This is a genomic window from Neobacillus niacini, assembly GCF_019749295.1.
In the GTDB taxonomy this organism is placed as follows: Bacteria; Bacillota; Bacilli; order Bacillales; family Cytobacillaceae; genus Neobacillus; species Neobacillus niacini_D.
In genome coordinates this window covers 1-57671 of sequence record NZ_JACWFG010000005.1, presented here as the reverse complement: position 1 = coordinate 57671, position 57671 = coordinate 1, and the positions used below count along the sequence as shown (strand labels likewise).

Genomic DNA, 57671 nt, shown 5'->3' with positions numbered 1-57671 from the left:
AATTCCATGAATTTGCCAGCAATTTTCCCAATAGCAGCTTAAATTTTACCCTCAAAAACTTCCTTTTTCTTTACAATAAGGTTATCAATCTCTCCCATAACCTTCATACTTGCATCATTAGAATCTTCAGCATAAACATCAATGAATCTTCCATCGTATTCAAGAGTTGCATGATCATATCGGGGATCATAATAATGCTCTAGTAGTATACCAATCATCTCTTGATAATCTTTATTTTCTAACGTTTGAAGTAACGCCTTTTTCATTTCATTGTCTTTAATCCTTCTTAGAATTTTTTCAATTCCAATCGAGATTTGGTCATGGTACCAAGGTTCATTTTGATAAGGTAAAACATATTCATTTACAAGCTGTTTCACCCTTTGCTCTATCGGGGTGTGGATATATATATTAATTCCCTTCATTTTCCTATCCATAAGCTCTTCAGGCTGAACAGCTTTCCCAATTCGTTTACTCTCCGCTTCCATTACAAAATATGCAGAACCCTTTATTTCACTGAGTCCTTTATATAAAAGGGAGTCAAATATCTTTTGATTATTCCCTTCTCCTAGTCCAATTGTTCCAAAAATTGAACCTCGATGGGCAGCCATTTCCTCAAGATCTAGTATCGGGTATCCGAGTGATTTCAAATTCTTCAAGACTTCTGTTTTTCCTACTCCAGTAAGTCCGTGCAAGACAACGGCTCTTTCTGGAAACATTGCTGGAATTTGCTGAAGAATGTATTGCCGATAGGCTTTATAGCCCCCCGTTAGGCGCATTGCGTATATCCCTGCAAATTCTAAAAAGGTTACAACTGCCTTGCTGCGCATTCCTCCGCGCCAGCAATGAATAACTAACTCTTCACCATTAGACATAGCCTCTTTTATTTGATTTAATAGGCTGGGAATCTTATGTGAAACAAACTCCATCGCTCTCCATTTAGCAGCAGCTTGTCCTTCGTGTTTATAGATGGTCCCGATTTCCTCACGCTCTTTATCCGTAAATAAAGGAATGTTAATTGCTTCAGGAATTGAACCATCCTTAAACTCAATAGGTGAGCGAATATCAATGATGGCAGGATTCTTTAACGTTTGTAATTCCTCAACAGTAATTTCCTTCATTTATATTAACTCCTCATTTTTACAATCTAATTTATTTTAAAGTAGTCGGCTTAAACAAACAAAACTTCCAAGATTGGAAGTTTAAAAATCAAACAAATAAAGGGATAACCCTAGTTTAAATGTTTATTTGCAAAAGAAGTTCAGTAAAAGTATAGACTAATTATATAAGAGATATACGAGGGTTTCAAGAAGACATTCCTGGCAATTTAATAGAGATGTATTCAGCGGAATGGTATACCAGTTAATTTTTCAACCTCATGACAAAATCGTTTCCAATCTGGTGGAAAGCATTCCATTCCTTCACTCTCATAAATATTGTGTTTTGTATTCAGCTTAACCGACCAATATTTCCCATCTAGAATGATTCCTGCTTCTTTCCTATAAGAGGGTTCCCATTCCCAAATACGCATTAAATATATAGCTCTTTTAAACTCTTCCATGCTTCCGATTGATTTGCTTTCAAGATTAGTAAATGGAAGGCAATTGTCTTTGTTTCTCCATTCAAAAACAGTAAATGTATTGCGATAAAAATCAACATGAACTTTATAGGAGATCCCTGAAAAACCATCAATAGCTGCAATTAATGAGTGAATTGTTTCCTTAACCTTCATCATACATTCCTCATCCTTACCTGCCCCATTCTAATTAACCTGATAACAAAATTATAGTAAATATTCTATAGGTTTGCTGTAACAATTGACACGGCTCTTTAAAATAAAAAATCCACTCGCAAATTGAGTAGATTTTTCATTCCCTATCTAATGTTTTTTTCAGGTTTAAGAACAGACATAAAGCGCTCCAACCCATCTAAATCATTTCTATTTAACAAATCAACAATCTTACTTCCGACAATTACTCCATCACAATGAGGTGTTAACTCTTTTATTTGTTTTTCGTTTGAAATTCCAAATCCAGCCACAACAGGAATAGGACTTACCTCTTTCACCTGCTTTAAAAAATCCACCACTTCTTGAGCAAATTCATTTCTTGTTCCTGTTATTCCTTTAACCGTAACACTGTATAAAAATCCCTTACCTCTGCTTGATATTTCTTTAATTCTTTCTATTGGTGAAGTTAATGTAACAAGACGGATTAATTCTATTCCCTTATCCTCGAGCTCATCAGCAAATAAGTCTTCTTCTTCAATTGGGAGGTCAGGAATAATACATCCGTCTACCCCAGCCTTTGCAATATCTTGAGCAAATCTTGAAATTCCATATGAATAGACTGGATTTAAATAAGTCATAAGGACGATTGGAATAGAAACAACTTCTCTAGCCCTTGTAATTTCTGATATGATTCCATTTAGTGTCGTTCCATTTTTGAGAGCCCTAATACCCGCTTGCTGGATAGTTGGACCATCTGCAACAGGATCAGAAAACGGAACCCCTACTTCAATGAGCGTTGCACCGAATTTTTCTAGCGTGAGCAGACGTTCTGATAGCTTATCAAGTCCGCCATCTCCACCCATAATGTATGGAATAAAAGCTTTTCTGTCCTGGTCTTTTAATGCCCTAAAAGATTGCTCGATTCTATTCATTATCCTTCTCCCTTTCTAACCTTTCTTTAACAGCTGTTACGTCTTTATCACCACGACCTGACAAACAAACCACAATATGCTCTGTTTCCTTCATGTTAGCAGCAAGTTTAACAGCAAAGCTTATAGCATGAGCACTTTCAAGGGCTGGAATAATTCCTTCTAGTTTTGATAAAAGCTGAAAGGCTTCAAGTGCTTCCTTATCAGTAATAGAATGATATTGTGCTCTGCCGCTGTCTTTTAAATAACTATGCTCAGGTCCTACACCTGGATAATCAAGACCTGCGGAAACAGAATGCGCTTCAATGATTTGTCCGTCGTCATCCTGCAATAAATACATAAGTGCCCCGTGCAAAACTCCAGGCCTTCCCTTTGTTAGTGAAGCTGCATGGAAATCAGTCTCAGTCCCTTGTCCGGCTGCTTCTACACCATAGAGACTTACCTCCTGATCCTCGATAAAAGGATAGAACATTCCAGCTGCATTGCTGCCTCCCCCGATACAGGCTACAACTGCCTCTGGGAGCTTTCCTTTCTGAGCGAAGAACTGTTTTTTCGTTTCCTTTCCGATTACACTTTGAAAATCTCTGACCATTTTCGGAAATGGATGTGGTCCCATAACAGAGCCTAAGAGATAGTGTGTGTCCTCTACATGCTCAACCCAGTATCTTAGAGCTTCATTAACAGCGTCCTTTAAGGTAGAGCTCCCAGAGGTGACACTTACTACCTTTGCTCCGAGCAGCTCCATTCTGAAAACATTCAAGGCCTGTCGTTTGATGTCCTCTTCCCCCATAAAGATAATACACTCAAGATTTAACAAGGCGCATACTGTTGCGGTCGCAACACCGTGCTGTCCTGCTCCAGTTTCTGCAACAATTTTTCTTTTTCCCATCCTAATCGCTAACAATGCCTGACCAATGGCATTATTGATTTTGTGAGCACCGGTATGGTTTAGGTCTTCTCTTTTCAGATAAATTTGAGCTCCGCCAGCGTATTTTGTCAGATTCTTTGCAAAATACAATGGTGTTTCTCTTCCAACATACTCTGATAGATACCCATCAATTTCTTGTTGAAAACTTGGGTCTTCTTTTGCAATTTTATAAGCTTCATCCAGCTCTAGCACAGCTTTCATAAGTGTTTCTGGTACAAATCTTCCGCCATAAATACCAAATTGCCCTTTTTCATTCGGCAGTGTATATGATTTCATTTCTTGCTCCTCCTGTATGGCTCCCTTTAGCCTTATTGATAAATGTTTGGATTTTAGATAAATCCTTTTTTCCTTCTGTTTCCACACCGCTGCTTACATCTACCATGTATGGTTTAATTAGCTTGATTGCCTCTTCTACATTTTCTCCATGCAATCCGCCAGCAAGGATTACTTTTTTACCCGCCAGATGCTTCGCAGATATGCTCTTCCAATCAAAGGATAAGCCGTTACCACCTCTGTATGTCCCCTTTGGCCCATCAAGCAAAACAAATTCGCATGAATAATGCTCGATGGCTTTTATACTTTGTTCATCGTGAATACTAATGGCTTTTATCACTGGATAGGAAAGTGATTCACTAAAGGATGGAGATTCATCACCGTGTAATTGAACGTGAGTAAGACCGACAGTTGATGCAATTTCCTCAATCTTTTCTTTTGATTCATTAACAAACACTCCAACCTTTAATATCTCTTTTGGTAAATGGGAAATAATATCTTTTGCTTTCATTACCGATATTTTCCTCTTGCTTTCAGCAAAAACAAAACCGAGTGCATTCGCACCATAATCTATAGCTGCAATAGCTGTGGTAAGATCTGTAATTCCGCAAATTTTCACTTTCATTTGTTCACCACTCCAGGTGCAAGCGGCAGTCGGAAATCTAGAAAGGACTTAGCCAGATCAGGACTCTTCATGAGGGCTTCACCAACTAAAATTCCATTCGCACCAGCATCCCGCACACGCTCCACATCTTCCTTTTGGTGTATGCCGCTTTCACTAATGAGGAAGGCGCCAGCGTCCTTAATGGTTTTCGCCAAGATTTCTGTTGTCTCCAAAGAAACATTAAAGGTCTTTAAATCTCGATTATTTACCCCAATTAATTGGGCACCTAAGTTAAGCGCCTTTTCTAATTCAGATTGATTGTGAACCTCCACTAATACCTCTAAATTCATACCCCTTGCGTATTGGTACAGACTCAATAGAGTATTCTGTTCTAATGCAGCCACTATGAGTAGAATAATATCTGCCCCATTCTTTGCAGCCATATCAATTTGACTTGAATCTATCATAAAATCCTTACAGAGGATGGGTAAATTAACCACCTCTCTAACAGCACTTAAATCTGAAAAAGAACCCTTAAAGAAAGTTGAATCAGTTAGCACTGAAATGGCAGAGGCTCCTGCCTGCTCATAACGAACTGCCTGTTCTGCAGGTTCTATCCCGTTGTTTATTATTCCTTTTGACGGTGAGGCTCGCTTGAATTCGGAAATAATTGCAATTTCATCAGCCTTTTGTAGCTTTTGAATAAAAGATCTTTTAGGTTTTGATTCGATTTTCAACAGATTTTGTTCTCGTAGTTTTTTGACCTCTTTTTGTTTCTCATGAATGATTGTGTCTAATATGGTTTCCACTTTATATCGCCTCTCTTTGAGCTTTTGAAGTCATTTCAATTAAACGATGTAATTTTTCATAGGCCGCACCTGAGTCAATCACTTCTCTGGCTATATTAATTCCTTCTGCAATGGTTTCTGCTTTTCCACTTGTATAGATTCCCATTCCTGCATTTAATAGGACTGTATCTCGGCAAGCACCCTTTTCTCCCGAAAGGACGTTCTTAAGAATGATTGCATTTTCTTTCGAATCTCCACCTTTAATGGCACTGTTATCATACTGTGGCAGTCCCACTTCTTCCGGTACAAAGCTTTGGCTGGATATAACACCATCCTCAAGAAGAGTTAGATGGTTCTCCCCCTGTAGTGACGCTTCGTCCATAAATCCTGCGCCGTTGATGACAACCGCCCGCTTACGTCCAAGATTTTGCAGAACCTCTGCGAAAACAGGCAGTAAGTCCCTTCGATAGACACCGAGTAACTGATAATCCAAATCGATTGGATTAGTTAGTGGACCGATAAAATTAAAGATAGTTGGTATTTTCAGCTGTCTTCGAACCATCATGACTTTTTTTAGTTTTGGATGCACGTGCGGTGCAAAAAGGAATGCAATACCAAGCTCATCAAGAATTTCTTCCGTTACTTCTACAGGTAAATTTAGATTAATCCCTAAATACTCCAGTACATCAGCACTTCCAGTTTTGCTTGAAATACTGCGGTTTCCATGTTTTGCAACAGGGATGCCAGCACCTGCGATCACAAATGCGGAAGTTGTACTAATATTAAAACTCGAAGAACCATCCCCGCCAGTACCACAATTATCTAAAACATTGGGAAACTTCTTACGAAATGGAAGGGTGTTTTCTTTAAGACCTTTTACAATACCAGTAATTTCTTCCACCGTTTCTCCTTTAGACTTTAAACCCATTAAAAAGGCAGCAATTTCACTTTCAGAAACTTCTTCCCCCAATAGTAAATCCATTGCTTCCTTCATTTGAGGCTCAGAAAAAGATTCACCATCAGCTAACTGGAGTAAAAAATTTTTCATTTTTCTTCTTCCCTTCTATTTCAGATAAAAAGTTTTGGAGCATTTGTTTTCCTAATGGAGTACCAATCGATTCAGGATGAAACTGCAATCCAAATACTGGATAATAGCGATGTTTAATGGCCATCACTTCTTGATCATCGAGTGACTTTGCGACACATTCCAAATCAGATGATAGAGTTCCCTGATCAACCACCAAAGAATGATAGCGCATCACTTCTAATGGCGAAGTTAAATAAGTAAAAATTCCGTTGCCACTATGTGTGATTTGAGATGTCTTTCCATGTTTAATGAAATTTGCTCTCCTTATTTCACTTCCAAATGCTGCCCCAATTGCTTGATGCCCTAAACAAATTCCAAGTATAGGAAATTCCTGGTATAAATTTCGGATAACATCTATACATATACCTGCATCCTCAGGTTTTCCCGGGCCTGGAGATAGAATGATTGCCTTCGGATTCATTTCCCTTATTTGCTTGATAGTAAGCTGGTTATTTCTAATGACTGTTACGCTCTCTCCTAATTCCCCTAGATATTGATAAAGATTGAAGGTAAAGGAGTCAAAATTATCTATTAATAAAATCATTGTTCACCCTCCAAAAAGGCTTTTAATTTATTTATCGTTTCTTCATACTCAGACTCTGGATTAGAGTCATATACAATTCCTGCGCCTGCTTGAATATACGCAGTTCCCTCTTTCAAAATCATCGTGCGAATCGCTAAGGCAAAATCAATATTTCCATTAGCAGATAAATAACCAATTGCTCCGGAATATAATCCCCTTTTTGATTTTTCTAATTTATTTATAATTTCCATCGCTCTAATTTTCGGTGCCCCGGAAACAGTTCCAGCAGGCAGACAAGCTGCTAATGCATCAAGACTGCTATGGTCCTTGGTTAAAGTACCACTTACTTCTGAGACAAGATGGATGACATGTCGGAATTTTTCAACCTGAATATACTTATCCAATGTTACAGAACCAAATTCACAAACCCTTCCTAAGTCATTTCGCCCAAGGTCGACGAGCATTTTATGCTCTGCCAATTCCTTTTCATCACTTTTCAATTCTTTTTCAATTAAATGGTCTTCCTCAAGAGTTTTCCCTCGTTTTTTTGTACCGGCAATCGGATTTGCAAACACCTGCGTTCCCCTGGTCTTAATAAGACTTTCCGGTGAAGAACCGATTACAGTATAAGCTTCGAAGTCTATATAAAACATATATGGTGTCGGGTTATGGGCACGGTGCTTGCGATAGAGCGATAAGGGCGATCCTTGGAATGTTGACTTCATTCTTCTAGACAGCACCACTTGGAAAATATCGCCTGCTTTTATATGCTCCTTTGCAATCTCTACATTCTCGATAAATTGATCCTTTGATGTTTCTGACTCGAAGCCAGAAAAATGAAATGGAGTATCATCTTCATAAATTCCAGGCTGTTTTAACTCTTTGATCCTCTGCTCTACCCTTTTTTCAAGTAAATCTCTATCTCCATCCTTCGTTAGTGAGAGTCCGCAAATCGTTATTTTTTCTTCCAGATGATCGAAAACAATGACTTCCTCATAAAACATTAAATGGACATCAGGCATTTGTAATCCATTTGAAAACTCATCTCCAATGTTCTCAAATTGGCGGATGATGTCATATCCCACATACCCGACTGCCCCGCCAATAAACGGAAAGGGCACTTCTTCAATCTCTGGGAGTAAGGTATTGATTATATCTAGTGGATTTCCCTTTATTACCTTCTTCTCTCCATTTCGATAGTTAATTTCATTGGTATCCCCTCTGGAAATAAGTTCAAAAGCTGGGTCGGATCCTATTAAGGAAAAGCGCCCAGAGTCATGGTATTTATGTGAACTTTCCAATAAGAACTTTTTATCGCCGCCAATTTTCTGCAAAATGGAGATAGGAGTAAATGTATCTCCTTTTAACTCCTTTAAGAAAAAAACATTTTTTGTTTTCATTAACCAAACATCCCTTCGAAAAATATAAAAAAAATCGTCCTCTATACACATAAAATCCAACTTATGTATATAGAGGACGATTTTTGATCGTGGTGCCACCTCATTTTGAAGCTGCTACTTCAGCTTCCTCTTTCAGATACGGAACTTGAAAGTCCGATATCCTATCCTTTTAACGGTGGAACTCCGTGCGGCCCTACTTTAGTTCAGGCAGCCTCTCACAAGTCCATTCCACATATTCATTCTTATCGGGCTCTCAGCTTCCCCCGACTCTCTGTAAAGATTTAAATAAGTGTACTACTCTTGCTCACAGATTTAATTATTTAAAAAAAAACAAAAAGGGCCCCCATCCAAAAAGGACGGAAGACCCGTGGTGCCACCTTCATTAGCCAAAAATCAGCTCACTTTACCGATATCAAAGCCATTTTGCTTGAATATCTGCCTCTTGTAACGATGAGGATTTCGCCAAAGCCTACTGACCCTATAGGAGGTTCGGTTTGGAGGCTCCGAAGTCCATTCACTCATACGTCTACACTGATTTGCACCGGCCATCAGCTCTCTAAAGAATCCGTAAAAGTTACTACTCTTCATCAATGCCCTTCGTTATTGATTTTTATATTAACTCAATTAAGATTCCATTGTCAACAATAATTTTTAGAAAATTCAATTTTAGTTACTTATTTAATTCCATTTAAAGGATTACTATTTGATAGTTATTTTGAAATGAAGATGTCAATATTAACGTTAGCACATCATTATGAAGGCGGGATAGAAGAATTATGGACCATATTGAAAAATTATGCCCGAGTTCAGAGGCTGTGAGAAATAAATCCTCTTCGGCTGGAAAAAAGAAGAAGTCAGGAGAAGTATCCAAACAAAAGTGGGCTATACTCTCACTTTCATCCATTCCGTTAGTGATGACTCTGGGGAATTCCATGTTGATTCCTGTTCTTCCCTCAATGGAAAAAAAATTATCAATATCCTCATTTCAAACGAGTATGGTCATTACCGTTTATTCGATCGTTGCAATCTTCCTAATCCCGGTTGCTGGCTACCTGTCAGACCATATTGGCAGGAAAAAAGTAATTATTCCAAGTCTTATCATAGCCGGCCTTGGAGGGCTAATTTCCGGGTGGGCTGCTTGGAAAATGGATAATGCCTATTGGCTGATTTTAGTAGGCCGAGCCCTCCAGGGAGTGGGAGCAGCTGGTGCAGCCCCAATCGTTCTTCCTTTGGTGGGAGACATGTTCAAGAATGAAGATGATGTCTCCAGCTGTCTTGGTTTAATTGAAACATCTAATACATTTGGAAAGGTTTTAAGCCCAATTTTAGGTGCTGTATTAGCAGGATTTATCTGGTTTCTACCTTTCTTTTCATTTCCAGTGTTTTGTACAATTTCCGTCATCATGGTCATGCTATTAGTTAAGTGCCCGGAACCATCAAAACCCGTCCCCTTTAAGCAATTTTTCACGAATGTAAAGAAAACATTCACAGAAAAAGGAAAATGGTTATACGCTATCTTTTTTATTGGCGGTATCCTGATGTTGGTGCTTTTTGGAATATTATTTTACCTTTCGGAAATATTCGAAACCAAATATGGAATTAAGGATGTTAAAAAAGGATTATTTTTAGCGTTGCCGCTCGGCGCACTTTGTTTATCTTCCTTTATCGCTGGAAAGGTAATCAAGGAAAATAAAGTCCTAATGAAATGGCTCATCTTTGGAGGTATTATTGCAGCAGCACTTTCCATTTTAGCTCTATGGCTCTCGATTAAGCTTTGGTTTATGCTCAGCATGTTTTTAATAGCTGGTGTTGGTATAGGTCTTGGACTTCCATGTCTCGACGCCTTAATAACTGCAGGAATTGAGAAGGAAGAGCGAGGGACCATTTCCTCCATCTATAGCTCGATGAGATTTATCGGAGTAGCAGCTGGCCCTCCGATTATTGCACTGTTAATGAAAATGGCCACTTACTGGATTTTCATAACACTTAGCGGTCTTAGTATTATTGCTGCATTTGTAGCTTTAATCGCCATAAAACCAGGAGCTAAAAGTCAAAACTAGAAAAAGCGCTGGGGCATCCCAGCGCTTTTCATTATTCTATGTGCGAGGCTTTTCCTTCTTTGCCTTTTTATTTTGAGGTGTCATTTCATTGGCAAATTCCGAGTTCGTTAAACTTTTTGCTGTTTGAAGACCAGATTTCGTCTTGATATTCCGTTTTGTCAACATTCTCACCACCCATGTTAAGATGGCTTTAATTTGTCCAAATGGAACAAAATCTATAATGGTGATATTAGGGTTTGTTCTAATATGGGCTTAACCAATCAGAATCTCGATTAGCACAGACAGGGCATTTCTCATTTTCCACATTAAAAGTGTAAAACGGATGTTCACAAACTATACAAGCCTTCAGATGAACATTTTCTTGACTATCTTTTATACTTTTAACATCTAGTATAATCTCAATTGTATTTTCTGGGCAAACATCGGTACAAGACGTGCAATTCACACATTTTTCATTTTGAATGACTAGTTTATTGTTCTTTATTTGAAATACGTTTTCAGGACAGAGGGCAAAGCAAGCCTGGCAAAGTGTACATTTCTCTTTGTTTAACTGGACCGTGAAAAATTGATAATCCGGATAATATCTTGTTATCTTCCAGTCATCCTGCTTCATCTTCCATGCTGCAGGTGCCATGCTCTTTGCCAGTTGTTTTCCTTCTTTTTGAAATGAGCCAAAAAAAGCTCTCCTTGATAGTACTTCTTCCTTTACTTTTTGAACTACTTCAATTGAATCTTCATCCAACATTTGTAAGTAATCATTCGACTGAGATACCACTGTTTTCCATTCTTTGGATAATGGCTGTTGAGAAACTTGAATGGATGTCATCCCTCTTTTTTTGTAAATGAGCAATTCTTTTATGGAAGGCACATAATTGTAATTAAAAACGAGGCTGCCTCCATCAAAGACACGATTACTTAAAACACCCTCTATAGCAGATAACGGGCATGCAAGCATACATTCACCGCACATTGTACACTTATTTGTATCAAGGATGAGAAGGTGATCCTTTATTTCAAAAGCATTCTGCTTACAGGTCTGTACACAGAAACCGCAAGTGGCCTTCCGGTTCCGCTCTCTAACACATCTAGAGGAAACTTTCATTTCTTCATGGAGGCTCTCCAGCCAATTTACAAGAATGGACATCTTTTTCACCACTCATTTTTGAAGTCTTACTTATCCTAACTTTGCGTCTCGGTGAGGCGTGATGACAATGTTTGGATTCGTAATAGAAGGACTTGGCATTCCTTTAATTTGTCTAATGTTACCGTATTTTTTTCGAAGTTCTTCTATCGGTCCATATTCAATGGCTCCTAATGGACATGTCGCTACACAAACAGGGTCTTCCCCTTTTTCCTGAAGGTCAATACAAAAATTACATTTATTCGATTTAAAAGTCTCTTTGTTATACTGAGGCCCGCCATACGGACAAGCACTTACACATAATTGGGCTCCTGCACAAATTTCCTGATCGATGGTAACAACTCCATCCTCCTCTCGTTTTACAATCGCGCCAGTCGGGCAGCTTTTGAGACATGCAGGTTGTTTGCAATGATTACAGGCAATTGAAAAGTAGTACGACTTTACATTATGAAGGATTCCGCCATTTGGCTGCTGTATATAAGAGCCTTCTTCTTTTGTATAAACCCTTCGAAAGTTTATCCCAACTTCTGTATTATTTTTATCTTTACAAGCCACATTGCAGGCCTTACAACCCTGACAGATACTTTGATTGATATAAAACCCTATTTGACCCAAGATATTCACTCCTTATGCTTTTTCACTTCTACAAGATTCGTTAATTGAGGATTTGATTTAGCTAATGGTGTCGGACGCTGTGACGTTAATACATTTATTGAGCCCCGTTGGTCTGTACCCGCTTTATCAGGCGTATACCAGGCACCTTGAGGAATTCCAGCAACACCAGGTGTAATCCTTGTCGTTACTTTTACATCAATCAACAAGCTGCCACGGTCATTAAATACTTGAACTTTATCCCCATCTTTGATACCACGCTTGTCAGCATCTTTAGGATTTAACCACATTTCTTGCTTTGCTGCTTCCTCAAGCCAAGGCATATTATCATAGGTGGAGTGACATCTACGCTTATAGTGCCAACTGATAAGCTGCAATGGATACTTTTCAATTAATGGGTCTTCCGGGCCTTCCCATGAAGAAATATATTTGGCAATAGCTGGTATCTCCTCTCGCTGATTCATATCCCAGAGAGTCTTAGAGAATAATTCAATTTTTCCAGAAGGTGTTTCAAAAGGATTTTTCTCGAGATCATCAATCTGGGCTTTAAAACCCACGAGTGGTTCATCAAATTTAAAATGGTGGACACCTTTTTCCCGGAACTCTTCAAACGTTGGAAAGTTTGGATCGAGCTCTTCGCGCGTTCTTTTTACACTGTCTTTTACTAAATCAAGAATAGTCTTACCTTCAGTAAATTGGTCTTTAACTCCTAATTTATCTGCAACCTCAGTAAATACATCATACTCATTTCGACATTCATAAAGAGGATCAATCGTTTTATCACCAAAAACGACGTAATCTCCAAAACACCAAGGCACCCCTATATCATATCTTTCAAAAAAGGTTGTTCCTGGTAAAACAATATCAGCATATTTAGCACTAGGTGTCATAAATAAATCACTGACACAGATAAATTCTACTTTGCTTTCGTCTTCTAATAGACTTGTTGTTTTATTAATATCTGAGTGCTGGTTAACGAGCATATTCCCGGCCATATTAAAGATTAGTTTTATATTGGTGGTTAATTTATCTGTTCCTTGAAGACCATCTTCAGCTGTCATCTCGGTACCTTGTTCAACTGCCTTTGTCCATAAGAAGCAAGGGATGGAAGCCTTCACTGGATTTTCAACTTTAAATGGATAAACAATATCAGCTCTGCTCCAGTAACCCGTTCCTGCAGCCCAGCCTCCTAATTTTCCAACATTCCCTGTTAAACAGGCTAATTGAGCTCCTCCACGCATAAATTGCTCTCCATATGCCTGACGTTGGGCCGCCCAGCCCTGAATGAGAGCGGCAGGCTTAATAGTGGCATAGTTTCTTGCAATTTCACGAATTTTATCTGCTGGTACACCACAAATCTTTGCTGCCCACTCAGGTGTCTTCGCTACACCATCTTTTTCACCCATGAGATAGCTTTTAACAGACTCTTGAGGTGCTATACCATCTGGCATATGGTCACCGTCAAAGCCAACACAATACTTATCAAGGAATTCTTGATCATGTAAATTCTCTGTTACGATAACATAGCCCATAGCATCCATCATCGCATTATCAGTTGTTGGCTTAATTGGAATCCACTCGTCTGCAAATGCAATAGCTGTATCCGTATACCTAGGATCAATTAATATGATTTTTGCTCCGTTTTTCTTTGCTTGCATTAAATATTCACGATAAGGGGTTGAGAAAATCATCTCAGATGGATTTTGCCCCCAAAGGATAATGTATTTAGAGTGTAACAAGGAATCAAAGCTGCTCCCTGAATTGTTCGTTCCATACGTATAAGGAGTTGCTACATTCCCTGCACCTGAACTATAGTCATTTCGATAATTTAAGTACCCGCCTGTTAGTGCTAATACCTTTCTAGCAGAGTTCCTGCCGCCGTGGAGTCCCCAGCTCTGTCCAGAGGCGTAATTAACATATCTTGATTCTGGGCCATATGTTTCCCCAATCCGTTTTATCTCGGAGGCAATCGTTTCAATCGCTTCCTCCCAAGAAATTCTTTCGAACTTTCCTTCACCACGTTTGCCGACACGTTTCATTGGATACTTAAGACGGTCTGGATGATACAGTAAATTACGATAATTCCTTCCACGAACACAGGCTCTAAGAGGAGGGATTGAAGGATCTCCGCTTTCCTGGGTGTCAGTAGCCACTCTTACAACCACCCCATCTTTTACATATGCTTTAATGACGCAGCGTCCTCCACAGTTATTGATACTGCACGTAGAAACGACTTTATCCCAATCGCTTGCACTAGCTGTTTTTTCTACCTTTTGATTATCAATCAACAATTTGGTGCCTACACCGCCGGCGATAACTGGGACTCCAATTGCGCCCGACCACTTCAAAAATGTCCTACGCTGCATTTTATTAGCTAATAAATTTTTCACAGGACTGTCTTTAGACATTGAAAAATGCCTCCCTTTTTCATTCATTGTGAAAGTATTCACAATTATGTATGATTGTTAACACCGAGAAATATCTCTCATACTGCTTATAACTCAATTTTACTTTATAGTTATTAAATAAATATTAAATTTCAGAGAGTTCACATTTAATTCATAAAAATCATCCATATTTTGATAACAATTTATTGGTGTATGGTGTCATTTATTTCTAATTACTCTTGAATTATGTATATAATATAAAAGGTAAATTATTTAGCAAAGGATGATTTCATTGAATATTACTGGTCATACAGTTGAAAAACTTGTAGATCCATTCGGCTTATTAAGCGGAGACCGTTATGAATTTTTTATTGAAATAGATGTAGAAGAAGAGGATGAACTCTTTTCTGATATGGGAATTGGAATAAGAGTACTTTTTGTAGTCGATGACAATGGACCTAGAATTTCCAATTATCATCTTTATGAAAGAGGAAGTGATAAGGTTTTAGACTTTGAACTAGAAGAAGATGAAGAATTATTAGTATTTAATTATTGTAAAGAGAACTTGAATTCATTAGAAAAAGCAGGGGATTAATTTCCCCTGCTTTCCTTATGGCTGTGTTAAACTGGGCTGTTAATTTGTGCTCCAGGCGCTTCGCTTTCCGCAGGCGGTTCGGGAAGCCTCCTCGACGCTAAAGCGTCTGCGGGGTCTCCCCTGTCCCGTCCTCCTGCAGGAGTCTCGCGCCTTCCGCAAAAATCAACAGTGTTATAAAATCAACAGTTACCATTAACACAGCAAATATTACATGAAGTTTTTGCTATGGTTATGAATTACTTGTAGTTCTTTTGTTGATTGACTCATTTCGCTTTTGCATATTGGACAGAGGGGAACTTCAGTGCTCTTAAAATTGTCGCGAATCCAGCATTTACATTTTTCTGAATTACATTCCCAAATTTTAGTTTCTTCAAGTTTTACTTCTTCATCATTTCTTCTACCAAACGCCAAAATGATCACCCCTTGTACTTTTTGCAAGACTGTTTCTTAATACTTTATTTAAGCTAAAAGGCAAAAATCATCTTTATAAATAAAAAGGTGATGCCTTATCACTGCACCACCTTTTATTTTTCAAATAAATTAAACAGCTTTTACGTTAGAAGCTTGTGGTCCACGAGCGCCTTCAACGATTTCAAAAGAAACTGATTGACCTTCTTCTAAAGTCTTGAAGCCCTCTGATTGGATAGCAGAGAAGTGTACGAATACATCTTGACCGCCGTCTGCTTCGATAAATCCAAAACCTTTTTCTGCATTAAACCATTTTACTTTACCGTTATTCATGAATAGTACCCCCAAAGATTTGTTCACTTTAAGTTAATAACCATTTAAAAAATCAAAAAGTCGCAATACACAACAGGGCAATAGACATCACCCACATATCGTGCAGTTACGACTACTTTAAACCAATAAATATTTACACGAACTTAAAAGCGTATCTTTATCATACTCTTAATTCCTCTAAAAGTCAATTAATTTTACAGTATAGCATACTAGCAAGCTACAATAAATAATTATACAAAATTATTTTTTTCCAAAATCTCCTTTTAAAAATGAATCCATTAAGTTGATAATGAATTTCTCAATATCTGCTTCCATACCTATATAATCTAAGGTTACTGCCGGTTCTTTGTCTGGCTTTGGACGGAAATCAGCGATACTTTTCCCTTTCGCATCTCCAAATTCCTCCACCCGTACTCTTCTAGGAATATACTTTACAATCTCAGGATTTGTTATCGCCATTAATGGTATCACATCATGCAAAGGGGCACCTTTTATTCCGGGTATATTTTTTTGATAGGCCTTGAAGTAATAATCAAAGGCAGGTTTAAGTAACGGCCTAAAAGGGGTAGGACTATTTTGATTAAGTATATCGATTACTTCCGGGGTAATGATGGCTTTATTCGTAACGTTTAAAGGAAATAAATAAATATTACGTGCTTTTTCCATTACAATACGTGCTGCAATCGGATCGGAATAAAAATTAGCTTCTGCTTCAGCCGTAATATTTCCTGGAACCAAAAACGCACCGCCCATTATATAAAAAGCATTTACATCCTTTAAAGCTCCATCTCCATATAAAATAAACATGAGCGCTAACTCGGTCAATCTGCCAACATTGACAACAATTAAGTTACCCTTATATTCATTTATGATTTCTAAAATTTTGTTAAAGTCATGAACCTTTGTATATTTAAAAGTGTCAGGCGGTTTAATTGGACCAAGCCCTTCCGGCCCATGTATTTCAGGATAATACTGAACAGTTTCACCAGACAATGGACCAGCTGCTCCAGCAATAATAGGTATATCCTCTCTCCCCGCTAAGTTAAGTAAATAAGCAGTATTTTCTAACGATTGCTCTTTAGGTGTATTCCCATATCCACTGACAATTCCGACAATATTTATATCTGGATTTAATAATGCATACATAATGGCAAAAGAATCATCAATTCCAGGATCTGCAAACAAAAGCACATTATAAGCCATTGCCTCTCCCCCGTGCATCTTTATATTTTAAATTCTTCCATAATAATATGCTGGAAATTGGATTGAAAGTACCATGGGGTTTAAGACTACTACTCAACAAAGAACCGACTCGAGTTCATCGAATCGGTTTCTTTTTATGCTTCCTTCTTTACTTTTGGTGCAGCCTTTTTTCTTGGTGCTGCTGGTTTTTTGGCTATCGTTTCCTTCTTCGCAGCTGTTTTCTTCGGAATGCTTTCTATCTTAGTACCTGTTTCCGTTTTTTGTGCAGGTTCTTTCCTTCCACCAGCCTCACTCCTTGGCTTGGTCCTATCAATCGAAGCCTGTAAAGCGGCCATTAAGTCAGTAACATTTGAAGGTGTCTCTTTTGCTGTTGGTGTCACCGTTTCTTGTCCAGTACGTTTTGATTCAATTAATTCGAGTAATGCTGTTCGATATTCATCTGTGTATTTTTCAGGCTCAAATTCAGTTGTTAACTGATCAATTAACATGATTGCCGTATCTAATTCTTTATCAGTAACTTTATCGTCTGCGGGGACATTCGGGACATCTGCAGCACGGCGAACTTCATCAGGAAAATGAATGGTTTCCATAACTAATGTATTGTCATAGACACGAATAACAGCCATTTGCTCTTTTGAACGAATAATGATTTTTGCCAGTCCTACTTTCTGTGATTCCTGAAGTGCTTTTCGCAGTAACGAGTATGCTTTTCCCCCGCCTTCATTTGGGGACATATAGTAACTGCGATCGAAATAGATAGGATCAATTTCATCCATTTTGACAAAATCAATAATTTCTACAGCCTTCTCCTCATTTTCCTTACGAAGCTTCTCAAGGTCCTCATGGTCTAGCACAACAAATTTCCCTTTTGTATATTCATATGCCTTAACGATGTCCTCTGGCTTCACTTCCTGTTCACATACCGTGCATATCTTTTCATATTTAATTGGTGCATGGCATTTATTATGCAAAGTCCGAAGTTTAATGTCTTTATCCTCAGTGGCCGTATGAAGCTTTATTGGAATATTTACCAGCCCAAAACTAATGCTGCCTTTCCACATCGTATGCATCGCGTAATTCTCCAATCTTTTTGTTATTATTTTGGGTTTTCTTTTAAAAGAAATTCCTAAAAACAATTGGTAAAAGGATGAATCAAGGTTGTTTGAAACAAAATAAAGAAAAAGAAAGGAAATTAACAAATGAAACCGATGCTGCCAACGCTAACCTTTGATTTAAGTATTCAACCTGATTGGCTGTACGAGGTTAAATATGATGGGTTTCGCGCCATTTTAAATTGGGATCATAGCGGGATAACCTTGACGAGCAGAAATGATAAGCCATTACTCGCGCAGTTCCCGGAAATAAAGGATTACCTAGGGTCTAAAGAAGAGTTATTTCAGCCCTTTCTTCCACTTCGGTTAGATGGAGAGTTAGTTTTTCTTGAAAGTCCATATAAGGCCAACTTTTCTGCCATTCAAGTTCGCGGCAGAATGAAAGCTGCTAAAAAAATTGCTGAACAAGCAGCAAAATCACCTTGCCGGCTAATGGTTTTTGACATCCTTATATTGGCTGGTAAACCGATGAATTCCAAGCCTTTCGATAAACGCAAGGATGAGCTAATTCAGCTATTCAATGAACTTAGTCTTCCTATTGAAGCAGATCCCTATAGTGGAAACTTGCTGCAGCTTGTAGAAGCCCAAACGGATTTTCATAAATTATGGGAAAATGTGGTGTTACAGGATGGGGAAGGAATCATTGCTAAGCATAAAAATAGTCTTTGGGAGGAAGGTAAGAGGTCTCTACAATGGTTGAAATATAAAAATTGGAAATATGTTTCCTGTTTTATAACTGCTTACGAAAAGGCAAACGGTTATTTTTATGTGGGTGTTTATAAGGAAGGGAAAATACATGGCATTGGGCAGGTTCTGTTTGGCTTTAAACCTGATGAAAAGTCAGCCCTTCAAAGTACCATAAAACAAAATATGGTTAGTGAAGACCAGCAATTTATCTATGTTGAACCAGCTATTTGTTTAGAAGTTAAATATCTTGAACTTTACGAGAACCAAATGCGTGAACCCCATTTTCATTCCTTCCGCTTTGATTTAAAGCCTGATGAATGTACATATGAACAATTTATTTTTAAGCAAAAGAACTTACCCGAGGATTTGGATATTACCCATCCCGATAAGCCGCTCTGGAAAAACCAGGATATCCAAAAGGCTGATTTCATTCTGTACTTAAGGGAAATATCTCCCTATATGCTGCCTTTTTTAGAAAACAGAATCTTAACAGTTATTCGCTACCCACATGGAATGTTCGGTGATCCCTTTTATCAAAAAAATTGTCCAGACTATGCGCCTGATTTTGTTGAGACACATCAGGATGAAGGAATTGACTATATCGTTTGTAACAATTTAAAAACACTTATTTGGCTCGGAAATCAACTGGCGATTGAATTTCATATCCCTTTCCAGACCATTCACAGTAAGGGCGCAAGTGAGATTGTCTTTGATTTGGATCCTCCTTCAAAGGAGGAGTTTCACTTGGCGGTAAAAGCAGCTTTGTTAATCAAAGAGGTCCTAGATCAATTAAATCTAATTGGATTTGTAAAGACATCTGGAAATAAAGGATTACAAATTTATTTGCCTCTGCCAGAGAATGTATTTTCCTTTGAAGATACACGTTTGTTTACAAGTTTCATTGCTGATTATTTGATTTCAAAGGATCCAGATTCGTTTACCATCGAACGAATGAAAAAAAATCGCGGAAACAGACTTTACGTTGACTATGTCCAGCATAGTGAAGGGAAAACCATTGTGGCTCCTTATTCTATGAGAGGAAATGAACATGCCGGGGTTGCTACACCATTGTATTGGGAGGAAGTAACCGATAAACTGAATCCTGTCCACTTCACGATGGAAACTGCCTTGAATCGAATTCGTAAACAAGGAGATCCATTTAAAAATTATTTCCAAACAAAATCTATCCAAGCCTTCGAACCCGTGTTAGAAGTATTAAAGGCAAAAAAATAGTCAAGGTCACATAGATTTTCTATGTGACCTTGACCAACAATTTTACAATCCATTAACCTTTAGATAGGCTTGAGCTTCTGCCTGTAGTTTTTCGTAGGTTTTCTGCTCGGAAAAGTCTTCCTTTGAACGTACGGCAAAGGTTCTACCATCTAAATCAACATCAACCTGTGCTTGGTATAGATACGTTGCATTTCCAATCAAATCAATGTAGTAATCCTCATCGTTTTCGTGAACAACACATTGCACTTTTCCACCGTTATTATAGACATTAATAATTTCTTCTACATCATTTAACCCTTGTAGACATGTTACTAGCGAGGATGCTGACATTGCTGTACCACAAGCATTTGTGAAGCCTACCCCGCGTTCAAAAGTATTTACATAAATACTTCCCTCTTCCAATGATTTAACAAAGCTGACATTGACCCCATCAGGAAATAAATCATTGGGTTGATTCACTTTTTCACTAACTTGCTTTTGTACGCCGGATTTCAATTGCTCAGTATCCACTACCGAGATTAAATGTGGATTGGGAACTGCGAGTGCTGAAAACGTTAACTCCTGTGACAGCTCTGGAATTTTTCCATTTATTAAGTTTGGTTCATTTAGTTTCAATGGCAAATCACTCACTAAAAATGAAACCGGTGAGATTTCTACTTGGTAGGTGGTCACAGCGGGAAAGATATCTTGCTGTTTACTCACTTTTAAATCAGCCTTCATCGTTTCAATAACACCTTCACTGAGGCCTTTCATTTCACAAACATACCTGGCAACTAACCGAAGTCCGTTCCCGCACATTGATGCCTCGGAGCCATCACTGTTAAATACCCTCATTCTTCCGTCGGCATGATCGCTTTCCATAATAAAAAGAATCCCATCTGCTCCCAAATCTAAATTTCGGTTACATAACAAGCTAGCCAGCTCTGCTCTCTCAGCTTCAGAAAAAGAATAAGGATTGGATATTTCATCTATTAAAAGAAAATCATTTCCTGAACCATGGCCTTTAATTAAATCAATTAACACGATAAAAACCTCCGCAATTTTGATACCTAATTCTATCAAATATTTAGCAAGAATAACACTGCCTTACCTCTCAATAAAAAATTCATTAATCAAAAAGGACATCCTTAAGAGCTTGTCCTTTTCTGTTAAATTTTCTGAAAGTGTAAGAACGGGCGTATTGGCTTCAGGGAATAACCTGCTCCATTCAACAGGCATCCACCCCCGTCTCAGCCGTCCAACCTGCTGCCTTGTTTGATTGTAAACACATTCATCCATATAATATGCAGACCCTTCTACTGCGCCAATGAAAAGTCCATTCTCATCTATCATTTCTTTCTTATTTTTCAACCAGGATATCTTTTCTTTTTCATAACAGCCTGCAAAGTTCATATTTTGATCATAAACCTCAATGTTTAATCGTTTCAATTTCTTAATTTTATAAAAGCCCACAGTCTGTTCTAAGTTATTATAAAGCGCATATATTCTAGGTCTTCTAAACTGAAATATGCCTTTTTGCTTATACAACTTTATCATTCCTGCATGGTGTCCATCAGGAAAATAGAGATGCACACAGGGCTGCTGGTGGTTCATGAAAACAACTACAAGATGCCTGGCTTCAAATATATTTTGATAATAGTTTTGCGATTGAGTCATATTTTTCTCAATTGATATAGACTGTTTCATTTTAAAAAGATAGATTTGAAAACTGATGATGCTATAAACAACAAAAGGTATCGTTAATAACATAATCTGCTTATTTTGAAAAAAATATAGATTTCCAACACCGATTAATATTGCTGGAACTAAAGCTGCTATGCTTCCATTAAAGGTTAAATTGGCACTTCCACGGTAAAAATCATGTATTTTCATCCTGAAAACTCCTTATCATTCCCTGTTATATTTAGTCTATTAAACTAGGGTCAAAAAAATGATAGGAGTTTTTCTCTAAATCATTCTCACATTAAGAGAAAAAAAAGAAGCCAAATTCGGCCTCTCCAAAAGGATTACTCTATTACGCTGCCAGCTCTTTTTTCTTAAATAGAAATACACTTAACCAAAGGAGAAGAATAATAACTAAAATAGATAATATACTCGCAGGCATAGCATGTTCTGGAAGTTCACCTGCCGATAGTAATCCACTTGCATAACTAGTTAATTGTGCAGGGCTCCATTCTAGTAAATGTGAAAGTGCACCGCTGAAAATACTTACTACTAGAGTGAGCGCCAACGAAATAAAACCCGCCATTCCCGGCGCTAGGAGAGCAGAACTAAAGAATACAGTAATACTTAGGACTACAGTCAGCCATAACCCATATAAAACAAACGACTGCAGAAAGTCGCTAAATGCTACCCAGTCAAATAACTGTCCAGTATAATACCAAGTTGATAGATAGCCAATAAATAGTGAAAACCATACTAGCAAAAGGCTGCCGGCCCATTTCGATGTGACATAAGATAAATAAAAGACCGGTTTTACAAGAATCATTGCTGCCACTCCACTTTTTCTTTCACCAGCAATAACACCCATTGTGCTAAGAACAATAATTAGCACACCAAGAGTAGAGTATTGGCTGAGACCGGAAGCTAATACAGCCCCAGCAGTTGGAGGCGGTATATCAATAATCGCCCCTTCTGGCAGTCCGCCAAATGATTTTATGATTTGCGGCAAATAATAACTCGATACCGGCTCAGATACACCCAATAAGATAAAGGTAATAGGAACCCAGATCCATTTAAAATTTCTCCACATCTCAAGAATCTCTTTTTGAAATAGCGTCATCCACTGGCTCATTTTCCCACCACCTTCATAAATACATCCTCAAGAGTCATACTGCTTATTTCAAATTTATCCAATTGCCAGTCATTTTCAGAAATTAATTTTAAAAACCCTTTCCTAGCCTGCTCTACATTTGTAACAAAAACACTTATCCGATTTCCATCCACTAAAATGGATTGAGTTAAGGTATGATTTTTGAATGTGCTTTCCATATCAGCTGTTTTTTTGCGGAATATCAAATCTATCTTTGCTTGCTGGTGCCGCTCACGCAAGTCCTCCATCGTCCCTGACTCAACAATTTCACCATTATGTAGAAATAATATTTCATCACAAACTTCCTCAGCATCATTAAGAATGTGTGTCGAGAAAAGGATCGTTGTCTCCTTTTTCAAGCCTTCGAGAAGCTCTAACACTTCTCTTCTGCCAAACGGATCCAAAGCAGAAACGGGTTCATCCAGCATCACTAACTGCGGCCGGTGAATGATGGCTTGAGCGATTCCGAGCCTTTGTTTCATTCCGCCAGAATATTTACCGACTCTTCGATTTTTAGCATCACTGATACCAACAAGTTCTAGAAGCTCTATAGAACGCTCCTTCGCTTCTTTATTTGTTAAGCCGGCAAGTTTGCCTACATATTGAAGAAATTCAATTCCAGACATCCAGTCATAGAAAACAGGGAACTGCGGCAGGTAGCCAATTAAGTGGCGAATATCACCGTCTTTCTTAGCATCACTAAATGTTATAGAACCTTTTGTAGGCTTCATTATTCCTGATAACATGCGAAGCGTAGTCGTTTTACCTGCTCCATTGGGTCCAAGGAGGGCAATACACTTGCCCTTTTCAAGATTATAGTCCAGTCCTTTTATCACTTCATTCCCTTGAAAACTCTTCTTTACCCCTTGTATTTGTATGAGTGACATTAATCATTTCTCCTTCCAATCACAAAATAAAGAATAGGGCCAATGATATTAACAAAGATAATAATAAATACCCAAAGCAGCTTCGGACCATTAGTCTTTTCAATTCGCGATAAATCTACGAGTGATACAATCAGTAAGATAAGTTGAATAATAAATAATGGTGCAAGCAATCCCCAGTTAATTCCCTCTAATAATTCCATATTCTCTCCCCCTTATTTTGCTTTTTATAATAATATGACGTATGAACTATAAAAACGTTCAAAACCCAGCAAATTTTTTTTGCTGGGCAGGTTGGTCTATATTATTTTATTACTCTAAACACTAATGGGAATCTATATTCATTCCCTTCATAAGCTTTTACTGCAGCAATGATTGTAAATACTAAGGCCATAATTCCCAATATCCATAAGAGGAAGATTCCTACAAGAAGGAAGACTAAGATTCCGGATATAACGGAATAAACAGTGTATGAAATGAAAAAGTTAAAATATTCTCTTCCATGATAATTAATAAATGATGACTCATCCTTTTTTAATAACCAGATAACCAGCGGACCTATTAACGGGAAAAAAAGACTAACAACATAGAGAATTGCCGCAAGCATTCTTTCTTCACTTTTTACCATTATCGATTCCCCCAACGGAAATATTTTTTCTATCTTTCCCTAATACTTACGCTAATACCAGAAAAAGGTTTCGTAATTTTTTAAAAAATCACTCAATATACACTACCACTTCAACAGCTCAGTTGATAAAATAGTAAAAATACTATTTTATGTGTGTAGAAAGGTTAAATTATCATGAAAATACTTCTAAAGAATGCAAATGTTTATCCAATCACATCACAAAACATTCAAAATGGGGATGTCTTAATTGATCAAGGAAAAATATTAAAGGTGGGAAAAAATCTCGAATCAGATCCAACTGTCAAAATTATTGACTGTCAGAATCAATATCTTCTACCAGGGTTTATTGATGTTCATACCCATTTAGGTTTATATGATGAAGGAACTGGCTGGGCTGGAAATGATGCAAACGAAACGGCTGAGGCAATGACTCCGCATATAAGAGCCATAGATGGTGTTTACCCATTAGATCCTGCTTTTTCCGATGCGGTAAAAAGCGGCATCACAACTGCACATGTCATGCCTGGCAGTGCGAATGTAATTGGCGGAACTACTTCAGTGATAAAAACAACAGGGAAAAATGTAAAAAAGATGACAATCCAAGAAATTGCCGGCTTAAAGCTTGCACTGGGAGAAAACCCAAAAAGGATACACAGTCAGGGTAATAACGATTCAATAACAAGAATGGGAATCATGGGAATGCTCAGGGAAGCTTTCTATAAAGCAATCCATACAGATACTCCTGAGGATTTGAGAGTAGCTCCACTCGTCATGGCTTTAAAGAGAGACATTCCTGTCAGAATTCATGCTCACCGTGCTGATGATATTATTACTGCCTTGCGGCTCGCTGAGGAATTTAATCTAGATTTAAGAATTGAGCATTGTACAGAAGGACACCTAATTGCCAGCGAATTGGCTGGGATGAACTTAAAGGTTTCAGTCGGTCCGACCTTAACAAGGAGATCAAAAATTGAACTTAAAAACAAAACGTGGAAAACCTATCAAGAGCTAACAAATAACGGTGTCGAAGTATCGATTACAACTGATCACCCCTATACACCTATTCAGTATTTGAATATATGTGCGGGGATTGCGGTTCGAGAAGGTCTCTCGGAGCAAAAGGCACTTGAGGGAATCACTATCCTGCCTGCTAGGAACCTGAAACTGGACTCTCATTTAGGAAGCATTGATGAAGGAAAAGAGGCGGATTTAGTTCTGTGGACCCACCACCCTTTTCATTATCTGGCAAAACCAAAATGGACGATGATTGGCGGTGAAATCGTTTTCTCAGAAGAGTAGAAATTTGTTGAAATTTGCCAATAAATAATCTCAAAAAAACAGCAAAAAACCTATTTATTTTTTTTATTTTTTCTTGTATGATACTCTAAGTGAAACCGATAAAGGCCTAAAAATCTGGGGGGAAATCACATTATTTATCATCAACAAAAAAAATGATATAGGGAAGGCAAATGGTGCGCCACCAGTAATACCTGGTTCTAGTGGGTTCGATTCCCACCCCGAAATTTTTTAGTTTATCTGAATAAAAAATTTCGAGGGTGGGCCGCTTCTTTAGACATGGAATCGGATTGCCCGATGGAGGGAAATTCAATGCTTAAGAAACGAGATCTTCATGACAGCCAGGTATTATTCGAACTAATGTCGCATCCAGATGTCTTTCCTTTTGTGCGCCAAAAATGTGCTTCTTATGAAGAATTTATTTTCATGACCAAACAAACCATTGAAGCCGAAGAACGCGGTGAATGTATTTCGCGGACGATTCTGGATGAATGGGGCAACGCAATCGGCACGATAAATCTTTTTGATATCGAAAATAATGCAGGATTTTTAGGCACATGGCTTGGTAAGCCATATCATGGGAAAGGCTACAACAGCCCTGCTAAGGACGCCTTTTTCCAAGAAGCTTTTTATAGTATGGGAATAGAAACCATCTTTATGAGGATTCGTAAGGTAAATATCAGGTCTATTAAGGCTGCCGAAAAACTTCCTTACGTGGTTAAGGCAAACGAAACCAGAAAATCCCTGTACGAGCAATTAAATGCTGATGGTGATGTATATGATTTATATGAAATTCCTAAGGACCAATACTCTTTCTACCTGATGAGAAATGGTACTCCTCAAGAAGAACCTTCTCATTTGTTAGAGGCATAAGAAGCAATCGGACTAAGCCGATTGCTTCTTTTTTCTAAAATTATATTAATCCGTTACATCTTGCTGCATCACTGAATTAACGTCACTAAGACCCATGTGGAGCAAAAAATCTTCTAATTCCTCATTCGTTAATGTTTCAAAACGACCATCATGAAAAATTACTTGAGTTTGATTTGGATTAATTCGATTCATGTTAAAACTCATTATAGTTTGCTCCTTTCATAGATGTGTTACACCTATTATCCACAAAAGAATTGCAATTTATCCCATAAAATCGAATAGTTCAAAAATTTGTAAAAGAAACATCTTTTCTCTAATACAGAGTATTTCAAGTTGTTTTCCTTCCAGAAATGGCCTTCCCGAGAACATCCATTCCACCTGTTACGGGAATAATACTTCCTGTGATAAAATCAGATTTCTCATCTAAAAGAAAGGAAATAACTCTGGAGATGTCCTCCCCTGTTCCCACTCTCCCCACTGGCACGTTTTCACTTAAAATGGATTCTACAATATCTTTTTCCTTCCAATGGGAAATGATATCTCCTGGACATACCATATTAGCGGTAATCCCATTATTTGCTTCCTCCATGGCAATAGTTTTGGTTAGCGAAGCAAGGGCAGTTTTTGCAGCACCATATGCTGATCGATTAACCCAGCCAGGGGCTGTTTCTACTCGATCAAACCCCATTGTAATAATTCTTCCCCAGTGCTGACGCCGCATAAGCGGAATAATTTCTTTGGATAAATAAAAGACTGCATTTAGATTTCCATTAATTAAATAATTCCATTCTTCAATTGAATACTCCGTCATATTCTTCCTTTCATGGATGTATGGACCCGCATTGTGAATGACAACATCAATTGAGGAATACTTCAATAGGATTTGTTCAATGATATGAGAACAGTCCGACTGAGATGCTACATCCCCTTGTATTACTAAAATGCTATTTCCGTATTTTTCTTTGATCTCTTCTGACAATAGTATGGCTTCTTCCTTACTGCTACGATAGTTTATCGCTAGCTGATACCCTTCTTCTGCAAGCTGGAATGCCGTTTTTTTCCCTAAGCCAGTCGCTCCACCCGTAATTAAAGCAGTCTTTTTTTTCACCAGCCATTACCTCTCAATTTTGTCTTCTATCTTAAACTATATGAGTGCAATGTGTGTCCATTCCTTCGTTTTTTACTTTATTTGATTTTCTAGTTATATATAACGGTTTGCATCCTTTTTGCATAGTATAGCGTATCAAGTATTTGTTTGAAGTTTTCTGAAAAGGTGGAGGAAGTTATGTTCCCTTGGAGTTTTTTCCCTTTTAATAAGGACATGAAGAATAAGCTGCAGCATATGAAGCCTGATGAAATCGATCAATTTATTAAAGGTATAATGGGGAATGTAATGCCATCTCAATCAGGGGGAACTTTGAACACCGAGGACATTGTGAATCATTACAAACCCCAATCCTCCCATCAGACAAATGTATTAAAGTCAACAGCTTTTGAAACGCACGATTCTGTCTTTGTTAGAATACCGATTAAAGATGAGTCACTGCTAAAGGGTTTGCAGATTTATCATACAGCAAATCAGTTGATGGTGGAAAATATCCCAGAGTTAGGCAATAAGCATTCCATTACTCTTCCAGCAATGGTCAAAAAAAAGGGCTCCACTGCTAAATATAAAGACGGGATACTTGAAATTAGATTAATTAAAACCTATGATATTCAGTATTCACAAATTGATGTTACCGAAATTTAAAACGAAAAAGACAGCTATTAAATTGAAGCTGTCTGTTCCTTTTATTAGTGTCCTTCCATATTCATGCTATCTTTCATTTCGTCTGGATCCTCTGGTTCACTAGCTGTTCCAACAACGAATTCTTTCTTCGGCATATTGTGCATATCTCTAGCTGTTACGTGTGAAATAATGTAATACGTTCCTTCTTGTTCAAATGCCTTTTCCAAGCGATAGATTCCATCTTCAGAATGCTCGACTTCTATTTTCTCGTGTTTTTCATCCTTCGCTCTCCAAATCTCAAATTTCACCTCGTCTGCATCTTCCACATTCTCTTCGCCCTGTGTTACTTTTGCCTCAAAAATAATTGGTTCATTGGCTTTCCCATGTTCAGGAGTAACAGACAAATTCACCTCTACAAATTCTGGTAACTTATCATCTGCTTGCTCTTGTTTTTCCTTATTATTGCATGCACTGATTATCAATACAGATAAAACCATAAGACTAAGAAATAGTATTTTTTTCATGATTACTCCCCTTTATCAAATCCTCCATTACACGATTGTGCAGTTGAATTAGTGATACCTTTGCTTCGTTTGAAATCGTCGATTGTGTGATTCTGTTGATAGCAGAAAAGTATTTCTCAAATTTATTCTTTCTTATTCTCGGATGAGAGTTCTCATCAAGTAATTCTCTTTTTACTGCTTCTGTTAATGTTTCCTCACTGCTCCGATCTTTAGAAGCCAGTACACGATTATTCCATATCATTCGATATTCAGATAATAATTCATCATAATTGAAATCCCCTTTAGTCAAAAACCCCACCTCCATATATCCTCAATTGCAATGTTACATACTTTCAAACATTATTGCAAAAAATAGATTTTAACAACACTGCGAAAGGAGAAACTTATGTCAACACCTTATAAATGCCCAAATTGCAAAACCAATCGAAGCCGTTTTAATATCATTCAACAAGTTTCGCAATCTGTGAAGCTTGACCCGCAATCCGGTGAAGTGATGAAAGAATACAGTCAAAATGAATTAGAACCCTTTCACCTTCCGTACAACGGACCTGAATATCGAATCCAATGTGCCTCCTGCGGTCTAATTGAGGATGAGCGAACGTTCATTAAATTCGGAGAACAAGTTTAACAGAAAAAACACCTTTTGCTAAGGTGTTTTTTTGTTATTGTAGATTATTTTCTTTTAAAAACGATTCAGAGTCTACTTTCCATGCATCCATCGTAGAATAACGGATTAAGTGTATTTCACCACTGAAGTGCTGTCTTCCTCTATTTTTAATAAACCAATCTATTTCAACTGGGACGTCCATGCTTATTTCATTTTTTAAATCTTCGGCCGGTAATATCGGCATCCGAGTTATTCTTACATTTTCGATTTTCCCTAATATAGGTTTCCACTGTACCTTTTGCAATGAAATCAACTTTGAAGTATAAGCATCTTGCTGCTTTAGACCTGCTATATACGCTTCTACCGTCTCATAAGGTGACGTTTTACTTAAGTACTCTTCTAATTTTCCAGCAGCCTTATAGATCATCAACATATGTGAGAGGTCCATGGTGCTTGTCCGATGTGTTGTACTTCCGTAAAAATGGATACAAAAATGCCCTGGAAAATTATTCTTTAGGGCACCAGCTCCATGTGGCATTCCATGCATCGATCCCGCAATCCATTGGTCTTTACTTATTACGACGATGGCCCGTCGCTTCCAGCTCCACTTTCCCCCGTAGACCTTTTTCATAATCTTTGTGTCCTTGGGAGTCAATGGCTGTACATCGGCATGGCGGCTACCCGCACGCCTTTGAACTTTAAATTTCTTTCCTGATTCAAGATCAAGAACCGTAAACTTTGAGTATTTGGGCAAAATTTGATTAACATCTTCCCACGGCAGCATTTCAATTTTGTAGCTAATATTGGCTGCAGCATGAATTCCTTGACCATATAGGAGGAATAGAATTACCATTACAAGAACTGTTTTCTTCTTCATCTGTTCCTCCTTTACAATGTAAAATATCTACATTAAAAGAGTTACCTGAAGGAGAAATGTTCATTCATACTTCTCTTATTTTTTTGAAATGAATTTCAAGCGTTTGAAGCTGTTCCTCGATTTGTGACCAATCAGTTTTTTCGCCTATAAAAACAAGATTTAAGGGTAAATTCATCTCTTCCTTCATATATAGAGGCATTCCATACGAGTATTGAAAGAGATACGGTTTTGATACTGGATCAAATTTTATATAGCCTTTAATACGGTAGATGCTCTCCGGTAACTTCTTCAGGAAATCCTCAAAATCGGAATGACTGATTGGCCCCTGGAATTGATAAACAAAGGTAGATAAATTGAGTGCTTTTTGAGAAAAATTAGAACTCGATTTCTTTCCTAATGCTGAGAGTGTCAGTTTTCTCAACTCTTCAACGGAAACCTGAGAATAATTCGTTAACAAACAGCGGGCACCAGGGTTAATCCCTTGTATCTCAAAAATAATTTTTGATTGTTCTGATTCTGTCAGTTCATCCATTTTATTAATAAGAATATAGTCTGCATGTCTGACTTGTTCCAGCAGTAATTGTTGAAGCTGTGGACTCATCGCCCTTCTATCACGCCATCTTAATCCATCCACAGTCGTAACAATACCTTTTATCATAAACTGGTTAGCAAATATAGGTGAAAGTATAGCATCTAGAACTTCAACGGGGTGTGCTGCACCAGTGGTTTCTATATAGATTACTTCTGGTTTTTCATTTATCAATAGACCTTGCAGCTGTGCTTCAAGCTTGTCTTGAATAGAACAGCAGATACAGCCGCCTAATAGCTCCTTCAAAGCAACATCCTCATCCCGGGCAGCCTCGGAATCAATTGAAACCTTACCAAGTTCATTCATCATGACAGCTGTTTTTCTGCCTAATAACCGCTCATTTTCAAGCAATCTTTTTAAGAGTGTTGTTTTGCCGCTTCCTAAAAATCCAGATAATATATAAATCTCAGTATTATTCATCTGTACTACCTCATTTTCTTCTGATATTCCCTATTATAACTGAAATTGGGCTACCAACTAGATTGATATGGCTTATAATAGTAGTAAAAAGAATATTCAGAAAGGACCTTCTCTCATGATCTATGAGTATGTCTATCCAAAAAGTCTCTTACACTTCATAAAAAACCCTTCTCATGAATCCTTAAAAGACCTTCTCCTTCACAATACAGGTGAAACAGATTTTCTAGATTTTAAAACGAAATGGACCGAATTACCAAAGATGGCAAAACATGTTCTTGCAATTGCAAATTCGGGCGGCGGTTGTATCATTGTTGGTGTAAGTCAAAATGATGAGGGGTCCATTTCCTTAACTGGTTTAAACGAAGATGATTTTTTAGATAAAGCAGATATAGATAATAAACTGGCAAACTTACTGCCAAAATACTTAAAATATCGGACGGAAGATTTTTATTTTAGTGGTAACCAGCAGACATTAAGCAACAAAAGGTTTCAGGTACTCATTATTGAATATGACCCAAAATATGTACCCTATACATCCGTAGTTCAGCGAAATGAACTTCGTTATGGTGCCATATATGTTAGACAAGGTACAAAATCTCTCGAAGCAACAAATGACAGGCTGGTTGAAATTATTTTACGTAAAGTCCAATCAGGAGGTTCTGGCGTGAATGAATACACACTAAAAGAACACCTTGACCAATTAAAGGAGTTATACGAGGAGCATGCCTCACAAAAAGAAAATGAATACCGTCAATTTATTTCAGAATTGATTGAACGTAAAAAAGAGAGAATCAGGCAGCTGTTAGATATCCTTCCAGAAAATTAATGAGAAAGCGAACTCAGTCATTCACTTTTTCATTCTCCTAATATTTGTCTTGTTCGCCGTCTAACATTTTGTTTGCGTTTTCGAATTTGTTATTACTAACAGCCATTAAGTCAACCTGTTCGATTGAAGTGACTGGGTTCATCATCACAGACAATCCCAAATCCATTAATTTACCTTTTCCAATGTCTGTTTTTACACTTTTTAATGCTTCATTTAGAACCTGCGGTGCTAAAGATAGTATCTTTTCAGCCGAGATCTCTTCCATTAACTCTTCTTTTAATGCCAAAAACATTGGACCGTATTGGTCCGCAGAATCAGGATTCATTTTCAGCTGCTCTAGGTAGTTTACAAAATCCTCTCCCTTTAGTAATATCCTTTCACCAGCTAAATGCCCATCATTATCTGTATCCATTTCAATCCCATTTGGAGCAAGTAAATCAATCACAGCCCCAACGCCTGAAGTATCATAGATAAAACAATAATCAATCTCAATTTGGTATTTTTCTGCTGCCTCTTTTTTCAATGTCTCTAATTTTGCATCTTTATCAACAGTTGGAATTAATAGTGAACCAAATTCCATTTTATTATTGGATTTATCATATTTCAGAACCATAGCTGATTGTGTTGATCTTATAAGTTCATTACTCTCCTCCAAAATAAGAAAGGTTTCTATCTTCCTTTCACTTTGTGTTGAATCCTTTACTTTTTCCAGAAAAGGGATACTCTTTGTATGTTTGCCCTCATTATCACTTTGAAAAAATGACTGTAATGGACCAAAGCCAAGAAATGAAAAAACAATAACAGCAATGATTAATTTTTTCATGAGGTCATCACCTAGTTTCTTTTTTCTATCCATTGTCGGAACTTTAATCAAAGATTATACTTCTAGTCGTAAAAAAGCCTGAACCATCAACACTGGTTCAGGCCATTTCATTATTTCATTTCCTCTTTAAGCACTTCAATCGCTTTTAAGAGCTGGGTATCATTTGCTTGAATCATTTCTCTTAATTTTTCCATTAATTTAAAGGTAGCGTCACCTTTTAAGACACCATCAGCAGGCAGGCCATTTGCTGTTTGAAAGCTTATTACTGCCTCTTGCGTTTTCTCATCGAAGAATCCATCTTCACGCCCCGGGTCAAACCCGATTGCTTTTAACATCTTCTGTGCAGATTCCACCTCTGATGATGAGCTGGAAAGCTTAAGTTCTTTATCAGGGTTAATGATTGGCAATGTCGCATATTCTGGGAGTGGAACCTCAATATCCGGCTTAATCCCTTTTTTATGAATCCAATTTCCCTTTGGTGTGAGCCATTTTGCTGTTGTAAATTTAATGTTTGAGTTGTCAGGAAAATCCTTTGCAGTCTGTACGGTTCCTTTGCCAAAGGTAGTTTCTCCTACAAGCTTTACTCCAGCAGATTCACTAACTGCACCCGCTAGGATTTCAGAAGCGCTGGCACTTCCTTTATCAATTAACACTACTAATGGAAAGTTGGGATCTCCATCATTTTGTGAAGGATATTCCTCAGTCTTGCCGTTCCGATCTTCTACTTTTAAAATTAGTTTTCCTTTAGGGACAAACATACTTGAAATACTAATTGCTTCATCTAAAAGTCCACCTGGATTTTGGCGTAAATCCAATACTAAACCTTTCATTCCCTGTTTCTGAAGTTCATTCAATTTTTCTGCAAGATCCTTTGAAGTATTAGTAGAGAAACTTGTAATTTGAACCTTAGCAATACCGTCTCCTTCCATGTCACCATAAACGGTTTCAATTGGAATGTCATCACGAATTATCGGTACCTTTACCGGGGTATCTGATCCTGGACGTTGAATGGTCAATTCCACCTTTGTTCCTTTTTTCCCACGGATAATCATTACTGCTTCTGTCGAAGTCATTCCCTGAAGGCTTTTTCCATCTACAGACGTGATAATATCATTCGGCCTTAAACCGGCTCTTTCAGCTGGTGATCCTTTAATAGGTGAGACTATCATGATATGTCCGTCTTTCTCTTGAATCTCTGCACCAATTCCTTGGAAGGAAGAGTTAATAGAAGAATGGAATTGTTCTGCCTCCTCCACACTCATATAGTCCGTATAAGGATCATCTAAAGCTTTTACCATTCCATCTATAGCGCCATTGATAAGTTTTTTCTGATCAAGTTCCTCAAAATATCCACTCTTCAATGTATCATAGGCAGTGTAAAGCTTATCAAATTCTGACCTTTCAGTACCTACAGTAATGACTTTTTCATCTCCAAACGATAGGGCAAAGGCAGTTATTCCGGTTGACAACAGTACTAGGAAAAACAATATTAATATAAAATGAAATTTCTTTATACGTACATACCCAGATTTCTTTTCATTTACTTGTTCTTGTTCGAGATTTTCTTGTTCAACATTATGTTCATCCAAAGATTTCACCACTTTCATTCTCCAAAAAATAATATGTAAAAAACTCAGCCCTTAGTGACTAGAATAACATCTTTTATAAAAAATTAACAAAGAAAAGTAATAGATAAAGTAAAAGCGGCACTTCCATTTGATAGGCGTGCCGGGATTACTATTTATATTTTCTTTACCTCATTAAAATATTCCTCTAAAGTCCAGTTGTGTTCGTACATTATTCTTGCAGCTTTTTCTCCAACATAACGGAAATGCCACGGCTCATACATGTAATTCGTAATAGCGGTTTTCTCTTTTGGGTATCTAAGGATAAACCCAAAGCGATGAGCGTTTTCTTTAAGCCATTTCCCTTCTGGTGTATTAGCGAAGGCTGTATTTAAATAGAATCGATTTGATTTACTCGATATATCCATAGCTAATCCAGATTGGTGCTCACTCGCACCTGGAATAGCTACAGCTTGCTCCGCTTTTTCGCTGCCTACTCTCTCTACTTCTGCATCATACAAACTTTTTTGACGGACGTATGAACGGTAACCCGATACAGCATAAAGTTCAATGCCATATTCAGCAGCATCTTTAAACATTATTTCTAAAGCTTTCGCAGCATCTCTTCTCATTAAGCTTTTTTCCGTGCCTATATCTTTAAAAGAAAACGCCACATCCGGTTTGACGAGATCATCAGGGACATAATCTGCTGGGAAGAAAAATTCCTTGTTAACCAACGCCATGACATTCGTTGAATTTTGGATAACATTTTTGCCATCTACTTCTTTAATATCATTAAAAAATATTGATTCTAAACTGAGTGGATCATCTATGGGAATTTCTTCTTGTTGGGTTTGTTGGTTATTATTGCTAGAGTCATTAGAAGCGAATGGGAGCTTATCTACTAGTGAATTGATTTGACTGCACCCGCTAAAGAGAAGGGTCATCGAACCAATCATTACAACATTTTTCCATATCATTATTCTCACCTATACCTATCTATCTTCATTTACTTTATGCACTATATCTATTTTTACCAAAAAGGTCAATGAGAAAACCTCTTTCAATCATGAAAGAGGTCGTTTTTCCTATTCTTTTGTCGCTGCTTCTAATGCAACTTCAATCATATCATTGAAAGTTAATTGTCTCTCTTCAGCTGTTGTTTCCTCGCCAGTTAAAATATGGTCACTTACCGTCAGGACGGACAATGCTCTTCGATTGAATTTAGCCGCTAAAGTATATAAAGCTGTTGTTTCCATCTCAATAGCGAGAATCTGGTATTTAGCCCATTTTTCAAGTTCTGCATTGTCATTGTAAAAGGAGTCTGCGGTAAATATATTTCCTACTTTCAGGTTAAGCCCTTTTTCTATACCTGCATCATAGGCCTTTTTAAGGAGGTCAAAGTTTGCACAAGGAGCAAAATCGACTCCCCCAAAAGTAAGACGATTCATATTAGAATCGGTCGAACTAGTCATTGCCAATATAACATCGCGGACCTTTACATCCTTTTGGATAGCACCGCAAGTGCCGACACGGATTAAATTTTGGACATTGTAACTGTTCATTAATTCATTCACATATATCGAGATTGAAGGGACACCCATTCCAGTCCCTTGAACTGAAATTCTCTTACCCTTATATGTACCAGTATAACCAAACATATTTCTTACTTCATTGTAGCATTCTGCACCTTCTAAGAAAGTTTCTGCAATATATTTAGCCCTTAATGGGTCTCCTGGCAGTAATACCGTTTCAGCAATTTCGTTTTCTTTCGCACCAATATGTACACTCATAATAATGAATCCTCCAATCATTTAAAGTGAAGTTAGTAACTTCACACTAGTCAATATATCACAACCCTTTTGGAATGAAAAACCATTCACTGAAAAGGTCATGAATTTTTTTATTTGTGGGAAGCTATTTTTAGATTATCCAAAGGAGGTTAATTAAATTATGGGAAAAAAGAATAGAGCTCAAACGAATCGTCCAAAGAAAAATAACCATGTTCCACCTGAAGCGATCGAAGCGGAACATGCAGCACATGATAAAGAATTTAGTGCTGCAGGCGGGAGAAAGAAAAGAGGTTAATACGACAAGAAAACCTAAGGATTTATACTCCCTTAGGTTTTCTTTTATCTAATCATTATTCGATTTACAGGCTGCCAGCCACCAGGCTTTAATTGATAATAATGCTGTCCACGGCGTCCCTCATCAATTAAAATGATATCTCCTGTGGCAAGAAATCGCCCATTATAATTTGGTGGTATTCGATCAGTGACATTAAAAAGACTAAAAGTTTTCTCTAAACAACTTTCATGGTTTCCTGCGTGAATGAAGGTACGATAAACTGGTTTGTACCCTTTATATTCCCTGTATTTTGGAGTTTGAAAGATTGTCACATCATATTGAATACTCGTTCTTCTGGTTATCGCCTTGATCATCTTATCCCCTCCAATCATTAAGTAATGTGTATTACATTAATAATTAGAGATAGGCATAGAAGAATCCTTCAGAGAATCATGTCTTATTTTGTCGATAATTAAGAGAATCTTTGAATAACACTCTGAATTTGCTGTTGCAGGCTTGGTATATCGGCAGAAGTTACCGTTAATCTTACATTACTTTCGTCTAAACCTGCAGCTTCTGCAAATAATCCACCCAAACCACGAGCACGGCGGTCAACCTGTAAAAGTAATTCCATTGCACCATTTCCTGATGGCCGGAAAACGACTTCAAGCTCATCTAACCTTCCACGGAATGGTCCAGATGTTGGTACATATTCAAATTCTTGAACAAATGGCAGGCGTCCGCGTAATTTGTAGGATGCTTCTTCACAATCAGCTTCGCGTAAACGGAATCCCATGCTGTCAATTGCATTAAATACTGCATTCATTAATTGATTCGGGACAACGTTAATATAGTCCTTATCACCAGGATCTACTGCATTCTTAATATCTAGTCCTGTTGTTACCCAGATTTTTGACCTTCCGATAGATAGAGGTGTATCTAATGGAAGCTGGAAGGAAAATGGGATTTCTTTTCTTTCGTTTTTATTCATTACAAATGGGCTTGTAATCCGGAAACGCTCGATAGTAGCAGTTACATTATACTTTTTATCATCTGATTCTTTTAAATAGGTAGTGTTTAATGATAAATAGATATCATCTACTTGTTGATCTACCTTCCCGCCTTTAATTTCTACAACACCGTTTACAGTGTCGCCAGGTGTATACGTATCTCTCTCAAGTTTAGTGTCTACCGTGGCAGACCCTATTCCTACACTAGCAAATACTTTGTCAAAAAAAGACATTTTTATTTCCTCCCTATACCTCAATAATTTTTTGGATATCTTTTCTAATTTGTGCACAGCTCTCATAACAGTCTTCAATTTGTAAAAGCCTGCTGATGATAATCTTCGCATAATATGAAATGTCCAATTCCTCTTCCCAGCTGCTTTCCTTTTTCTTATTTGGAAAAGAAAAATTGGAATAAAGTAAAAACAACAAGAAATGACCAAGACCATAAAAATCTGCTTGGGGATTAACCTCTTTCCGTAAATGCCGTTTCCGAGATTTACCCGGCCCTGACTCTCCATTACGTTTCCTTGCCAGCCCTAAATCTATTAGCACAATCTCAGAACCATTCTTAATTACATTTGGGATTCGAATATCTCTATGAATAAGCTGCTGTTCATGTAAATAGTGAATGTGCTCTAGTAATTGATTAGCGATTCTAAAAGCTTCTATTTCCGAATATCTTTGGCCATCATGAAAGATTAGCTGTTCGAAATTCTTACCTTCAATATGCTGCATCGTATAGAATGGAATATTTTTATGTATTCCATCTTCATAATAACGAGGAAACCCCGGATGCTCTATGTGCTGAAGCAGGTCCTTTTCAAGCTCGAAATCACTTTTACCTGACTTAGAAATTCTTTTATGGATGCGTAAGGCTTTTAATACTTTCTTTTGTTGTGAAACTTGGTCAAATACTAAGTAACTATTTCCGTAGCTTCCCACGCCTAGATGATTCATAACCTGGTAGCGCTCTGAAATGATTTCATGCTGCTTAAGAGGTCTTTCCATGATGCTTGATGCAAACAAAGTCATTCTTTTAAACATATAAGTATTTAACTACTATAAAAGCTCGAAAAGGAACTTCCGCTTTTATGCTTCTTTTTATAGTGGTGATGTCCTAAGTGCTTATGTTTGTTGTGGTTCATTTTCTTCCATGCATTACTAGAATGTGAATATTTTTTTGATGATGAAGTTTACTTCCAAGAATTGATTTTAAAATCTTTTTGAGCATTCATCATTCCTCCTCGCTTCACTATTCTTAATACGGTGAAGAAATAGTAAAGTTTCACCAATTAATGAAAAAAAGCAAAAAAATATCACAAACAAAAAGCGAGCAAGATTAAATGCTCGTCTTTCGTCACTGCTTATTAAAAAGATGAATAAAGTCTTATGAGATTTTACTCATTCATCTTCTACTTCTTCGTCGATAATACTTTTCTCGATGAGATACTCGAAGGTGATATCAGCGATTTCTTCCAATTCTTCTTCAGAAGGAACGTATCCTCTTTTTACCAGCTCATGAAAGAAAAATTCAGCAATTTCTTCCGTATCAATAAAAACTTCAATTTCCCGCAAGCAATCGCCCCCTTTACACAGAATGTATGATGAATTCTGCTTATTCATGCTATTTACTTCTAGAAGAATCGGTAAATAATCTGCAGCTTAAACATGGAGAACAAAATAAAAGATTAAATATGTCTTTTTTTCTTTGGACAAGCATAGGATGAATAAAAAGAACTAAGATGAGGTGTTAGTATGTCAAATCTACAAGCGAAATTTGAAGCTATTCTTGATGACGTGAATCAGGAGGATGGATTAATCATCACTGCCTATGAGAAGATTTTGGACAGCTTATTTTTTCTTATTAAATGGGGCGGGATTCCTTTGGTTATTTATTTATTACTGTCCATTTCTTGGTGGTAGAAGCTAGACATGGCTTTTACCATCATCATTTACGACACTTTTCAATTTTCTTAGAATGACACGCATTACTTGATAGTACTCCTGGTCATAGAACATGTTATATAAAATTTTGTAATCATTAAAGATATCTAATAGATTATCTATTAACTGTTTCTTTTCCTTTTTCCGCTCGATTTCTTCAAGTTCTGCTTTTCTTACAATGTTTTTTTGTGTTTTTGAAATTGCCACCTGATGCTTCTCTTCGTTGTTTACTAAGTAAAGGAGTCCTAACTTTTGAATAAACGTGTCTGCACTCTCTGCATCAGCTACGAGTGTCATTTCCTCTTCCCCTGCTTCCAGCCATTCTCCATCACTAATCCTCGAAAGTTCATAGATTACATCTTCCCATGCATCTTCCTTGTAACGCCAAATCTCTGTTCGAAACCCGACAATTTTAAATAAATCCGAGCCATAACCAGCAACCTGAACCAAATCTCCGAAAAAAAATTTATATTCAATATCTATTTGTTCTTGTTCCACTAACGTTCCTTCGTATTCTGAAAGAAGCTGTAGTCCTGATTCAACAAAAAGACCATCACTTTCGTTCACTTCGTATACGTAGTTCCCGTCAAGCCACTTGACATCTGTTACCTTGCCAACAGTACCATACATCGTTATCACGACCGTATCACCGACCTTATATTTCGGTATATTCCTTCTTTTCATATCCTCCATCCTCTCAATGATGAGTCGTGAATTTTAATTACCATAGTATATGCATCAACCAATATAAGCGCGCACATTGAGGAAAAAGAAAAATCGCCTCTTTTTGCTCGAGACGATTTAATGGAATTTACACATATTCAATTACTTTCCGATAGGATATAAAGCTCCCAGGCTTCATCAAATATTGTCATTGACTCTAGGTAGTGACCATTAAATTCTAAGTATGAACTGAGTTCATGGTAGTCTTCAGAGGTTTTTGGAAAGCTATGATCTAAAAAAGCCTCATTTGCAAACACACTGATGGCATCCTTTGGTTCGGGGTGACGATATTTCATTAGAAAGTGATAAAATGATTTAATCATATATTGCACCTTTCTTTTAATGGTAGGTAAAATATTGTTAAAAATACTATAACTGACGTATGCACCTACGTCCAGAGACTTATTTGAAAACCGGACTAAAGAATGTTGGTATAAAATACATAAAGTTGATATAATTTTACCAAATATATTTTAGAAACAGAGGTACATAAATTGGCAAAGAACAAATTTCAATACTGGTTAATTCAAATCTTGTTAATTTTAACCATCATTTGGGTTTCCACCAAGATCTCCTTCTTGTTTGAACCTATCGGTATCTTTTTCTCAACCATCTTTTTCCCCATTTTGATTACAGGATTTCTTTATTTTTTACTTAACCCAGTCGTTAATTTCCTTCAGCGTCACAAGGTTCCTAGAATACTGGCCATCATCATTATTTATGTCGTGTTTATTCTGATTTGTGTTCTTGCCATTGGAAATTTAATACCTGCTATTACTAAACAATTTACAGCTCTTGCTAACGAGCTCCCCGTATATGCAGACAAAACGATGCAGTTTTTTGATAATGTTATGAAATCATCCCAATTTAAATGGGTAATGGACGAGCAAAAGGATATTCTCGAGACGGTACAGGAAAGGCTCCTGGAATTTGCAAATACCTTGCCTAACACGATTACTGGCAGCATAACAAATATTCTCGGTGTGATTACAAATATTGCGATTATTCTTGTAACCGTTCCTTTTTTATTATTCTATATGTTTAAAGATGGACACAGGTTTCCTACAGCGATTTCTAAATTCCTTCCTACAGCATATAGAGAAGAAGGATTGTCCATTTTGAAGGAAACTGGTGAAACACTTTCGGCCTATATTCAGGGTCAAGTTACCGTTGCTTTAGCGGTTGGAACACTCGCATTTATCGGCTATTTAATTATTGATCTGCCATTTGCACTCGTCATGGCCTTAATCGTAGCTTTTACCAATATTATTCCTTATATTGGACCAATTCTTGGAGGAGCACCCGCCGTCATCGTTGCACTATTTGATTCTCCTACCAAAGCCTTTTTAGTTGTGGTGGTGATTCTAATTGCCCAACAAATTGAGGGCAATGTGTTATCACCGCTCATTCTTGGTAAGAGCTTAGACACCCACCCAGCAACCATTATCATTATATTGCTGGCTGCTGGAAATTTGGCAGGAGTTTTAGGAATGGTCCTGGCGATTCCTTTTTACGCAGTCATGAAGACCATTGTTTTAAACCTAGTGAAATTTCTGCGAGCGAGGAAAAACGCTGCAAGTCAAATACAAACAGAATAACAAACAACCCCTATCGGCTGATAGGGGTTGTTTGTTATGAGGTAAAATCAAAATAGTTCCTTTTTAAGAGTCGCGGCTGTGCCATTAACTCTTCATACATGATGCTTTTACCTATTTTCTTCGTATCAATTAAAAATAGTTGGTCTTCAATGGATTTAGTTGTTTCATCTGTTTGATAAACCATATTACACTCATCACAAACTACTGCAGGGGTATCAATAATTTGAATGGCTCTTGTGCCGTCCGGCAGCTCCCAATAGACAGTATTCTTTCCATTTTTGGCCTGGTTTTCGCACCATTCACACACTATTTCCATACTCATCCCCTATTCCTCCGCTTTCGAGTTCTTCGTATCAGAATCTTTATTCTCAGTAAGCGTTGGTTTATTTTGCAGTGCCTGGAATTTCTTTTCCTTCAGTTCATCTCGCTTGCTTCGTTTATCCTTCAATGAGGAATGGTTTGGATTTTGATTGTATTCTTTTCTGCGATTTAATCTCGTCAAACCCTCAGGAACCAAATTGAAATGCTGGTCATTCATGATACCCGCAATTCCAACATTTGAAACTTTGTCTTCCATATCTGGGTAAACCTCTTTAAAATATCCCTCAGCAGTTCCAGGCTTATAATTTTCTGGTTCTGGATACGAGGTAATCACACCTTCAAAGTTTCTAAGAACAACCTTTTCTGGACTTTGTGAAATTAAGTAATTCGGCTGAAGTGAAATCTTCCCGCCACCTCCAGGACCGTCGAGCACAAAAGTTGGCACCGCATAGCCGCTCGTATGTCCACGCAAACCTTCAATAATTTCAAGCCCCTTAGAAACGGGTGCCCGGAAATGCCCTATTCCTTCAGATAAATCACATTGATAAATATAATATGGACGAACACGGATTTTCACGAGGTCATGCATCAGCTTTTTCATAATTGGTACACTGTCGTTAATTCCAGCTAAGATGACCGATTGATTCCCAACCGGGACTCCTGAATTAGCAAGCATTTCACAAGCCCTTTTGGATTCCTCCGTTATTTCAATCGATGTATTAAAATGAGTGTTTAACCAAATTGGGTGATACTTTTTTAAGATGCTGCAAAGGTTTTCGGTAATCCTTTGCGGGAATACTACCGGTGCCCTTGTTCCAATTCGAATAATTTCAACATGGTCTATTTCACGAAGGTTTTTCAAGATATACTCAAGAATCGTATCATTTATGAGCAGGCCATCTCCGCCAGAAATTAACACATCCCGTACTTGAGGTGTTTGCCGGATATAATTAATGGCTGCGTCCAGCTGTTTCTTAGGAACACCCATCCCAATTTGTCCTGAGAATCGTCTTCTCGTACAGTAACGACAGTACATCGAGCATTGATTGGTAACCAGAAATAGAACACGATCTGGGTAACGGTGCGTCAAACCAGCTACAGGTGAATCTTCATCCTCAAATAACGGATCTTCTAAATCATATTTCGTTTTATGGATTTCTTTAGATATTGGAACAGACTGCATTCGTATCGGGCAGCGTGGGTCATCAGGGTTCATAAGTGAAGCATAATAAGGTGTAATATTTAATGGAATCGTTTTTGTTGAGATTCTAACCCCTTCTTCTTCGTCTGGAGTTAAGTTAATTACCTTTTTTAAATCCTCTAGTGTTCGAATCGTGTTTGTCAGCTGCCATAGCCAATCATTCCATTGTTCCTCAGTTACATCTTTCCATAGCTCTATATCTTTCCAGTGCCTATTCGGCTTATATAAAGACTGTTTCATGTAAATTTCCTCCTTGCCCTGTTTTACTAAGACATTTTTCACTAAGGCATTCTTCTCTTAAGATAATATGCAAGAATTATGCCAACGCACTTAGTCCGGGAAAGGTTTCTTTTAAAACGTTTTCAGAAAATGAAACACAAAAAAACCGCCGATATTTCGGCAGCTATTCTCTTATTTTTTTAATTTTATATTGCAAGGTTTGCCTTGGTATCTCCAATAACTTGGCCGCTTGATTAATGTTGCCTTCTGACAAATGGAGGGCAGTGTCAATCAGCTGCCTTTCTAATTCTTCTACGTTTTTCCTAAGGGAGAGTTCATTGTTTGCTTTTTCAATTGGTACTGCCTGCTGTTTCATCATGATTGGCAAGTCTTCCATTTGAAGGAACACTCCCTCTCCCACATTCATCATGTATTCAATCGTATGCTTCAGTTCACGAACATTTCCTGGCCAGGCATGACTCATAAAGAATCTCTTTAAATCATGGTCTAGCCCTTTTATATCCTTATGCAATTTCTTATTGAAAAATTGAATAAAATATTCTGCCAAAAATAGAATATCCCCTTTTCGTTCTCTAAGAGGCAGCAGCGAAAAAGTAAACACATTCAAACGGTAATAAAGGTCTGATCGGAGCTTTTGATTTTGAAGGGCAACATTCGGATGAACATTCATTGCTGCAATCACACGGACATCAACCGAACTATTCTGTGCGCTTCCGACTCTTCTAATCATGCCATCTTCTAACACCCGTAACAGTTTAGCCTGGAGCTCAATGGGCATCGTATGAAGTTCATCTAGAAACAATGTTCCGCCATCTGCCAGCTCAAATAACCCTTTTCGTTCAACTGCACCAGTATAACTCCCTTTTGCTGTACCGAATAGAATACTTTCTAGCAGCGTTTCAGGAATGGCTGCACAGTTCTGTGCAATGAACGGACCCTCTCCGCGAAGGGATGCATGATGAATACCTTGCACAAACAATTCCTTCCCTGTACCGCTTTCTCCGTAAACAAGAATGGGAGAATGAGTTTTTGCCAGTTTTCTTGCTTCGTCCTTCAAGCTCTGAAATGTGTGATTAACAGTCTTTAAGTCATCTAACGTATATTTGACGTTTTGAGCAGTTTTTTTCTTATTGTTTTTATTTACATTCTTTTGTAAATCTAATAAACTTTCCGCCAACTGCTTCATCCGTGAGTAATCCTTGGCAATTTCAACAGCACCAATAATCTCATTATCTACAAAAATAGGAAGTGTCGTATTGATCGTATCAATTCTTGCTCCATGGATATTCACATATACCTGCGTCTGATTGTATATGGGTTTACCGCTTTTAATCACCTTGAGAAGGGTGCTCGAATTCTCTGTTAAGGAGGGAAAAACGTCAAAAAGGTGTTTTCCTTGTACTTCCTTAATGTCCATTCCATCGTGCCTCGCAGCAACCTCATTATAAAAAATGGTTTTACCTTCTGTATTAACCACATGGATTCCTTCATCAATACTTTTCAATATCGCTGATAGAACTTCTTGTGTTAATGCGGTTAATTGAGCCATTGCTTCACCCCCTTATTTAGGTGCCGAAAATTCGTCACCTAAAGCCGAAATATTAGCAGGTTGCCAGATTCTTTACCCACATATTCATATTCTCTAGCTTGTCATATATATAGCAATTATTCATCAATCGACCGCGATACTTATAGCCGAGCTGAAATAAAACCGCATTCATTCCAAACGATAAACTTCTTGCAATTGAATAGGCACAGAATATCCCCTGCCTTTTTAATTCACCCTCCAACTCTCGGAGAATAATTTTCATTAATCCATATTTTCGGTGCTCTGTTAAGGTTGCACAATCCGTTAACTCTGCATTTTTATAAAAAGCATTTACCTCAGCGGATGCTGCACTTACAATCTTCCCTTGGTAAAAGTAAACGTAATAGATTGTCCCTTCCTTCATCGTCTTTTTCACATATTCCGGATCATGTAAGGGTGTAGGGTAGATTTGAAACACTTGGCGATATAATCCAGAAAGCTCCTCTGCACATGCTTCATTAGCTTTTTTTAATTCATATTCCTTTGGAGGACGGGATTTATCGATGGAGGTATCTAGTTGATAAATGCTGTGAACCATTCCATCCTCAGTTACCCAATGATTATTTTTCTTTCGTTCCACAGAATAAAACTTAGAAAAGAAGTGAGCATCAGAACCGAGAAAATAGCGATCCACAACGGCCTCAGGCTGAAAGCCCTGTTCATATAGGTGTAAAAAATCCTCTGAGCGCGCCTTCATAATTAACTTCTCGGCTTGGTGTATGGCGGCCAGCTCTTCTGCTTTTTCGATAAGCAGATTTGTATTGCCGCGATAATCGTCAATTCGAATCCTTTTATTAAATGGGTCAAGATAAACTTCTATAGAGTAATTACTTTCTTCAATATGAATGGTGGAAGCACTTTGATTCATCTGTATACTCCTTCCCAATTGTGAAAAAAAGTCTGACTGGAATATCAGCCAGACTTTTCTTCTACTCTGTTTTAAAGCTAATCAGCTTTAGTTCTGTCATTTCCTCAACCGCATATTTGATGCCTTCCCGCCCCATTCCGCTCATTTTCACTCCGCCATAGGGCATTTGATCAACACGGAAGGTAGGGATTTCATTTATCATGACACCGCCGACTTCAAGCTTCTTGGCTGCTTTTAGTGCTTTATGGATATCATTCGTAAAGATGCCAGCTTGCAAACCGTACTTAGAATCATTTACTAGGTTGATAGCCTCATCCATTTCAGTAAATCTATTAATAGATACAACAGGTGCAAATACTTCTTCACAGCTTACCTTTTCGCTGGAAGGAACATTCATTAATACGGTTGGCTGAAAGATTCCGTCTTCAGCTCTTCCTCCCACTCTCAATTGGGCTCCATTATTGAGTGCTTCACCTACCCACTCTTTCGTTCGCTGTACATCGCCACGAGAAATCATTGCGGAAATATCGGTATCTTCTTCTAATGGATTACCAACTTTCAAATTCTTCGTTTCACTTACAAATTTCTCAACAAAACCTTCAAAAATGTTCTCATGAACATAAATTCTTTGAATGGATATACAAACCTGTCCCTGGTAGGCAAAGGCTCCGTTCACGATCCTAGGAATTACACTATCTAGGACAACACCATCGTCAACAATTAGCGCTGAATTCGATCCCAGTTCAAGTGTTACCCGCTTTAGCCCAGAATGTTCACGTATATAACTTCCTACCTCTGGACTTCCCGTAAAGGTAATCATTTTTATCCGATTATCCTTCATTAATACGTCCCCAATTTTATTGCCACTGCCTGTAATAACATTTAGTGCTCCAGCCGGTAATCCTGCGGAGTGAAAGTATTCCGCGATCTTGTATGCTGATAACGGAGTTTGACTTGCAGGTTTTAGGACAACGCTGTTGCCTGCTGCGATGGCTGGACCCACTTTATGGGCAACTAGATTCATAGGAAAATTAAATGGGGTAATCGCGGCAATGACACCTAATGGTTCTCGAATCGTAAAAGCAAGCCTGCCCTGCCCTCCAGGCGCCCCGTCCATCGGCACAGTCTCACCATGGATTCTTCTTGCTTCATGTGCAGCAAAGGTATATGTCATTATAGTTCGGTCCACTTCTGCTCGTGCTGCCTTTAGCGGTTTTGCCGCCTCCACTGCAATTAACTCAGCACATTCTTCACGCTCAGTCTTGAGAAGATGAGCAACTTTTTCGAGTATTTCTGCTCGTTCATATGCAGGCATTTCAGCCATTTTGGCCTTAGCTTGATATGCCGCATTAACAGCTGACAGCACATCCTCTTGGCTGGCACTACCAATATGAGCCAGGAGCTCCAAGTTGTACGGGTTTTTTAGTTCCATATAGGAAGAAGCATTTTTAAATTCTCCGTCTATCCAAAGATCCTTCTTCATCACTTTCCCTCCAAACTGTATAAAGTCCTATATTACTATTGTAACAAATTATACTAAAACGGAGGGATTTCTCATTCGCTGACTTCACACCATTTTAATAGGGTTAGAGCAATAATTTTACTTGCTGCAAACAGGTCCTCCAACAGGATATGTTCATTCGCGTCATGTGCCGCAGCTGTTATCCCTGGCCCGAATACCACAACAGGTGTATTTCCAATGGTTGATAGGATTCCGCCATCTGTTCCCCACGGGCTTGCCTCAATAACCGGTTGTTGTCCCTTTACTTCTACAAAGCTTTCAGAAAGAGTCTTCATTAAGGGATGGTCCACTTCAAGATTTCCTGGAAGCCACCTTCCCCCAAACCATTCAATCTCTAAAGGATTCTCTTGAAACCACTCATCTTTTTCATTGAGTTCATTAATCACAGCAGTCATTTCCCCTTGAGCTGCAAAAATTGTTTCTTCCGGTGATACGCCCATTCTCCCCTCAATCACAGCTAAATCTGGAACAGATGACGGCCATTCACCACTTTTTATTTTTCCAATATTAATCGGAATTGGGATCGGAATACTATTAAATAGAGGATCGGTGATTTTAATATTGCGATTCTTTTCTAATTCCTGCAGCTTTTGAATCACCAATATCGCTTTTTCGATGGCACTTACGCCTTCATATCTTGTGCCGCCATGGGCAGCCCTGCCCCTAACGGTAACTCTAAACCACATGGAGCCCTGCTGTTTTGGAAAAATTTTCATACCAGTTGGTTCTGGGATAATGGCACCGTCAGCTTTATAGCCTCTTAAAACGGCAGCCAATGTTCCGGCACCTCCGCTTTCTTCTTCTATAACACTCTGAAAAATAATATCTCCTTTAAGCTTAATACCGGTTGAAATAATCGCCTCAATGGCCATAATCAACGCTGCTGTTCCGCCCTTCATATCTGTGCTTCCTCGTCCATATAGCTTTCCACACTCAATATGCCCGCTAAACGGATCATGTTCCCAGTTTTTCTCATCACCGACAGGAACCACATCAATATGTCCGTTTAAAATGATAGATTTTCCGCCGCCAGTCCCTTTTAACACAGCAACGACATTTGGATTTCCATCGAAGCTTTCCCGATCACAGCAGAACGCCTCGTGCTGGATGAGTTCATTGCGGTCAATTTCCCAAATATCAAGCTGCAGCCCCAATTGCCGGCATTTCTCAATAATAACAGCCTGTGCACTGCTTTCGTTTCCTCTTATACTATTTTCTTGGACAAGAATTTGTAGAAATCTCGTCCCCCTGGCGCGATTATCCTTCAGCCATTGTTTGATGGTTTCTTCATGATTGGTCAACAGTTTCACTCCTTCTTTTAGAGAATGGGTGAGATTAATAGGAGATCTTACGGATTACATCACTGACTGTAAACTCACATTCTGTCTTGTCTGCTACCTGTTGTATGTCATAGGGGGGGAACAATTCGGTTAACACTAACCCTTTAGGTGTCACCTTGAAAACAGCTAATTCTGTGATGATTATATCAACGCAAGCTTTAGAGGTTAGCGGTAACGTACAGGACGTAACAATCTTTGGGTTACCTGCTTTATCACAATGATTCATTAATACAATTACTTTTCTTGCTTTCTGTGCGAGTTCCATTGCACCGCCCATCCCAGGTACTTTCTTACCTGGAACAATCCAGTTAGCCAAATCACCTTGCTGGCTAACTTGAAGGGAGCCTAAAATTGTAATATCCACACGCCCTCTGCGAATCATTCCAAAAGAAATGGCACTATCACAGTAAGAACCACCTTGGTTTAAAGTGACTGGAAAACCGCCGGCATTACATAAATTCTCATCTTCCATTCCTTTTTCTGGGCTTGGTCCCATACCTGTAATTCCATTTTCAGCATGGAACATCACTAACATGTTTTTCGGTAAGTGATTGGGAACTAAAGAAGGGATACCAATTCCAAGATTTACAACCATTCCATTACGAATTTCTTCTGCAGCTCTTCTAGCGATTGTATTACGAAAGTCTATTCCCAAGCCCATTTCCAGTTCACTCCCTTCGAAGGGATAATATGATCTACGAACACTCCAGGGGTAATAATTTCATCCGGATTAAGGCTTCCCAACGGTACAATTTCCTCTACCTCTGCAATCGTAATATCTCCCGCCATTGCAACAAGCGGGTTCGTATTCCGTGCGCTTTTGTCATAAATTAAATTTCCATAGGGGTCTGCTTTTTTGGCATATACTATTGATACATCTGCGGTTAAGGCTGTTTCAATTAAGTAGTCCTTACCACCCAGGAGAAAATGAGGTTTGTTTTTTGCAACGAGTTCATTATCCATACCGATATCACTGAGAATTGCTGGAAGTCCGACTCCACCAGCACGTATTCTTTCCGCTAAAATCCCTTGCGGCGAAAACTCGACCTCTAGCTTCCCTTCATGCATGAGTTTTCCTGCAATAGGATTAGAACCAATATGTGAGGCAATTACCTTAATTGCCCTTTCCTGACTAACTAATTTACCAATCCCGATATGTGGAAAGCCAGTATCATTTCCAATTAGCGTCAGATTTCTAATCCCTTTTTCGAGGATTCCGTCAATTAGAGCTGGCGGAGAGCCGACACCGCCAAACCCCCCAAACATCAACGTCATACCATTATCAAAAGCCTCCATTACCTTTTCTAAGGATGTTATTTTTCCAAATGGATTTTCCATCTAATCACCACCATTTTTCAAATGCTTTGCAAAAGCCTTAAAGGCCGCATGCAGGAGGGAAACCAGTTCATCTATTTCAGTATTGGTAATGGTTAATGGCGGTGAGATAATGATGGAGTCACCATTGACTCCATCTATTCCAGCACCTGCCGGGTAAATCAGCAGCCCTTTGTCTTTTGCAAGAGAAATCATTTTTTGGGTCACTTGTGCCTCTCTTGGAAATGGTGCTTTGGTTGCTGTTTTCTCAACAAACTCAATTCCCAACAATAGCCCTTTCCCGCGGATATCACCGATAAAGGAATACTGATTCTTTAATTTCAGGAGCATATTCATTAAATAATCACCCTTTGATTCTACTTCACTGACAATCTTATTTTTTTCCAAATACTCTAGTACAGCTAGGGATACAGCACAGGATTGCGGGTTTGCACTTAAGGTATGTCCGCTCATCACCACTTTTGACCCTGCTAATATTGGCTCAATTACCTTCTCACTTGCAAGTGCTGCAGCAATCGGAGCATAGCCTGCGCCCATTCCTTTTCCCAAAGCCACTATATCGGGAATAACATCATATTGTTCCATCGCCAGCATTGAACCTGTTCGGCCAAAACCAGTCATCACCTCATCTGCTATCAACAGGATGTCATGATCATCACAGATTTTTTTTATAGTTTTAAAATAATCCTTCGGTGGAGCAATTGCCCCTCCGGCAGCACCGATGACAGGTTCTGCGATAAAGGCTGCAATATGATTGGCACCAATTCGTTTTATGGCATGTTCGAGTTCCTGCGCACAAAGATAGCCGCAGGAAGGGGCTTCAAGGCTGTAAGGGCAGCGATAACAATAGGGAGGATTGATCACTGGAAAATCCTCTAACAACGGAACAAAACGCGCTCTTCTGCCTGTGTGACCGGATAAGGAGAGTGCACCTAATGTAATACCATGATAGCTAACCCATCTAGATAGCACCTTTGTTTTCGTTTGGATACCCTTTTCCTGCCAATATTGAATCGCCATTTTCATTGCGGTTTCAACTGCCTCCGAACCGCTATTAACAAAAAAGCACCAATTGAGGTCAGCTGGTGTAAGTGCGGCGATTTTCTCTGCCAGCTTTTCTGCACTTTCACTGGTAAATTGCGAGCGATATACAAACGAAACTCTTTTCGCCTGTTCCTGCATCGCTTCTAGAATTTCGGATACTCCGTGGCCAATATTTGCGGTGACAGCGCCTGAAGCACCATCAAGGTATTTTTTTCCTTCCTTATCATACAAATAAATCCCTTTTCCATAGTCAATCATTGGCAAGGTTTCATCGAGTAATGGTTTAATTAAATACGATCGTTCCACCACCGCAGCACTTCCCCTTTTAGTTCATTGTATGAGTGAGGTTTTTAATACTTTCTTCTTTTTATAGGGAGAAAAAAACAGACACGTTCTGCGCGTCTGTTTTAGTTACTAAGCACCATTGACTTTGCTAAATGCTGATTGGTCAATTCAAGCTCATTTCTAATGTCGGAGTCGTATGGATGATATTCCTTACCTTTCTCAAGTACTTCCTTTGCTCCATAATATCTGCCTTGTTCATTGAACAGACGTCCTAAACGTAAATGGACGTTAGGTTCAAAAGGATTTTCTTCAATAATATTCAACATCATTTCTTCGGCTGCACGCCTTTCTCCCATTTCACAATGAGTCAATGCAGCCAAATAGCGAAGATGGTAATCCTCTGGATCGTTGTTTACTTGACGTTCAAATAGAGGCAGTGCTGAAAGATAATCTCCCTCATGCAGGTAATTCATTCCCAACTGATAGGCAAGGCGTTCATCATATTGTTTCTTCAAGGCTTTTTGCAGAATCTTTATAGCTTCCTCAGATAATTCAAATTCCTCATAAAACTTAGCAAAATGACTTACAGCCGATAAATTGTTTTCATCTAATTTTATCGACATCTCATATAGCTCAATGATGGAACCAAATAAGTTAATTTGCTGGGTACGGTTTTTTAGTCTCGTAACAAAACGACCAAACACATTCCCTTCCTCTTCGTTGTTCCAATTCCTATCCATTGTGAACTGTTTTGCGGCCTCAGCTGCTAATAAAAATCTTGTGCTTCTAACCTTCTCATTCCCATTGAGTTTTGTTAAGAAGTTCGGAAGTCTTGACCATTTATTTCCCTCAACACTATAAGAGATGAGTGTTCTATATAACTCCACATTTTCAGAATCCTTATTTAAAAGCAAGGTAAGAATGGAGCGTGCTTTCTTCCACTTTTTAATTTTAATAAAAATCTTAGCCTGATGATGAAGTAACTCTGATAAGTCGGGATTCAACTGAAGAGCAGCATGTACCTTTTCTTGTTCTAACTGCTGTTCACCCAGAGCACCATAGGCATACGCTTGTGAATCGAGTTTCCAAATTTCATTCACACTCTTTGGTAATGATAGAATCGTAGTCAGTAACTTTTTCAGTTCTTCTTCATCCAAAATCGAAACTAAATACTCAATATTAACACTTACAGGAGCAATTTCTAGTAACCGCAGAAGGTATCGTGCTTCTTCCTCGTAATTTTCACTAAATGATGCTATTTCAGCAAGCCTTGTATATGCAGGCTCAATGGCTGGATCAATCTCAATGCATGTTTTATATGCATTTGCTGCAAGCTCAAAGATTTCAAGCTTAAAGTAAACTTCACCTTGTCGATAATAAGGAAAAGAATCTTCCCTTACCTCTAGAGCAGTTTTGTAGCATTCCAATGCATAAGCAAATTGCTGGTTTTCCTCATACAATGTTCCTTGATAGCATTTGAACTCAATTAAATTAGGATTATGAATAAACCTTTGATTTAGATACTCAAGGGCACGATGCACGAATGGGGTATCCTGTACTATTTTTATATACAGCTCTAATGCTTCATGGAAATTTGTGTAAATATTATTGATTCCACTTTCTATCAGCTCTATGGATTCTTCTAATAACTGATCATTCTCTTCTTCCGCTGCCCATTCAGCCAACATATGGCCGCTATTAATCAAGTATTCACTATCCCTATTAAATCTGGCTGAATTTGTTTTAAGAAATTCAACTGCCTTAACTTTATTTTCCTGCGCTAGAATTTCTGCCATACCAATATAAGCAAATCCTTCTTCAGGAAATAGTTCGATACATTCTTGATAACAGTTCTTACACTTATCCAGTTCCTCATGTTCCCGGTAGAAATCTCCAAGTCGTATCAAGAGTTGAGGGGAATCTGCTGTATGCAAACCTGATTGTAAAATTTCTTCTGCTTTTTTAGGTTCCCCCAGCTCATAATCATAAAGGTCGGCAGCAGCAAGAACCGCAAAAGGGACATCGTCTTCTAATTTGACCGCCACTAAATATCCGCGCAGCGCCTTCCTAATTTTCCCCAGCCTTTGATCAAGGCGCGCACGTTCATACCATGCATGACCATCCGCAGGCTCTTCCCGTATCAGCTTGTCATAAATCCCTCGGGCTTCCTCGTACTCCTGCTTTTCAATTAACACAGCTGCGTGATTGAGGTTAACAAAACGTTCTCTAGGTGCAAGTTTCATACTGATAGAAGAGAAATACTCTGCGTTCTTTATATCCTCTGAGTAAAGATAGGCAAGAGCAAGATAGCTCCATGTATAGTATTGATCTGGATCAAGCTGTAAAGAATTCTTAAAATATGAGATTGCCTCTTTCATTTCATCAAAATAAAGGGCAATTCTTCCATTGAGAAAGTGAAAGAGTGGAGAAAGGGTTTTACTTTCAGTATGTTTAAGCTGCTCCCTGGCCTTTTCCATCTTATGGAGACGCATATAAGCTTGAGCCACATGCAGGTTCATAAAGTCATTTTTCGGATAGAGCTCCAACAGTTTATCAGCACATTGAAAAATGAAATCGCTATACTCCTCAAAGGAGAAATGTTTGACTACATAAATGGCCGAGTAAGGAACATCGGCGTTAGCTTTTAAGAACTCGAAAAACTCATTTTTGTAACCAGCTTCATCTTCTTCGAGCTTTTCTCCTAACCACTGCAATCTGCGGAAATAATCATCCTCAGCTTTAGATAAAAAGTGCAGCTCATGGGCTCTTTCCTTTGGAACGCACACAATGGACATATAACCCGTTGAGACATTGGCCTTTTCCAAATCATTAGCAGATACATACATTTTGTCCAGAAGATTAGGCTCTTGTATATGATAAAAATCAAACACACTGTCATACCCATTCATGACTTGAACATGAGAAGAATGCTCAAAATCAACACTTAACAGAATCGGGATATTCTTCTTCAAAAGTTGTTGATACAGCTCTTTCTTACCAATAAAATAACGGCATTCAAATCCGATGTTTTCAAGATAATCAACGGTAGTCGACAGCTTCGAACCGGTAAAATCAAATATATGAGAGGCGATTTCATCCTGGGTAATGTCCATTCCATAAAACTTAAGGATCATCTCCAAGCTTGCTGGCACGCAATAGTTACTTTTTTGAATAATCGGCTTGATTTTCAGCTTAATACATTCACCCTGATCATTTTTAACAGTAAATAAGGACTTCTCTTTAACCTCATTAGCTAAAAGTTCAAATTCTCCTAATCGGTAATAAGCTGTTTTAGTTAAATGTCGAAAATATTTATGATAAGCATGCTCTGGAATTTTCTCATTCAATTCCTGAATCACTTCAAGCATTTCAGTCATTTTGCCGAGGTCACGATATCGTTTCACTTTTTCTAACATGAAGGAAGGTGATTCAGGGTAAAGCTTCTCCCCCTTCTCAACAAGGTCCAGAGCCTCTTCCATTTGACCATTACAAGCTTTTAAATCAGCTAGCAGCAGATAACAAATCCGTCCGTTTTCGGGATCTGTGAGGCCTTGTTTAAAGTATTCCTCCGCCTTCTCCCTATTTCCGGTTTGCATATATACATAACCAAGTTTGTCATATATTGGACTTGAGGAATCCTTCACCTTTTCCAGAAGCTCTTCCGCTTCATTAAATAACTTCATTTCTAACAAACAACGAATCTTGCAAAAATATAGTCGTTCGCCCTCTTCACCTTCCTGAAATTGGTTTTCAGCAATCACAGCAGAGATAAGCTCATCGGCTTCTAACAGCTTTCCATTATCAAGCAGTTCCTCACAATACCAAGAGGTCGTTAAAATGCAAGGAAATCGGCGGTATGCATAGCGAGCAATAAAAGAACTAAAATGAAACATCAAAAAATGGTCAGTCAATCGAATCAATATCTGAAATTCCTCGGCAGACTTTATTTTATTAAGCTCCTGTTTGAATTCAGTGTAGCGCAGCGTATTTATACGGTGTATCTCCTGATTTATGATATCTAAAGCTTGGTTATATTTTTTCTGGTCATATAAGGATTTCAGCTTTGTAATCATATCTATAGTCCCCCAGGCATCCTTTGTCCTAATAACTCTAGCATATAGAAAAATGTCAGAAAATTCTAGTAGGAAAACTATCTTTTACTTTTAAGTGCGGTTATTATAGAATACACTTAGATTTGCATAAGGAAGGATCAAATGAACATAACAAAAAAGTACTCTCTTAAAAAGAAAGAATTATCAACGATCCAATTAATCGTGATTTTTTATCTATCTGCACTAATCATTTCTACTTTAATATTGAAAATACCACTTGCTCATCACGAAAATGTTTCACTAAGTCTAATCGATGCCCTATTCACCTCTGCAAGCGCCATAAGTGTAACGGGCTTAAGTGTAATACCCATCAAAGATACGTTTAATAACTTCGGTATATTTCTGTTATGTATCGTCCTCCAATTAGGCGGATTAGGGGTTATGTCGCTTAGTACCTTCGTCTGGATCATGATTGGAAAAAAGGTAGGATTAAAGGAAAGACAGCTTATCATGGTCGACCAAAACCAGTCTAATTTATCAGGACTGGTTCAGCTGGCAAAACGAATTTTTATCACCATTATTTCTTTTGAGCTGATTGGCGGCATTATCTTGGGCTTTCGGTTTATGAAGTACTTTGAAAGTCCCTTAACGGCATTTAAACATGGCTTATTTGGCTCCATTAGCGCTACCACCAATGCCGGATTTGATATTACAGGTGAATCACTTAACCCTTTTAGTCAAGATTACTTTATTCAAAGTATTATCATACTATTGATGATCGTTGGTGCAATCGGCTTTCCCGTGATTGTCGAAATTTACGAATATTTTTTAAGTATAAAAAGTAAGAAAAGATATCATTTCACGCTATTTACAAAATTAACAACTGCTACTTTTGTTATCTTGAGCACTCTTGGTACCCTGATAATCTATTTACTTGATAGCCGCTACTATTTTGCTGATCGATCCTGGCATGAATCCTTTTTTTACTCCTTGTTCCATTCCATCACAACGAAGAGTGCAGGACTGGCAACGCTGGATATTAATGAATTCACACCAAGCAATCAGCTCTTTATTTCGATTTTAATGTTTATCGGCGGCTCGCCGAGCAGTGCCAGCGGCGGTATTCGAACCACTACCTTTGCCATTGTCTTACTTGCGATTTTCTTTTATGCACAAGGAAAAAGTTCCATTAAAATCTTTAGAAGAGAACTACATAGCGAGGATGTATTAAAATCGTTTATTGTCATTTCAACTGCAGCCATCCTTTGTTTTGTCTCGATTCTTGTACTATCGATTACGGAGAAAGGCACCGTGCTTCAGGTCATTTTTGAAGTATCATCTGCCTTCGGAACGAATGGATTATCATTGGGATTAACACCGATGCTGACTACCTTCGGAAAAATTTTAATCATCCTGTTGATGTTTATCGGTAGAGTGGGGATTGTAACTTTCTTACTTATATTACGAAGAAAAGACAATAGCCAGGAAAAAATACATTATCCAAAAGAAAAGGTTACCATCGGATAAATGCATAGGGGGGATTGAATCCCCCCTTTTGTTATGCATTGATAACAATTGTTGTATCGGAGCCTTTACCGGACATCGCTGCGTTTATACCCATTGGGATTGTCGCAATAGGCTGAACATGTCCGAAATTAACATTCGCGATTACCGGGATATTTTTTAATTCCTCCTTTGTTGCGATGACCCTCTTTATTGCGGCCTCTGTTACATTTGAATCTTTCTGAAACCTGCCAATAAGGATTCCTCTAATCCTGTTTGCGTCAGGCAGTTGAAGCAGTGATTGAAGCACATGGTCAAAGGAATGAATATGAGCTTCCTCATCTTCCTCGATAAAAAGAATAGCATCCTTTAAAGAAGGCATATAAGGTGTTCCCTGTAATAAATGCAGGGTACTTAAATTACCGCCAATCAGGTTTCCTTCCGCTTCCCCTTCATTTATGACCAAATAGTTTTTCTGTTCAATAAAGGTCCGTTCCTCCTGATCCAGATACCATTGATAAAGTCCATATAATTGTGTAAAAAGAAAG

General features: G+C 38.2%; 62 protein-coding genes and 2 other annotated features. Of the genes, 12 read left to right on the top strand and 50 right to left on the bottom strand.

The features are described from left to right. Positions 1-38: 38 nt before the first annotated feature. The 9 genes from mnmH to trpE all read right to left on the bottom strand — a co-directional run bounded on the left by mnmH (position 39) and on the right by trpE (position 8258). Positions 39-1118, bottom strand: coding sequence for a tRNA 2-selenouridine(34) synthase MnmH (mnmH, locus tag H0184_RS09080; protein WP_221823615.1), 1080 nt, complete (start codon positions 1116-1118; stop codon positions 39-41). Between the two features lie 221 nt (positions 1119-1339). After that, positions 1340-1732, bottom strand: a complete 393-nt coding sequence (locus H0184_RS09075) for a hypothetical protein (RefSeq protein ID WP_221823613.1) — start codon at positions 1730-1732, stop codon at positions 1340-1342. A gap of 140 nt (positions 1733-1872) precedes the next feature. Further along, a complete protein-coding gene (gene trpA, locus H0184_RS09070; RefSeq protein ID WP_221823611.1) occupies positions 1873-2658 on the bottom strand; it encodes a tryptophan synthase subunit alpha in 786 nt (261 codons plus the stop codon). Continuing rightward, on the bottom strand, positions 2651-3859 hold the full coding sequence (gene trpB / locus H0184_RS09065; protein ID WP_221823609.1) for a tryptophan synthase subunit beta: 1209 nt from the start codon (positions 3857-3859) through the stop codon (positions 2651-2653). The genes trpA and trpB overlap by 8 nt, the downstream gene beginning before the upstream one ends. Next, positions 3834-4481: a phosphoribosylanthranilate isomerase gene (locus tag H0184_RS09060; protein ID WP_221823607.1), complete on the bottom strand. Its 648-nt coding sequence runs from the start codon at positions 4479-4481 to the stop codon at positions 3834-3836. The genes trpB and H0184_RS09060 overlap by 26 nt, the downstream gene beginning before the upstream one ends. Beyond that, complete coding sequence (gene trpC, locus H0184_RS09055) at positions 4478-5269, bottom strand: indole-3-glycerol phosphate synthase TrpC (protein ID WP_221823606.1); 792 nt, start codon at positions 5267-5269, stop codon at positions 4478-4480. The genes H0184_RS09060 and trpC overlap by 4 nt, the downstream gene beginning before the upstream one ends. A 1-nt stretch (position 5270) precedes the next feature. Then, positions 5271-6296, bottom strand: coding sequence for an anthranilate phosphoribosyltransferase (gene trpD / locus H0184_RS09050; protein WP_221823604.1), 1026 nt, complete (start codon positions 6294-6296; stop codon positions 5271-5273). Next, positions 6268-6879: an anthranilate synthase component II gene (locus H0184_RS09045; protein WP_221823602.1), complete on the bottom strand. Its 612-nt coding sequence runs from the start codon at positions 6877-6879 to the stop codon at positions 6268-6270. The genes trpD and H0184_RS09045 overlap by 29 nt, the downstream gene beginning before the upstream one ends. Continuing rightward, positions 6876-8258, bottom strand: a complete 1383-nt coding sequence (gene trpE / locus H0184_RS09040; protein ID WP_221823601.1) for an anthranilate synthase component I — start codon at positions 8256-8258, stop codon at positions 6876-6878. The genes H0184_RS09045 and trpE overlap by 4 nt, the downstream gene beginning before the upstream one ends. 69 nt (positions 8259-8327) lie before the next feature. After that, positions 8328-8575, bottom strand: a binding site (T-box leader). Between the two features lie 32 nt (positions 8576-8607). Continuing rightward, positions 8608-8858 (bottom strand) — a binding site (T-box leader). Positions 8859-9034: 176 nt separating this feature from the next. On the opposite strand from trpE, the gene H0184_RS09035 reads away from it, so the two are divergent. Continuing rightward, the gene (locus tag H0184_RS09035) at positions 9035-10318 is read left to right on the top strand and encodes an MFS transporter (protein WP_221823599.1); all 1284 of its coding nucleotides are present in this window, start codon (positions 9035-9037) and stop codon (positions 10316-10318) included. Between the two features lie 36 nt (positions 10319-10354). Here the strand turns inward: H0184_RS09035 and H0184_RS27625 are convergent, their stop codons facing one another. From H0184_RS27625 to H0184_RS09020, 4 genes are all read right to left on the bottom strand, one after another. After that, a complete protein-coding gene (locus tag H0184_RS27625; RefSeq protein ID WP_260631508.1) occupies positions 10355-10483 on the bottom strand; it encodes a hypothetical protein in 129 nt (42 codons plus the stop codon). Positions 10484-10559: 76 nt separating this feature from the next. After that, positions 10560-11462 (bottom strand): 4Fe-4S binding protein, encoded by a 903-nt coding sequence (locus H0184_RS09030; protein WP_221823597.1) that lies wholly within the window; start codon positions 11460-11462, stop codon positions 10560-10562. A 30-nt stretch (positions 11463-11492) separates the two neighbouring features. Continuing rightward, a complete protein-coding gene (locus tag H0184_RS09025; RefSeq protein ID WP_221823596.1) occupies positions 11493-12074 on the bottom strand; it encodes a DMSO/selenate family reductase complex B subunit in 582 nt (193 codons plus the stop codon). 5 nt (positions 12075-12079) lie between these two features. Further along, positions 12080-14479, bottom strand: coding sequence for a DMSO/selenate family reductase complex A subunit (locus H0184_RS09020; protein WP_260631507.1), 2400 nt, complete (start codon positions 14477-14479; stop codon positions 12080-12082). A gap of 262 nt (positions 14480-14741) precedes the next feature. Between H0184_RS09020 and H0184_RS09015 the strand changes: the two genes are divergently transcribed. Then, positions 14742-15053, top strand: a complete 312-nt coding sequence (locus H0184_RS09015; protein WP_221823594.1) for a DUF6509 family protein — start codon at positions 14742-14744, stop codon at positions 15051-15053. 207 nt (positions 15054-15260) lie between these two features. Here H0184_RS09015 and H0184_RS09010 read toward each other — a convergent pair whose 3' ends face one another. The 4 genes from H0184_RS09010 to ku all read right to left on the bottom strand — a co-directional run bounded on the left by H0184_RS09010 (position 15261) and on the right by ku (position 18067). Beyond that, positions 15261-15464 (bottom strand): cold-shock protein, encoded by a 204-nt coding sequence (locus tag H0184_RS09010; protein ID WP_179292646.1) that lies wholly within the window; start codon positions 15462-15464, stop codon positions 15261-15263. A gap of 129 nt (positions 15465-15593) precedes the next feature. Further along, positions 15594-15794: a cold-shock protein gene (locus tag H0184_RS09005; protein ID WP_132094519.1), complete on the bottom strand. Its 201-nt coding sequence runs from the start codon at positions 15792-15794 to the stop codon at positions 15594-15596. A 240-nt stretch (positions 15795-16034) separates the two neighbouring features. Next, positions 16035-16997 (bottom strand): nucleoside hydrolase, encoded by a 963-nt coding sequence (locus H0184_RS09000; RefSeq protein WP_221823593.1) that lies wholly within the window; start codon positions 16995-16997, stop codon positions 16035-16037. Between the two features lie 134 nt (positions 16998-17131). Beyond that, a complete protein-coding gene (ku, locus tag H0184_RS08995; protein WP_221823590.1) occupies positions 17132-18067 on the bottom strand; it encodes a non-homologous end joining protein Ku in 936 nt (311 codons plus the stop codon). Positions 18068-18196: 129 nt separating this feature from the next. Between ku and H0184_RS08990 the strand changes: the two genes are divergently transcribed. Further along, entirely contained in the window at positions 18197-20029 is a 1833-nt protein-coding gene (locus H0184_RS08990) for a DNA ligase D (protein WP_221823588.1), read from the top strand. A gap of 42 nt (positions 20030-20071) precedes the next feature. Here H0184_RS08990 and dapF read toward each other — a convergent pair whose 3' ends face one another. From dapF to H0184_RS08960, 6 genes are all read right to left on the bottom strand, one after another. Then, positions 20072-21052 (bottom strand): diaminopimelate epimerase, encoded by a 981-nt coding sequence (dapF, locus tag H0184_RS08985; protein ID WP_221823586.1) that lies wholly within the window; start codon positions 21050-21052, stop codon positions 20072-20074. Between the two features lie 63 nt (positions 21053-21115). Then, positions 21116-21901 (bottom strand): hypothetical protein, encoded by a 786-nt coding sequence (locus tag H0184_RS08980; protein ID WP_221823583.1) that lies wholly within the window; start codon positions 21899-21901, stop codon positions 21116-21118. A gap of 142 nt (positions 21902-22043) precedes the next feature. After that, a complete protein-coding gene (locus H0184_RS08975) occupies positions 22044-22823 on the bottom strand; it encodes an ABC transporter permease (RefSeq protein ID WP_221823581.1) in 780 nt (259 codons plus the stop codon). After that, the gene (locus tag H0184_RS08970) at positions 22820-23728 is read right to left on the bottom strand and encodes an ABC transporter ATP-binding protein (RefSeq protein ID WP_221823579.1); all 909 of its coding nucleotides are present in this window, start codon (positions 23726-23728) and stop codon (positions 22820-22822) included. Before H0184_RS08970 ends, H0184_RS08975 begins: the two co-directional genes overlap by 4 nt. After that, positions 23728-23928, bottom strand: coding sequence for a PLDc N-terminal domain-containing protein (locus H0184_RS08965; RefSeq protein ID WP_221823577.1), 201 nt, complete (start codon positions 23926-23928; stop codon positions 23728-23730). The genes H0184_RS08970 and H0184_RS08965 overlap by 1 nt, the downstream gene beginning before the upstream one ends. A 101-nt stretch (positions 23929-24029) precedes the next feature. Further along, a complete protein-coding gene (locus H0184_RS08960; RefSeq protein WP_221823575.1) occupies positions 24030-24353 on the bottom strand; it encodes a DUF4870 domain-containing protein in 324 nt (107 codons plus the stop codon). 171 nt (positions 24354-24524) lie between these two features. On the opposite strand from H0184_RS08960, the gene H0184_RS08955 reads away from it, so the two are divergent. Both H0184_RS08955 and H0184_RS08950 read left to right on the top strand, forming a co-directional pair. Further along, entirely contained in the window at positions 24525-25652 is a 1128-nt protein-coding gene (locus H0184_RS08955; RefSeq protein WP_221823959.1) for an amidohydrolase, read from the top strand. 309 nt (positions 25653-25961) lie between these two features. After that, complete coding sequence (locus H0184_RS08950; protein WP_221823573.1) at positions 25962-26522, top strand: GNAT family N-acetyltransferase; 561 nt, start codon at positions 25962-25964, stop codon at positions 26520-26522. 45 nt (positions 26523-26567) lie between these two features. Here H0184_RS08950 and H0184_RS08945 read toward each other — a convergent pair whose 3' ends face one another. Together H0184_RS08945 and H0184_RS08940 are read right to left on the bottom strand one after the other, a co-directional pair. Beyond that, positions 26568-26726, bottom strand: a complete 159-nt coding sequence (locus H0184_RS08945) for a hypothetical protein (RefSeq protein ID WP_221823571.1) — start codon at positions 26724-26726, stop codon at positions 26568-26570. Positions 26727-26850: 124 nt separating this feature from the next. Further along, complete coding sequence (locus H0184_RS08940) at positions 26851-27630, bottom strand: SDR family oxidoreductase (RefSeq protein WP_221823569.1); 780 nt, start codon at positions 27628-27630, stop codon at positions 26851-26853. Positions 27631-27807: 177 nt separating this feature from the next. Here H0184_RS08940 and H0184_RS08935 point away from each other — a divergent pair, with 177 nt between their 5' ends. Next, a complete protein-coding gene (locus H0184_RS08935) occupies positions 27808-28272 on the top strand; it encodes an Hsp20/alpha crystallin family protein (protein WP_221823567.1) in 465 nt (154 codons plus the stop codon). Between the two features lie 44 nt (positions 28273-28316). Here the strand turns inward: H0184_RS08935 and H0184_RS08930 are convergent, their stop codons facing one another. Together H0184_RS08930 and H0184_RS08925 are read right to left on the bottom strand one after the other, a co-directional pair. Further along, complete coding sequence (locus H0184_RS08930) at positions 28317-28775, bottom strand: FixH family protein (RefSeq protein ID WP_221823565.1); 459 nt, start codon at positions 28773-28775, stop codon at positions 28317-28319. Continuing rightward, positions 28753-29064 carry a hypothetical protein gene (locus tag H0184_RS08925; RefSeq protein WP_260631504.1) on the bottom strand — a complete coding sequence of 104 codons (312 nt, stop codon included), beginning with the start codon at positions 29062-29064 and terminating at the stop codon, positions 28753-28755. The genes H0184_RS08930 and H0184_RS08925 overlap by 23 nt, the downstream gene beginning before the upstream one ends. A 96-nt stretch (positions 29065-29160) precedes the next feature. Between H0184_RS08925 and H0184_RS08920 the strand changes: the two genes are divergently transcribed. Further along, the gene (locus H0184_RS08920) at positions 29161-29403 is read left to right on the top strand and encodes a DNA alkylation repair protein (RefSeq protein ID WP_221823561.1); all 243 of its coding nucleotides are present in this window, start codon (positions 29161-29163) and stop codon (positions 29401-29403) included. 34 nt (positions 29404-29437) lie between these two features. Here the strand turns inward: H0184_RS08920 and H0184_RS08915 are convergent, their stop codons facing one another. After that, on the bottom strand, positions 29438-30259 hold the full coding sequence (locus H0184_RS08915) for a hypothetical protein (protein WP_221823560.1): 822 nt from the start codon (positions 30257-30259) through the stop codon (positions 29438-29440). A gap of 64 nt (positions 30260-30323) precedes the next feature. After that, the gene (locus tag H0184_RS08910; RefSeq protein ID WP_221823559.1) at positions 30324-31268 is read right to left on the bottom strand and encodes a CobW family GTP-binding protein; all 945 of its coding nucleotides are present in this window, start codon (positions 31266-31268) and stop codon (positions 30324-30326) included. 115 nt (positions 31269-31383) lie between these two features. Here H0184_RS08910 and H0184_RS08905 point away from each other — a divergent pair, with 115 nt between their 5' ends. Further along, the gene (locus tag H0184_RS08905) at positions 31384-32094 is read left to right on the top strand and encodes an AlbA family DNA-binding domain-containing protein (RefSeq protein ID WP_221823558.1); all 711 of its coding nucleotides are present in this window, start codon (positions 31384-31386) and stop codon (positions 32092-32094) included. Between the two features lie 37 nt (positions 32095-32131). Here H0184_RS08905 and H0184_RS08900 read toward each other — a convergent pair whose 3' ends face one another. From H0184_RS08900 to deoD, 4 genes are all read right to left on the bottom strand, one after another. Further along, positions 32132-32917, bottom strand: coding sequence for a hypothetical protein (locus H0184_RS08900; RefSeq protein ID WP_221823557.1), 786 nt, complete (start codon positions 32915-32917; stop codon positions 32132-32134). A gap of 110 nt (positions 32918-33027) precedes the next feature. Then, a complete protein-coding gene (locus H0184_RS08895) occupies positions 33028-34515 on the bottom strand; it encodes a lmo1851 family serine protease (RefSeq protein ID WP_463674757.1) in 1488 nt (495 codons plus the stop codon). A gap of 143 nt (positions 34516-34658) precedes the next feature. Then, positions 34659-35462 carry a M15 family metallopeptidase gene (locus tag H0184_RS08890; protein ID WP_221823553.1) on the bottom strand — a complete coding sequence of 268 codons (804 nt, stop codon included), beginning with the start codon at positions 35460-35462 and terminating at the stop codon, positions 34659-34661. Positions 35463-35570: 108 nt separating this feature from the next. Continuing rightward, on the bottom strand, positions 35571-36275 hold the full coding sequence (gene deoD / locus H0184_RS08885; protein ID WP_221823551.1) for a purine-nucleoside phosphorylase: 705 nt from the start codon (positions 36273-36275) through the stop codon (positions 35571-35573). A 160-nt stretch (positions 36276-36435) separates the two neighbouring features. Between deoD and H0184_RS27620 the strand changes: the two genes are divergently transcribed. Continuing rightward, positions 36436-36570 (top strand): hypothetical protein, encoded by a 135-nt coding sequence (locus H0184_RS27620; RefSeq protein WP_260631503.1) that lies wholly within the window; start codon positions 36436-36438, stop codon positions 36568-36570. Positions 36571-36614: 44 nt separating this feature from the next. On the opposite strand, the gene H0184_RS08880 is transcribed toward H0184_RS27620, so the two are convergent. The 4 genes from H0184_RS08880 to H0184_RS08865 form a co-directional block, all read right to left on the bottom strand. Continuing rightward, positions 36615-36923, bottom strand: a complete 309-nt coding sequence (locus H0184_RS08880) for a YodL domain-containing protein (RefSeq protein WP_221823549.1) — start codon at positions 36921-36923, stop codon at positions 36615-36617. 98 nt (positions 36924-37021) lie between these two features. Continuing rightward, positions 37022-37792, bottom strand: a complete 771-nt coding sequence (locus H0184_RS08875) for a sporulation protein (RefSeq protein WP_221823547.1) — start codon at positions 37790-37792, stop codon at positions 37022-37024. Positions 37793-37805: 13 nt separating this feature from the next. After that, positions 37806-38603 (bottom strand): serine/threonine protein kinase, encoded by a 798-nt coding sequence (locus tag H0184_RS08870; RefSeq protein WP_221823545.1) that lies wholly within the window; start codon positions 38601-38603, stop codon positions 37806-37808. A gap of 357 nt (positions 38604-38960) precedes the next feature. Beyond that, the gene (locus H0184_RS08865; protein WP_024029256.1) at positions 38961-39134 is read right to left on the bottom strand and encodes a YozD family protein; all 174 of its coding nucleotides are present in this window, start codon (positions 39132-39134) and stop codon (positions 38961-38963) included. A gap of 180 nt (positions 39135-39314) precedes the next feature. Between H0184_RS08865 and H0184_RS08860 the strand changes: the two genes are divergently transcribed. After that, a complete protein-coding gene (locus H0184_RS08860) occupies positions 39315-39482 on the top strand; it encodes a hypothetical protein (protein ID WP_221823543.1) in 168 nt (55 codons plus the stop codon). Between the two features lie 3 nt (positions 39483-39485). Here the strand turns inward: H0184_RS08860 and H0184_RS08855 are convergent, their stop codons facing one another. Together H0184_RS08855 and H0184_RS08850 are read right to left on the bottom strand one after the other, a co-directional pair. After that, on the bottom strand, positions 39486-40196 hold the full coding sequence (locus H0184_RS08855; protein ID WP_221823541.1) for a hypothetical protein: 711 nt from the start codon (positions 40194-40196) through the stop codon (positions 39486-39488). Between the two features lie 128 nt (positions 40197-40324). Beyond that, positions 40325-40546 carry a YozE family protein gene (locus H0184_RS08850; protein ID WP_313771740.1) on the bottom strand — a complete coding sequence of 74 codons (222 nt, stop codon included), beginning with the start codon at positions 40544-40546 and terminating at the stop codon, positions 40325-40327. Positions 40547-40720: 174 nt separating this feature from the next. Between H0184_RS08850 and H0184_RS08845 the strand changes: the two genes are divergently transcribed. After that, positions 40721-41824, top strand: coding sequence for an AI-2E family transporter (locus H0184_RS08845; RefSeq protein ID WP_221823537.1), 1104 nt, complete (start codon positions 40721-40723; stop codon positions 41822-41824). Between the two features lie 34 nt (positions 41825-41858). On the opposite strand, the gene H0184_RS08840 is transcribed toward H0184_RS08845, so the two are convergent. The 10 genes from H0184_RS08840 to H0184_RS08795 form a co-directional block, all read right to left on the bottom strand. Next, a complete protein-coding gene (locus tag H0184_RS08840; RefSeq protein WP_221823957.1) occupies positions 41859-42140 on the bottom strand; it encodes a YokU family protein in 282 nt (93 codons plus the stop codon). Positions 42141-42149: 9 nt separating this feature from the next. Next, the gene (gene kamA / locus H0184_RS08835; RefSeq protein WP_221823535.1) at positions 42150-43586 is read right to left on the bottom strand and encodes a lysine 2,3-aminomutase; all 1437 of its coding nucleotides are present in this window, start codon (positions 43584-43586) and stop codon (positions 42150-42152) included. A gap of 163 nt (positions 43587-43749) precedes the next feature. Then, complete coding sequence (locus H0184_RS08830; protein ID WP_221823533.1) at positions 43750-45135, bottom strand: sigma-54 interaction domain-containing protein; 1386 nt, start codon at positions 45133-45135, stop codon at positions 43750-43752. A 52-nt stretch (positions 45136-45187) separates the two neighbouring features. Continuing rightward, positions 45188-46042, bottom strand: coding sequence for a putative beta-lysine N-acetyltransferase (gene ablB / locus H0184_RS08825; protein ID WP_221823531.1), 855 nt, complete (start codon positions 46040-46042; stop codon positions 45188-45190). Between the two features lie 61 nt (positions 46043-46103). Further along, on the bottom strand, positions 46104-47525 hold the full coding sequence (locus H0184_RS08820) for an aldehyde dehydrogenase family protein (RefSeq protein ID WP_221823529.1): 1422 nt from the start codon (positions 47523-47525) through the stop codon (positions 46104-46106). A 71-nt stretch (positions 47526-47596) separates the two neighbouring features. Continuing rightward, on the bottom strand, positions 47597-48865 hold the full coding sequence (locus tag H0184_RS08815) for a peptidase (protein WP_221823527.1): 1269 nt from the start codon (positions 48863-48865) through the stop codon (positions 47597-47599). A 34-nt stretch (positions 48866-48899) separates the two neighbouring features. Continuing rightward, positions 48900-49565, bottom strand: coding sequence for a 3-oxoacid CoA-transferase subunit B (locus H0184_RS08810; protein WP_221823525.1), 666 nt, complete (start codon positions 49563-49565; stop codon positions 48900-48902). After that, a complete protein-coding gene (locus H0184_RS08805) occupies positions 49550-50242 on the bottom strand; it encodes a CoA transferase subunit A (RefSeq protein ID WP_221823523.1) in 693 nt (230 codons plus the stop codon). The genes H0184_RS08810 and H0184_RS08805 overlap by 16 nt, the downstream gene beginning before the upstream one ends. Then, on the bottom strand, positions 50243-51589 hold the full coding sequence (locus H0184_RS08800) for an aspartate aminotransferase family protein (RefSeq protein WP_221823954.1): 1347 nt from the start codon (positions 51587-51589) through the stop codon (positions 50243-50245). It lies immediately after the preceding gene. A 101-nt stretch (positions 51590-51690) separates the two neighbouring features. Next, on the bottom strand, positions 51691-55641 hold the full coding sequence (locus H0184_RS08795) for a tetratricopeptide repeat protein (protein ID WP_221823521.1): 3951 nt from the start codon (positions 55639-55641) through the stop codon (positions 51691-51693). 141 nt (positions 55642-55782) lie between these two features. Here H0184_RS08795 and H0184_RS08790 point away from each other — a divergent pair, with 141 nt between their 5' ends. Further along, positions 55783-57147, top strand: a complete 1365-nt coding sequence (locus H0184_RS08790; protein ID WP_221823519.1) for a TrkH family potassium uptake protein — start codon at positions 55783-55785, stop codon at positions 57145-57147. A 31-nt stretch (positions 57148-57178) separates the two neighbouring features. On the opposite strand, the gene H0184_RS08785 is transcribed toward H0184_RS08790, so the two are convergent. After that, positions 57179-57671, bottom strand: a 493-nt coding sequence (locus tag H0184_RS08785) for a S66 peptidase family protein (RefSeq protein ID WP_463674755.1), incomplete at its 5' end; no start/stop codon positions are given.

What these genes read in the sequence shown, in the direction of transcription:
- mnmH (WP_221823615.1), bottom strand. Translation starts at nt 1,118, where the DNA reads ATGAAGGAAATTACTGTTGAGGAATTACAAACGTTAAAGAATCCTGCC.
- H0184_RS09075 (WP_221823613.1), bottom strand. Translation starts at nt 1,732, where the DNA reads ATGATGAAGGTTAAGGAAACAATTCACTCATTAATTGCAGCTATTGAT.
- trpA (WP_221823611.1), bottom strand. Translation starts at nt 2,658, where the DNA reads ATGAATAGAATCGAGCAATCTTTTAGGGCATTAAAAGACCAGGACAGA.
- trpB (WP_221823609.1), bottom strand. Translation starts at nt 3,859, where the DNA reads ATGAAATCATATACACTGCCGAATGAAAAAGGGCAATTTGGTATTTAT.
- H0184_RS09060 (WP_221823607.1), bottom strand. Translation starts at nt 4,481, where the DNA reads ATGAAAGTGAAAATTTGCGGAATTACAGATCTTACCACAGCTATTGCA.
- trpD (WP_221823604.1), bottom strand. Translation starts at nt 6,296, where the DNA reads ATGAAAAATTTTTTACTCCAGTTAGCTGATGGTGAATCTTTTTCTGAG.
- H0184_RS09045 (WP_221823602.1), bottom strand. Translation starts at nt 6,879, where the DNA reads ATGATTTTATTAATAGATAATTTTGACTCCTTTACCTTCAATCTTTAT.
- trpE (WP_221823601.1), bottom strand. Translation starts at nt 8,258, where the DNA reads ATGAAAACAAAAAATGTTTTTTTCTTAAAGGAGTTAAAAGGAGATACA.
- H0184_RS09035 (WP_221823599.1), top strand. Translation starts at nt 9,035, where the DNA reads ATGGACCATATTGAAAAATTATGCCCGAGTTCAGAGGCTGTGAGAAAT.
- H0184_RS27625 (WP_260631508.1), bottom strand. Translation starts at nt 10,483, where the DNA reads ATGTTGACAAAACGGAATATCAAGACGAAATCTGGTCTTCAAACAGCA.
- H0184_RS09030 (WP_221823597.1), bottom strand. Translation starts at nt 11,462, where the DNA reads ATGTCCATTCTTGTAAATTGGCTGGAGAGCCTCCATGAAGAAATGAAA.
- H0184_RS09020 (WP_260631507.1), bottom strand. Translation starts at nt 14,479, where the DNA reads ATGTCTAAAGACAGTCCTGTGAAAAATTTATTAGCTAATAAAATGCAG.
- H0184_RS09015 (WP_221823594.1), top strand. Translation starts at nt 14,742, where the DNA reads ATGATTTCATTGAATATTACTGGTCATACAGTTGAAAAACTTGTAGAT.
- H0184_RS09005 (WP_132094519.1), bottom strand. Translation starts at nt 15,794, where the DNA reads ATGAATAACGGTAAAGTAAAATGGTTTAATGCAGAAAAAGGTTTTGGA.
- H0184_RS09000 (WP_221823593.1), bottom strand. Translation starts at nt 16,997, where the DNA reads ATGGCTTATAATGTGCTTTTGTTTGCAGATCCTGGAATTGATGATTCT.
- ku (WP_221823590.1), bottom strand. Translation starts at nt 18,067, where the DNA reads ATGCATACGATGTGGAAAGGCAGCATTAGTTTTGGGCTGGTAAATATT.
- H0184_RS08990 (WP_221823588.1), top strand. Translation starts at nt 18,197, where the DNA reads ATGAAACCGATGCTGCCAACGCTAACCTTTGATTTAAGTATTCAACCT.
- H0184_RS08980 (WP_221823583.1), bottom strand. Translation starts at nt 21,901, where the DNA reads ATGAAAATACATGATTTTTACCGTGGAAGTGCCAATTTAACCTTTAAT.
- H0184_RS08975 (WP_221823581.1), bottom strand. Translation starts at nt 22,823, where the DNA reads ATGAGCCAGTGGATGACGCTATTTCAAAAAGAGATTCTTGAGATGTGG.
- H0184_RS08970 (WP_221823579.1), bottom strand. Translation starts at nt 23,728, where the DNA reads ATGTCACTCATACAAATACAAGGGGTAAAGAAGAGTTTTCAAGGGAAT.
- H0184_RS08965 (WP_221823577.1), bottom strand. Translation starts at nt 23,928, where the DNA reads ATGGAATTATTAGAGGGAATTAACTGGGGATTGCTTGCACCATTATTT.
- H0184_RS08960 (WP_221823575.1), bottom strand. Translation starts at nt 24,353, where the DNA reads ATGGTAAAAAGTGAAGAAAGAATGCTTGCGGCAATTCTCTATGTTGTT.
- H0184_RS08950 (WP_221823573.1), top strand. Translation starts at nt 25,962, where the DNA reads ATGCTTAAGAAACGAGATCTTCATGACAGCCAGGTATTATTCGAACTA.
- H0184_RS08945 (WP_221823571.1), bottom strand. Translation starts at nt 26,726, where the DNA reads ATGAGTTTTAACATGAATCGAATTAATCCAAATCAAACTCAAGTAATT.
- H0184_RS08935 (WP_221823567.1), top strand. Translation starts at nt 27,808, where the DNA reads ATGTTCCCTTGGAGTTTTTTCCCTTTTAATAAGGACATGAAGAATAAG.
- H0184_RS08930 (WP_221823565.1), bottom strand. Translation starts at nt 28,775, where the DNA reads ATGAAAAAAATACTATTTCTTAGTCTTATGGTTTTATCTGTATTGATA.
- H0184_RS08920 (WP_221823561.1), top strand. Translation starts at nt 29,161, where the DNA reads ATGTCAACACCTTATAAATGCCCAAATTGCAAAACCAATCGAAGCCGT.
- H0184_RS08915 (WP_221823560.1), bottom strand. Translation starts at nt 30,259, where the DNA reads ATGAAGAAGAAAACAGTTCTTGTAATGGTAATTCTATTCCTCCTATAT.
- H0184_RS08910 (WP_221823559.1), bottom strand. Translation starts at nt 31,268, where the DNA reads ATGAATAATACTGAGATTTATATATTATCTGGATTTTTAGGAAGCGGC.
- H0184_RS08905 (WP_221823558.1), top strand. Translation starts at nt 31,384, where the DNA reads ATGATCTATGAGTATGTCTATCCAAAAAGTCTCTTACACTTCATAAAA.
- H0184_RS08900 (WP_221823557.1), bottom strand. Translation starts at nt 32,917, where the DNA reads ATGAAAAAATTAATCATTGCTGTTATTGTTTTTTCATTTCTTGGCTTT.
- H0184_RS08890 (WP_221823553.1), bottom strand. Translation starts at nt 35,462, where the DNA reads ATGATATGGAAAAATGTTGTAATGATTGGTTCGATGACCCTTCTCTTT.
- deoD (WP_221823551.1), bottom strand. Translation starts at nt 36,275, where the DNA reads ATGAGTGTACATATTGGTGCGAAAGAAAACGAAATTGCTGAAACGGTA.
- H0184_RS27620 (WP_260631503.1), top strand. Translation starts at nt 36,436, where the DNA reads ATGGGAAAAAAGAATAGAGCTCAAACGAATCGTCCAAAGAAAAATAAC.
- H0184_RS08880 (WP_221823549.1), bottom strand. Translation starts at nt 36,923, where the DNA reads ATGATCAAGGCGATAACCAGAAGAACGAGTATTCAATATGATGTGACA.
- H0184_RS08875 (WP_221823547.1), bottom strand. Translation starts at nt 37,792, where the DNA reads ATGTCTTTTTTTGACAAAGTATTTGCTAGTGTAGGAATAGGGTCTGCC.
- H0184_RS08870 (WP_221823545.1), bottom strand. Translation starts at nt 38,603, where the DNA reads ATGTTTAAAAGAATGACTTTGTTTGCATCAAGCATCATGGAAAGACCT.
- H0184_RS08860 (WP_221823543.1), top strand. Translation starts at nt 39,315, where the DNA reads ATGTCAAATCTACAAGCGAAATTTGAAGCTATTCTTGATGACGTGAAT.
- H0184_RS08855 (WP_221823541.1), bottom strand. Translation starts at nt 40,196, where the DNA reads ATGGAGGATATGAAAAGAAGGAATATACCGAAATATAAGGTCGGTGAT.
- H0184_RS08840 (WP_221823957.1), bottom strand. Translation starts at nt 42,140, where the DNA reads ATGGAAATAGTGTGTGAATGGTGCGAAAACCAGGCCAAAAATGGAAAG.
- kamA (WP_221823535.1), bottom strand. Translation starts at nt 43,586, where the DNA reads ATGAAACAGTCTTTATATAAGCCGAATAGGCACTGGAAAGATATAGAG.
- H0184_RS08830 (WP_221823533.1), bottom strand. Translation starts at nt 45,135, where the DNA reads ATGGCTCAATTAACCGCATTAACACAAGAAGTTCTATCAGCGATATTG.
- ablB (WP_221823531.1), bottom strand. Translation starts at nt 46,042, where the DNA reads ATGAATCAAAGTGCTTCCACCATTCATATTGAAGAAAGTAATTACTCT.
- H0184_RS08820 (WP_221823529.1), bottom strand. Translation starts at nt 47,525, where the DNA reads ATGAAGAAGGATCTTTGGATAGACGGAGAATTTAAAAATGCTTCTTCC.
- H0184_RS08810 (WP_221823525.1), bottom strand. Translation starts at nt 49,565, where the DNA reads ATGGGCTTGGGAATAGACTTTCGTAATACAATCGCTAGAAGAGCTGCA.
- H0184_RS08805 (WP_221823523.1), bottom strand. Translation starts at nt 50,242, where the DNA reads ATGGAAAATCCATTTGGAAAAATAACATCCTTAGAAAAGGTAATGGAG.
- H0184_RS08795 (WP_221823521.1), bottom strand. Translation starts at nt 55,641, where the DNA reads ATGATTACAAAGCTGAAATCCTTATATGACCAGAAAAAATATAACCAA.
- H0184_RS08790 (WP_221823519.1), top strand. Translation starts at nt 55,783, where the DNA reads ATGAACATAACAAAAAAGTACTCTCTTAAAAAGAAAGAATTATCAACG.